Genomic DNA, 55,911 nt, shown 5'->3' with positions numbered 1-55,911 from the left:
CCTTGGACCCGACGACGGTCGACGCCCAGACCAGCAATGCGAAGACCGACCAGGCGGTGAGCAGCAGGGCCAGCGCGAACCAGCCGAGGCCCGGCAGCATGGCGAAGGCCAGAGAGGTCTTGCCCGACAGCGAGAGTCCGAGTTCGGTGATGACGGCCGCCACGACGAGATGGACGATGACCAGGGTCAGCATGCCGGTGATCCGGCCCGAGGCCGAGGCGCGCGGCGGAATCGTGGCCGCGATGATCTCGGTGATCCGGTTGCGCTTCTCCAGGCGCAGGTTCTGGTACAGCGCGGTGCCCAGAGTGGCGACGACGAGGAGCGAGAGTGCGACCATTCCCCACAGCAGCGGAGTGGCCACGGCACCGTCGACGGCCGGGGTCTCGAGCAGCGTCGCCTCGGTCTTCGGCGCAAGCTTCTCGAGCAGGGCGTCGGGCTGCTTGTCGAGGGCGATGATCGTCGGCTGTCCCTGACCGCTCGGGTCCTGGATGAACGCGGCGTCGACCTTGCCCTCACGCACGAGCTTCTCAGCCGCCGGCGCGTCCTTCGCGTCGGTGATCTTCACTCCGAGCTGCTGCTCGTACATCGCCGCCTGCTCGCCGACCCCGACCATCGCCATGGTCGGTGTTCCGGAGTCCTTCTGCACGTCGGCGACGATTCCGGAGATGATGGCGGCCAGCACGCCGAGGATGATCACGGCAGCCGTGACCAGGAAGTAGGGGCCGCGCATGGCCGTGGTGGACTCACGATTCGACACGAGCCACGCGGCCTGGCGGTTGCCGACATCGACGAACTCCGAGACCAGTCCGGTCTCCGGCAGTTCGTCGGGGTCGGGGGTGTCCTCGGCGAGTTCGAAAGGAACGTCGTCGAGGCCGTCGGTGGCGTCGGACTCATCAGTGTCCTTCGCAACTGAGCCCTTTGCTGCCGCGCTCTTCGCGGCCGATTTCTTCTTCGCCGAGGCGGCCGACCCCTTGGTCGCACCGGTCGCGGTCGCCTCGTCGTCCGACTCGGCCTCGTCAGTGGTGGCCTCGTCTTCGATCACATCGTCGTCGACGGGCACACCGAGGTCGTCGATGCCTTCGCCGGCCGTGCCCTTGGACACGAGCGGTTCCGGGGACTCGTCGTTCGCACCGTTGTCTTTGCGCGCCATTACAGAGCCTCCTTGTACTGCTCGGCCAGTGTCGGGCGGACACTTTCGAAGTTCTTCACATTCTTCAGCTCAGCCACGGCAGCGGCGGCTGACCTCGCATCATTCGCGCGGAAGCTCACGCGCTCGCGTCCGGCGGTCTTGACGTCGCTGATTCCGGTCCGGGATTTCAGCGCCGAGGCGGCCGCATCGGTGTCGGTCGTCTCGACTCGAAAGTGCGGATCGCCGAGCAGCTTCTCGACGCTGCCCTTGGCAGTCACCTTGCCCTGGCCCAGAATGACGACGTCGTCGGCGAAGGTCTGTGCGGCCTCCCAGTCGTCGGTGGCCAGGATGACGGGCACTCCCGATGATGCGTGGGCCCGCAGAAGGGACGTGACCAGGCGCAGCGAGGCCGCGTCGAGGCCGGCGAAGGCATCGTCGATGAGGACGACGTCCGGGTCGGCGGCCAGTGTCGCGGCGATGTCGACGCGGGCGATCTCGGCTCCGGAGAGGTTCTTCAGCGGAGCGTAGCCGCGGTCGCCAGCTCGAGGTGGCCGAGAAGCGTCAGCGCGTTCCGTTCGGCCGCGCCCAGGGTGATCCCGTGCAGGCGGGCGAGGTAGACGATCTGGTCGAGGACGCGCATGTTCGGGTATCCGCCGCGTTCGGCGGGCAGATAGCCGAAGTTCTGTCGGTCGCCGAAGTCGAGTTCGAAGTCCTCGAGTTCGATGGTGCCCTCATCAGCGGCGATGAGGCCCATGATGATGCGCACCAGTTCGGTGCGGCCCGCCGAGCGGGTTCCCACGATCGCGGTGATCCGGCCCGCCTCGGCGGTGAAACTCACCTCGTCCAGATATGTCCGCTTCCCTTTGCGCAGGGAAACCTCTTTCAGTGTGAGCACGCGTCATCCTTTACATCAAACAGTTCTTGGGGAGTGTCTCATCTATCGTGTTGAAATAAGAGACTTGTTTCAAACCACGTCCTCGATTTCGACAGAATTGCCAGTCGAGTCCCAGGTCGTGATCGGTGAGCCGATTTCGTCGAGGCGGCACCGTGCAGGCCCACCTCGCCGAGGCGGAGCTCAGTCGAGTCCGAGATCCGCGGTCGTCAGCGCGGTCAGGTACGGAATTCCCGTCGCTTCGACCCGTTCCTTGGCGCCGGTGTCACGGTCCATGACCACGGCCACGGCGACCACCTCGGCGCCGGCTTCCTTGAGCGCGTCAACCGCGGTGAGCACGGAACCGCCTGTGGTCGAGGTGTCCTCGACGGCGACGACGCGCTTGCCGGCGACATCGGGGCCTTCGACGCGACGCGACATTCCGTGTTTCTTCGCCTCCTTGCGCACGACGAAGGAGTCGAGCGGAGTGCCGCGGACAACCGACCGGTGCATGACTGCGGTGCCGACCGGGTCGGCGCCCATGGTCAGGCCGCCGACGGCATCGACCTTGTCGAGCAGATCATGGGCCTCGAGGAGATCAAGGACGACGTCGCCGACGAGCGGTGCCGAGCGATGGTCGAGGGTGACTCGACGCAGATCGAGGTAGTAATCGGCCTCCTTGCCGGAGGAGAGGGTCACTCTGCCGCGCACCACGGCGAGTTCGTCGATGAGGTCGAGCAGTTGTCGGCGAGTGTCAGCGCTGTCGGTCATGAACTCCAGTCTACTGGGCGGTCGGCACGCGGCCGTTCAGCCCCATCTCAGTGACAGCGGGGCCTCTGCGGAGGGACCGCGGGCATCTCTTCTCTGCGACTGCGGGATTGCTCCCTGAGAGTCCGCGTTCATACCCGATTCGCGCCTACAGGCTCATGTGCGCGATCCGCCGAAGAGGTGCGTGAGGATCCGGGCGGCCCTGCGTCCGTACAGATGTCATAAAGGATCAACGAGACTTGTCACTCACCCGGCATTTCGGAGGTACAGTGGCAGACAGCACCGTGCAACCCAGCCGGTCAACAGTCGCAGAAGGGACGTGAGCAACATGGGTTTCATCGCATATCTCATCCTCGGACTCATTGCCGGAGCCATCGCCAAGGCGATCCTGCCCGGCAAACAGGGCGGCGGCTTCATCGCCACGCTCATCCTCGGCGTCATCGGAGCCATGCTCGGCGGATGGCTCGGCGGCATGATCTTCGGTGTCCAGATGGACAAGTTCTTCTCGCTGTCGTCGTGGCTGTGTGCGATCGGCGGCTCGCTGATCGTGCTCATCATCTGGGGTCTCATCACCGGACGCTCGAAGAGCAAGGCCGACTGAGCGGCGCCGCACTCTAGAGAGCCGCTTCCCGGCAGTGCCTCGCTGCGGACGACACCCGCAGACGGCGCCGCCGGCAACGGCCCAGAAAAAGGCGTGTAGCCCATGTTTGAACATGGGCTACACGCCTTTTTCTGGGCTATTCGCGTTCTATGCTCCACTGCGGGCAGCAGTGAGCCGCGACTGACCCCGCGGGGCGGACGGGTTTCAGCGGCTGCGGCTGACGACCCGGACGTCGATGTCGATCTCCCCGACGGGCCCGTCGACCGCGGCTCGCAAGTCGACGGCGATGACGGCGAAGAGCTCATCGACGATCTCGGTCACTGGTCGGCTGTCGTCGAGGTGCGCATCGACACGGACATGGAGATCCTCACCCGTCCGCCAGGCCTCGACTCGCATCGGTTCGGAACCGGTCCGCTGCATGACTCGTGCGGCCGCATTGGCGATCATGTCGCGCAGAGCTGTCATCGCCGATGTCGCCGAACGTGCCGCCGGCAATGCCTCGGTGGCTCTCGGTGCCCCGCTGAGCGCGGTGGCATTGGAGATCGGCATCGCCCGCACTCACTCGCGCCGCCAGCGCAGCGTCAGCATCCAGTGACCCGGAGCATCGCCTGTTGCACAGTGCATCAGCGGGTCGGAAGTGCATACGCGCTGAATCAGATCAGTGCGTATGCGTTTCTGACCCGCTGATGCGGTCCGCGCCTCAGTGATCGCTGAAAACGGCTGTGAATGACAAGAACCCCGGGGCGCGTAATCGCGACATCCCGGGGTCCTCGCAGCACTCCCCTCGAGTACCCGGACGCATCCCCATACGTCCGTTATGTCCACCCGATCCCCACCGGGCGGACATCATTAATTTGACCACACTTTCGTAGCGCTTGTAAAGAATCTCACGTCCCGTCTTGAATCCTGTCAAGCCCTATAGCATAGAAGCGATCAGAATAAAACCCCTGGTCACAGGCTCATCTTCAGGTAGTTCAATCCTCAACTCAATACTGTCGGGCTCGCCCAGAATTGCATATAGGTCACATCCTGTGAGTGCGGGCGAAGGAGAATCCAGTCGATCCCCAGCGCATGAGCGGACGCGGCACCACGGGAGCCACGAGCGCGGCCAACCGATATCCCCACCCCGGAACCGAGACGACCTTTCCCGCCCGTGCATCACGCAGCGATTCCCGCACCACCTGATCGACGCTGAGCCAGATCAGACCAGGTCCGGGACGCTCCACGCCGAGGCGGCTGTGGAATTCCGTCCGGATGAATCCGGGCAGAACGGCCGTGACCGTCACCGGGCTGTCCCTGAGTTCGCCGGCGAGCGCCTCAGTGAAGATCAGAGTCGACGCCTTCGAAGCGGCGTACTGTCCCATCGTCGTCACCGCCGCCAGCGAGGAGACGTTGACGATTCCTCCGCGACCGCGGGACTGCATGCGCCTGCCCGCAGCCAGCGACAGCTCCCTCACCGCCCCGGTGAGCACCCGATCCTGTTCGTCGAGCTCGGCGATATCGGTGTCCAGCAGCGTCCCGCGCAGACCGAAGCCCGCGTTGTTGATGAGCACATCGATCGGCTGCGTCGCGATGATCTCGACGACCGAGTCGATCCCGTCACGGTCGGACAGATCCGCCACGGCCACCTCGGCGCGGATGTTCTGCGTGGTCTGCAGCTGGTCGGCCAGCTCACTCAGTCGGGCTTCGTTCCTGGCGACCAGGACGAGGTCGTAGCCTTCGGCGGCCAGGGTGCGGGCATAGCCGCGTCCCAGCCCGGAACTCGCCCCGGTGATAAGGGCACGCGGCCGGGGACTCGGGTCCCGCCTCGGCGAGGATCCGTCCCGGGTTCGGGACGTCTCGCTGCGCTGCATGGGCGGGACCTCGCGATTCATACCGCGCCTTGTCCTCTGCGCACGGTCAGTGACTGCACCGCAGTGCCGATGGGTCCGCCGGCGTCGCTGAGCACGCTCGTCGTCTGCCCCAGCCCGGTCGGCCCGAAGGCGACCCTGGTGTCGAAGCCGACCCAGCCGGGCTCGGGAACGCGCGTGAGGTGGATGGAGAGGTCGACGTTCGGGAAGAACGTCGTCTTCGGATTCTCGCGGACGGCAAGACCGTTGGCCGTATCAACGAACTTGACGAAGGCCGCGGTCGGCGGGTCGATCTCACCATCGACGAGAGGATAGGGGCTGCGCACCCAGGACTGTGCGTATCCGGGGTGAGCGTCCGCGCCCCGCCGGCCCTCGAGCGACGCGATGTAGCCGCCGCCCCAACGACCGGTGAAAGGAGCCTCGGGCACTTCGGACACCGGTGGCATCGCCTGCCATTCGTCGCCGGCGACCTCCTCGGTGTCGGAGGCCTGCAGACGCCACACCCGCGCGGTCACGCTGGTGCGCTCACCATGGCGCATCTGTGCTTCGACGAGTTCGATGGTCCGTCCCGGACGGATGACGTTGACGTCGATCGTGAACTCGCCGGAGTGAATGACGCCGAGCACGTCGAAGGTCACTCGGGAGATGAGCTTGTCGCTGGGCAGCCGCCGCTCGATCTCGGCGAGCACGATCCCCGAGGCAGGCGCGAGGTGCTGCTCGCCGGGCTGCCACGCTCCCTGACTGTGCAGGGTCGAGACGAGGCGGTCCTCTGAGAGGCGCACATAGTAGGAGTCCGGGTAGGCGGCCCCGTCGTGGCCGAGGTGTTCGTTGGGAGCTTCAGGCATGGTCCCAGCTTATCGAGCCGAGAGGGTCCGCTCGACGCAGGGGCTGGGCACGCCCCCTTCCACACGGCTCCGGCACAAGCGGCTGTGTTGCTCCGGCATAAGCACGCCGAGGCGGCCCACCGGCAGCCGCACGCACCCCGCTTTCACCTCCGGCGCGGACGGCTTAGGGTGGGAGGGTGAGAATCGCTACGTGGAATGTGAACTCGATCCGTGCCCGCCACGACCGCATCGGGGCCTGGCTGGATCGTTCGGATGTCGATGTCCTGGCCATCCAGGAACTCAAGTGCAAGGATGCCCAGTTTCCCGAGGAGCTGTTCACCGAGCGCGGATACGAGGTCAGCTACCACGGCCTCAACCAGTGGAACGGGGTGGCCATCGCCTCGCGCGTCGGACTGGCCGACACCGAGATCGGGTTCACGGACATCCCTGCCTTCGGCTCGGAAGATCCCGTCGTCGAAGCCCGGGCGCTGTCGGTGACCTGCAACGATGTGCGCGTCTACTCGCTCTATGTGCCCAATGGCCGCGAACTCGACCACCCGCATTACGCGTACAAGCTTGACTGGTACAAGGCGCTGACGGCCGATATCGCCGCCCAGCTCAGTGCCGAACCGGAGAAGAAGCTCGTCCTCTGCGGTGACTTCAACGTCGCCCCGCTCGATGAGGACGTCTGGGATATGGCCGAGTTCGACGGCGCCACCCACGTCTCCGATGCCGAACGCGCCGCCTTCGAAGAACTGCTTGGCGCGGGACTGTCCGAAGTCACTCGACAGTTCACGCCCGGCCCCGGCGTCTTTACCTTCTGGGACTACCAGAAGCTGCGGTTCCCGAAGAAGCAGGGCATGCGCATCGACTTCCAGCTCGCCTCACAGGCACTGGCGAAGACCGCGACCGCAGGCGAGATCGACCGCGAGGAGCGCAAGGGCAAGGGAGCGTCCGACCACGCTCCCGTCATCGTCGACTACGACGTCTGAGGCACCCTCGTCTCACCTTTCGACACCTCGCGGCAACTTCAGCGTCGAAGCCATAGACATCTCTCCTCTCTTCTGGTGAAGTTGAATCAGGAGCTAGGAAGGTGACGAGGATGTCAGCAACTGTCCGCGAATTGGTCGACGAAGCCTACGACCGGCGTGAGTCCACCTGGAGGGCCGCCCTCGAGACGGTCAACGACTGGGTCGAGTCCGTCCGCGCTCCTTCCGCTCTGCTCTCCGGGGATCGAGTGCGCGTCGTCGACGGTCGGATCAAGGATCGGATGCGCACAGGCGAGAAGCTGCGCCGCAAACTCGCCGATGCCAATGACGAGATCCACGAATCCGTCGAGGTCGAGAATCAGGTCATCGATGTCGTCGGTGCCCGTGTCATCTGCCGCACCGAACGCGAGCAGTCGGCCCTGTGGGATCTGCTCACCGCGGTGAGCGACGATACGAACCTCTCAATCGCCGAGGTGCGCGACTATTCCGCCACCCCGAAACCGTCGGGATACCGCGGCCGCCACCTCATCGTCGAGGTTCCCTTCGACTCCGAGCCCTCCGTCCTCGTCGAACTCCAGCTGCGCACGATCATGCAGGACGCATGGTGCGTGCTCGCCGAGGAGCACCTGTTCAAACCCGGCCAGGCGCTGAAATCCGATGCCCAGCAGGAACGGCTGTCGGTGATCCTCGCCGGGCTCATGGCACAGGCCGATTCCGTGGCCGCCTTCATCGCCGATGACGTCGGCGCGTATCTGGGCATGGGCAATTCCGCTCCGCCCAGAGCCTTCGCCGAGGCAGACGAACCGACCGATCCGGCCATCGAGGTCACGATCCGCGAACTCAACCACTCCTACGTCCTCGCCGCCGATGAGGTGGGTCGTCACGGCATCATCCGCTTGGAGACGCTCGGGCTGACTCCCGACAATCCGGAGCGCTCGGCCTTCCCCCATCCGGGCGACAAGCTGCAGGTGCGCATGGACGAGTCGAACAACACGCGCTACTTCATCCCCGTCGGCTGGGAGAGCTGACCCCGACGTCGCTCGACCGACTGCGGACTGGGCAGCCTTCCAGGCGCCACACCGACTAGACTTGCGTCCCATGGGAAAGAAGTCGAAGCGCTCCAAGGAAGAACTCATCGCCAAACGCCTCGCCAGGGCGCAGGCCACGGCATTCGTCGCACGTCCGTTCGCGGACCTGCCGTTCGAAGCCGACCTCATCTGCCTGCGTGAGCTCGTGCCCGCGGCCACCGCGACCGCGAGGCTGACCGAGGAATACGGCGGCCACGAGGTGACCATCACCTCCCTGCTGCCCGCGGCATGGCAGGCGTGGCACCGCGACGACGGTGAGATCCTGGCCGGAATGCAGGTGCCCGTGTCCTCGACCGACGCCTCCCGCGATGTCGCCCGCGGACTGCTGGCCGCCGTCGATGCCGAACCCGGCACCTCCATCGAAGCCACGACCGAACCCGGCGAGGGCCCGCGCCTGCAGGACATCCTCGACACCTCTCATCCGTTCGACGTCCGCGTGCTCGAGAACTTCGACTACTGGGCCCTGCCCGAGGCGGAGAGCGACCCCGACGTCGCCGCCGCCCTCCAGCAGGCCAACGACTCCGTGGCCCCGACGGAGAAGCTCGCCTCCGTCGACTCCGCCTACTGGACCGAGATGTCCGGCCGCACCTACGTCCGCTGGGCTCGCCCCGAGGGTGAGGACCGCGTCGTCGACGCGATGGCCCGCCTGCAGGCCGAGAACGCCAACGACCTCGGCGGAATCGGCACCTTCCTCGGCTACTTCCGCGCCCACGGCATCATCGTCCCCGTCTGGGAACTCGAGTTCGGCACTCAGGTCGACGACGTCGAAGAGCCCATCGCCGCCTTCGGCAAGCGCCTCGACGAAGCTCTGAACACGACCGAGTCGATGAGCACCGAGGCCCGCCGCGTCCGCTCGGGCATCGTGTCCCGCCAGCTGACCATCCACTGATATCCGTCGCCCCATCACCGAGGCGGGACCCGGGAACGGCGCCCCGCCTCGGTGCCGGTGACGGACAGGAGAACCGATATGAGCGCACAGCCGCACCCTGCCCCCGAGGCGGTCGCTGCCATCATCCCCGCGATGGACGAATCCGCGCGGATCGCTGCCACCGTCACTGCGGCCAAGCAGATCCCCGGGGTCGACATCGTCCTCGTCGTCGACGACGGATCGTCTGACGACACGGGGGTTCTGGCCCGCCGGGCCGGCGCCGAGGTGATCACCCACCCGAAGAACAAGGGCAAGGCCGCGGCAATGATGACCGGGGCGTTCGCTCTGCGCAATCGGGAGATCTCCGACGCCGATCCGGGTGCCGATCCGCACCACCGTGCGCTGCTGTTCATCGACGGCGACCTCGAGGACTCCGCGATCAATACCGCTCCCCTGGCCGCCCCGGTGCTCGCAGGGGAAGCCGATATGACGATCGCGATCCTGCCCGCCCAGAAGCGCAAGGGCGGCGGCTTCGGCTTCGTCGTCGGATTGGCGAAGAAAGGGATCGCCGAGCTCTCCGAGTTCGACGCCACCCAACCCCTGTCGGGAATGCGCTGCCTGTCGCGGGAGGCCTTCGACGCGGCCCTGCCGTTCGCCGCCGGATGGGGCGTCGAGGCGGCCATGACCATCGACGTCGTCAACGCCGGACTGCGCGTCGAAGAGGTCGAGTGCGACCTCCACCACCGCGTCACCGGTCGCAATCTGAAAGCGCAGCTGCACCGCGCCGCCCAGTACCGCGATGTCGCCCGCGCCATCCTCGTGCGCCGCCTCCGCGCGAAGCGGAATGGCGATAACCACAAGGAGACCGGCAAGTGAGCCTCAACCGTTTCGCGTATCTCGGCCCCGAGGCCACCTTCACCGAGGCGGCCCTGCTCAGCTTCCTCGACTCCCGGAACCTGCGTGCCGACGCCTCGACGCACCCGATGCGCAATGCGCCCTCGGCACTCGATTCGGTGCTCGAGGGCGACTGCGATGCCGCGGTCGTGCCGATCGAGAACTCCCTCGAAGGCGGAGTGCCGGCCACGATCGATGCGCTGACGGAGAACGGACGCCTGCAGATCATCGCCGAGGTGGTCGTGCCCGTCCGCTTCGTCCTCGCCGTCAAGCCCGGCACCACCAAGGAGGAGATCTCCTCCTTCGGCTCCCACCCGCACGGCGAGGCACAGGTGCGCGCGTTCATGAACGAGCACTTCCCCGAAGCCGTCTACCTGCCGACGTCCTCGACTGCCGCGGCCGCCAGGGATCTGGCCAATGACGCCGGCGACCATATGGCCGCGGTCTGCCCGGCTCTGGCCGCGCAGCGGTATGGACTCGAAGTCGTCGCCGAGGACATCGGCGACCGCAAGGATGCCGTCACCCGATTCGTCGTGGTCACACGACCGGGTCCTCTGCCCGCTCCGACCGGGGCCGATAAGACGACCATCGTCGCGGCGCTGCGTTCGGACCGTGCGGGTTCGCTGCTCGAACTGCTCGAACAGTTCTCCAGCCGCGGGATCAATATGTCCCGCATCGAATCCCGTCCGACCGGTGACGGGCTGGGCCTCTACCAGTTCTCCATCGACCTGCTCGGACACATCTATGAGGCACGGATGGCCGAGGCTCTGCAGGGCGTTCACCGGGCGGCTCTCACACTGCACTTCCTCGGCAGCTACCCGAGTTCCGACGGAGCCGTGGTGCCGATCGACCCGACGACGACGGACGAGTCCTTCGCCGCGGCCGCCGACTGGCTGGAGAGGACTCTGGAAGGCTGAATTCGTCCCAGTTCGCTCCCAGCTCGCCGCCGAATCTGCAATACTGAAACCTACTGGTAGGTAAGTGTGCGCAGATTGCCGGAAACTGGTCTGTTTCGGGCAATCTGCGCACACTTAACGTCGGTTCAACCGCCGACGAATGCGACAGAGGAGTCGACGATGAGTTCTTTCGGCAGCACACCCGCAAACAGGGGCCGCCCCTCCCCCGACGCGATCATCGTCGGAGCCGGACTCGCCGGGCTCGTCGCCGCCCACGAACTCACCCAAGCCGGCAAGCGGGTGCTCATCCTCGACCAGGAGAACCGCACGAACCTCGGCGGACAGGCTTTCTGGTCGCTCGGCGGACTCTTCCTCATCGACTCCCCGGAACAGCGGCGGCTGCGCATCCACGATTCGCTCGAGCTCGCCAAGGATGACTGGGCCACCTCGGCGGGCTTCGACCGAGACGAGGACCATTGGCCCAGGAAGTGGGCGGAGGCCTACCTCGAGTTCGCGGCCGGCGAGAAGCGCGAGTACCTGCGTGACCTCGGACTGAAGCTGACGCCGATCGTCGGCTGGGCCGAACGCGGCGGCTCCGGGGCCGGCGAGCACGGCAATTCCGTCCCCCGCTTCCACCTGACCTGGGGCACCGGCCCCGAGGTGGTCCGGGTCTTCCGCGAACCCGTCGAATCCGCGGAGGCCGCCGGACTCGTCAAGTTCGCCTTCCGGCACCGCGTCGACGAACTTATCACCGAGGGTGGTGCCGTCGTCGGGGTCCGCGGACGCACACTGGCCCTCAGCCACACGGCCCGCGGAGTCGAGTCGAACCGGGAGGAAGTCGCGGACTTCGACCTCCGCGCTCCCGCCGTCATCGTCACCACCGGCGGCATCGGACACAATTTCGAGCTGATGAGGAAATACTGGCCGACCGACCGCCTCGGCGAGTTCCCGGATACGATGCTCGCCGGAGTCCCCGCGCACGTGGACGGGCGGATGCTGCAGATCGCCGAGGATGCCGGAGCCAGCCTCATCAACCGGGACCGCATCTGGGCATATACGGAGGGCATCGAGAACTGGAATCCGATCTGGCCGGGGCACGGGATCCGCATCATTCCGGGACCGTCGTCGCTGTGGTTCGACGCCGAGGGCAACCGCTTCCCGGCCCCGAACTACCCCGGTTCCGATACGAATCGGACGATGCGCACGATCCTGGACACCGGACACGACTATTCGTGGTTCGTGCTCAACGAGTCGATCATCCGCAAGGAATTCGCGCTCTCCGGTTCGGAGCAGAACCCGGACCTCACGGAGAAGGACATTCGGATCACGCTCGATCGGGTGCGCTCCTCCGATGCCCCGGGACCGATCGAGGCCTTCAAGAAGTACGGCTCCGACTTCGTCGTGGCCGAAACCACCGAGGAACTGGTCGCGGGAATGAACGAACGCTCCCGGGGACCGGTCATCGATCATGACCACATCGTGGAGCAGATCCGGCAGCGGGACCGGCAGACCGAGCACGGCTTCTCCAAAGATGCGCAGGTCCAAGCCATCCACAATGCGCGGTCCTATCTGGGCGACAAGATCGTGCGCGCGGTCAAGCCGCACAAGATCCTCGACCCCGCGCACGGACCGCTCATCGCGGTGCGGCTGAGCCTGCTCTCGCGCAAGACGCTCGGAGGGCTGGAGACGAACCTCGACGGGCAGGTCCTGGCGGGATCCGGCCCGGCTGCACTCGGCGGGCCCGGTGGCGGCGACAATGCAGGTGGTCCAGGCGCCGAAGACTTCAACACACCGATCCCCGGCCTGTATGCGGCCGGCGAGGTGACCGGTTTCGGCGGCGGCGGAATGCACGGCTACAACGCGCTCGAGGGCACCTTCCTCGGCGGGTGCATCTTCTCCGGCATGCGCGCCGGCCGCGCTGCTGCCAAGCAGGGCCGGGCCGGCGGCGCAGGTGAGTCTTGAGGCGACGCCTGGACACCCGCAAACCTCATCCGCACCCAACGACGGAGAACACACATGACCACCACCGCGCAGGCAGACCTCACCATCCTTGTCACGGGCGGCACCTCGGGCATCGGCCGAGCCCTCGCCGAGGCGCTGGCGGCGAAGGGCTGCACGGTACTGACGACCAGCCGCAACCCCGACCGCCTCGCACCTGCCGAGCGGATCCCCGGTGTCCGGTATCTGCGACTCGATCTGGCCGACCCGGATGGTCCGGACGCCCTGGCAGAGGAACTCGAGGATCTCGGCCTGCTCGACGACATCGATGTGCTCATCAACAACGCCGGTGAGAGCCAGTCGGGTCCGTTCGAAGAGCTGCCGGCCGAGGCCATAGAGCGACTCTTCCGCACCAACGTGTTCGGACCCGTTCGGCTGAGCCAGCTCGTTCTGCCCAGTATGCGTGCGCGCCGCCGGGGGCGCATCATCATGGTCGGGTCGATGCTCGGCAGCTTTCCCTTGGCCCACCGCAGTTCGTATTCAGCGGCGAAGGCGGCTCTGCGTACTTTCGCCACGGCGGCACGGCAGGAGCTTTCACCCTTCGGTGTGTGGGTGAGCACCGTCGAACCGGGTTCGATCGCCACGGGAATCGGGCTGCGGCGGACGAAGTACCTCGAGGAGGGCTCACCCTATACGGACGACGTCACGACGATGCTCGAGCATCTCGATGCCAACGAACGCGGAGGCATTCCTGCTGAGAAGGTCGCCGCCACGATCGTCGATGCGATGGTCGCGCCGAGGCCGCGAGAGTTCTACGCCGTCGGCAGCAGGGCACCGCTGCCGTTTCTGCTCAAGCGCGCACTTCCGCGCGAACTCCTGTCGAAGATCGTCGCCGCCCAGCACGGTCTGAAGCGGTGAGCGCAGGCGGTCCGTTCCCAGCCGCCCTACTGCAGGCGGGACGGGATGAGGTGTTGGGTGGTCGAGATGCCGAGCACCCGCTGCTGCCGGGACAGGTTGTACGTCCGATCCGACTGCAGGTATCTGACGAGGAAGAGCTTCGCTCGGTCCCCGCGCTTGAACACGCCCTTGATCTTGAGTCCCAGCTTCGCCGACACCAGCGCCTTGTCCTTCGCGACACCCTCGATGACGACCTGGTCATAGCCCATCCGAGCAAAATGAGTGACCACAGCCTCTTTGAGCCGGTACGGAATCGGGTCACCGATATTGAAGGGACCCGCCGCCGAAGGCACGTCGAGGCAGGCGAGCGCTGCCCGCACCACATTGCCGACATGCGTCAGGGTGATCTTCTGTCGTCCGCCGCCGGGCAGCCGCAGCACACCCTTCTTCGACATCCGCGACAGGAACGGCATGAGCATCGTCTCCCCCGGACCGTAGACAGCCGCAGGACGCAGGATCGCAGCATCGGGACGGAGCCTCATGACGAGCTGCTCGGCGAGAGCATGGGTGCGAGAGTACGCGTCGTCGAAGTCGTTGGGGTCCTTCGGCCCGGCCTCCTCCCACAGCTCTGCGTGGGGTTCGGACTCGGAGTACACCGTCGTCGAGGACACATGGACGATGCGAGCCGTCGGGAAGGCGTCGAGGACATTGCGCGTGCCCGTCACCTTCACGTCATAGAGAGCGTCGTCATCGGCGCTGACGGAGGCGATTCCGGCACAGTGGAAGACCGCGGTCACATTCTTGGCCAACGAGGTCACCGACGCGGAGGCAGGTTCGGTGATGTCCCAGTGCTGGAAGTTCACCCCGGGGATCTCGGGATCTCGCCGGCACAGCGCGTAGACCGTTTCGTCCCTTTCGGCGAGTGCCCGTGCAATGGCACCACCGATGAAGCCGCTGGCTCCGGTCACTATCACCGCCACGACGTTCCCTTTCTCATCTTCACAACCGCCGCCTCAGCGACGGTGCTGCCACTGCGGCTCCCTTTTCGTCAGGAAGGCGTCGATCCCCTCCTGCGCATCGGCCGCGACGGCGTTGTCCGCCATCACCTGCGACATCCGCGCATAGGCATCAGCCACAGGCAGTTCCCGCTGTTCGTAGAACGCGGCCTTTCCTACGGCAACTGTAGCCGACGAGGCGGACGCAACTTTGAGAGCCAATTCCAAGGTGGCGGACTCGAGGTCGGCGTCGGCGACGACGTCGGAGACGAGACCGAACTTCAGCGCATCCTCGGCGGTCACGAAATCACCGGTCAGCAGCATCCGCATCGCCTGCTTCTCCGGCACCGCACGGGAGAGCGCCACCATCGGAGTCGAACAGAACAGACCGATCTTCACTCCCGGAGTTGCGAATCTGGCGGACTCGGCGGCAACGGCCAGATCGCAGGTCGCCACCAGCTGGCAGCCGGCCGCCGTGGCCACACCCTGCACCTGCGCGATGACCGGCTGCGGGATGGTCTGGATGAGCTGCATCAGTCGGGCACAGGCGTCGAACGTGGTCTGCTGCGTCTCCAGATCCGCCCCGCGGATCTCGGTGAGGTCATGACCGGAGCTGAAGACAGGACCGGCGGTGATGAGGATGACCGCGCGCACATCGGTGCGGTCGGCCACCTCGGTGAGGGTGTCGATGAGGTCTTCCATGACCGTCAGCGACAGTGCGTTGCGCGTGGACGACCGGTTGATCGTCACGGACGCGACTCCGTCGTCGAGCTGCGCGAATACAATTGATTCCGACATAGCCTCATTCTGCCAAAGGTCACCGGGCCCGGCGCGGAATCTGCGCCGACATTTTCCACCCGCCTCCGGACATATCCGCCCCGGTGGGAGTGGTTCGGAGGGACTGGCATGACCACACTGCTGATGATCATCGGATTCGGAGCCGCCACCTCGGTGGTGGTCGGATTGGGGCAGAAGCTCAAGCTTCCGTGGCCGGCACTCATGGTCCTCATCGGCATCGCCGGTGCGTTCATCCCCACCTTCGCCGAGGTGGCCATCGATCCGGAGCTCGTCCTCCCTCTCTTCCTGCCGCCCCTGCTCTTCGCCGCCGCACAGAAGACATCGTGGGCGCTGTTCGCGATCCGGTGGCGCACGATCCTCGGCATGTCCGTGGCCCTGGTCGGTGTCACCGTGGCCGCCGTCGCCGGGTCCGCTGTCTTCCTCATCCCCGGAATCACCATCGCCGCGGCCATCGCGCTCGGCGCCATGCTCGCCCCACCCGACCCGGTCGCTGTCGAAGCCGTGGCCAGCACCGTGTCGATCCCCCGCCGCATCATGTCGACCCTGCAGAGCGAAGGCCTGTTCAACGATGCCGCCTCCCTGGTCATCTTCCAGACCGCGATGGCCGCGGTATTGGCCGGCACCGAGGTGGACTACGCAGACCTGGCCGTGTCGTTCGTCGTCTCCGCCGTCGTGGCGATCATCGTCGGCCTGGTGCTGTCATTCGCCGCCTGGTGGGTGATGGAGAAGATCGATCACACGATCGCTCGGTCCTCCCTCATGCTCGTCCTGCCCTTCGGCGTCTACCTCGTGGCCGAGCACTTCCACGCCAGCGGGGTCATCGCCGTCGTCGTGGCCGCTCTCGAAGTGCGGCGCCGCGATGTCGAGGGGAACTCCGCGGAGCGGGTGACGCAGAACTCGACGTGGCAGGTCCTCGAGATGCTCATCACCGGTATCGCCTTCGGACTCATCGGCCTCGATCTGCGTCTCATCGTCGAATCCGAACACGCCGACCTCGGGCGAGCGATCCTCGTCGGTGTCCTCATCGCCGTCGTGGTCGTCGCCGTCCGTTTCGTCTGGCTGGTGCTCGGCACTGTCATCGAACGCAAGAGACGCGGGGAGGATCCGGATGCCGCGCCTTTGAGCGTCCGCGACGCCACGCTGATGACCTGGGGCGGGATGCGCGGCCTCGCCACGGTCGCCTTGGCGCTGTCGATCCCGGCCACGACGAGTTCCGGTGCTCCGTTCCCCGGCCGGTCCTATGTCGTCGTCGCGGCCGCGGTGGTCCTGCTGCTCACTCTGGTGCTGGCGGGCCTGAGCTTTCCGACCGTCGTCGCTCTCCTCGGCATCGACGACGAGGCGGAGAAGGAACATCAGGCGACCAGGGACATCGCTCTGCGTGCCTACAAGGCTGCGATGCGCGAGATCAAGAACGATGACAGTCTGCCCGACGACGTCATCGAACCCCTGCGGGCGAGGTTCAAAGTCCTGCACGATCAGCTCAGCGGAACCACCGATGACCAGGCGAGCTCGGAGCAGGCGATGGCGTTCAAGGAACACCGGGAGCAGGTGCTGGCCGTGCAGAAGAAGGCCATGCAGTCCGCGCGCGCCGAGGTGCTCAAGGCCCGGCGCGAACGCGGCACCGATCCGGAGATCGCCGACCGCGTGCTCCACCGCTTCGACCTCCAGTCGGTCATCACGAGGTAGGGACGGGCGAGGTTTCAGGCGGGCGAGGTTTCGGTGAGAACTGGGCGGGGCTGGCGGGGTACCGCTCGGGCGATTCCGGGTCGGTCGCCTCGGCGAATTTTCCCTTCGAAATCCAGGGTTGAGTGGAATAGACTCAACTTTGTTGGTGTTGATCCTTTCGAGAGCTGTAATCAGCACAGAATTTCATGAAGGAGATGCGCATGGACGCACAGATGACAACGAAATCCCGGGAGGCGCTGCAGACCGCCGTCAACGATGTCGTCGCCCGGAAGAACAACCAGATAGAACCGGCCCACCTCGTCGCAGCCCTGCTCGGCCAGCCCGATTCGCTGGCCGCCACCCTGCTGACGAAGGTCGGTGCCGACCCCCAGACGGTGCTGCGGTCCATCGAATCCGTGATCAGCAGATTCCCCACCGTCAGCGGTTCCACCGTCAGCCAGCCCGGACTGTCCCGGGCCGGGCTGGAGATGATGAATCTGGCGCAGGAGGAGATGACCGCTCTCGGCGATCAGTTCGTCTCCACCGAGCACCTGCTGCTGGCCGCCGCGGCCGGCCAGGACGGCGCCGGTGAGGCGCTGCGTGCGAATGGGGCGAACCGGGACGCGCTGCTCGCGGCTCTGCCCGAACTGCGCGCCGGGAAGAAGGTCACCTCGGAGAACCCAGAGGAGACGATGCAGTCGCTGGAGAAGTTCGGCATCGATCTCACCGCCGTCGCCCGTGAGGGCAAGCTCGATCCGGTGATCGGTCGCGATAAGGAAGTGCGCCGCGTTGTGCAGGTGCTCTCCCGCAGGACGAAGAACAACCCCGTCCTCATCGGTGAGCCCGGCGTCGGCAAGACCTCCGTCGTCGAAGGCCTGGCCCAGCGGATCGTGGCTGGTGACGTGCCCGAGTCGCTGCGCGACAAGACGCTCATCAGCCTCGACCTGTCCGCCATGGTCGCCGGTGCGAAGTACCGCGGCGAGTTCGAGGAGCGGTTCAAGGCCGTGCTCGAGGAGATCAAGAACGCCGACGGCCGGATCATCACCTTCATCGACGAGCTCCACACGATCGTCGGTGCCGGTGCCGGCGGGGACTCCTCGATGGACGCGGGCAATATGCTCAAGCCGATGCTCGCCCGCGGTGAGCTGCGGATGATCGGCGCCACCACGCTGGACGAGTACCGCGAGAACATCGAGAAGGACCCTGCCCTGGAGCGGCGGTTCCAGCAGGTGTTCGTCGGCGAGCCCAGCGTCGAGGACACGATCGCGATCCTGCGCGGGCTCAAGGAGCGCTACGAAGCCCACCACAAGGTCACCATCAACGACGGTGCCCTGGTCGCTGCCGCGACGATGTCGAACCGGTACATCACCGGCCGACAGCTGCCGGACAAGGCCATCGACCTCGTCGACGAGGCGGCTTCCCGCCTGCGGATGGAGATCGATTCGGCTCCGGTCGAGATCGATGAGCTCCGCCGTGCCGTCGACCGTCTGAAGATGGAGGACATGGCGCTGGCGAAGGAGACCGACTCCGCGTCGATCGAGCGGTTGAGCGCCCTGCGTGCCGATCTCGCCGACAAGGAGGAGGAGCTGCGCGGGCTCGAGGCGACCTGGGAGTCCCAGCGTGCCGGCCTCAACCGGGTCGGTGAGCTGAAGACGAAGCTCGACGAGCTGCGTTCGGCCGCCGAGAAGGCTCAGCGCGACACGGACCTCGAGACCGCATCCCGTCTGCTCTACGGCGAGATCCCCGCCGTGCAGAAGGAGATCGCCGAGGCCGAAGCAGCAGAGGCTCAGGCCGACGCCGGTCAGACCTCGGATCCGATGGTCTCGGACAAGGTCTCGAGCAGCGATATCGCCGAGGTGGTCTCCTCGTGGACGGGCATCCCCGCCGGACGCCTCGTCCAGGGCGAGGTCGAGAAGCTGCTCGGCGCGGAGGGCATCCTCGGTGAACGTCTCATCGGGCAGAAGAGCGCCGTCGCCGCGGTCTCCGATGCCATTCGCCGTTCGCGGGCCGGCGTGGCCGACCCGGATCGTCCGACCGGTTCGTTCCTGTTCCTCGGACCGACGGGCGTCGGCAAGACGGAGCTGGCGAAGTCGCTTGCGGACTTCCTCTTCGACGACGAGAAGGCCCTGATCAGGATCGATATGAGCGAATACGGTGAGAAGCACACCGTGTCCCGCCTCGTCGGTGCCCCTCCGGGCTACGTCGGATACGACGAGGGCGGCCAACTCACCGAGGCGGTCCGCCGTCGTCCGTACTCCGTCGTCCTGCTCGACGAAGTGGAGAAGGCGCACCCGTCCGTGTTCGACATCCTGCTGCAGGTCCTCGATGACGGCCGCCTCACCGATGGTCAGGGCCGTACGGTCGATTTCAGGAACACCATCCTGATCCTGACTTCGAACCTCGGTTCGCAGTTCCTCGTCGACACGAACCTGTCGACCGAGGAGCAGAGGTCCAAGGTGCTCGATGTCGTGCATTCGACGTTCAAGCCCGAGTTCCTCAACCGGCTCGACGACATCGTGCTCTTCGACGCACTCAGCCAGACCGAGCTCGCGTCGATCGTCGATCTGCAGATCTCCCACATGTCGCGCAGGCTTTCCGACCGCCGGATCTCGCTCGAGGTCACTCAGGGTGCCGAGGACTGGTTGGCCCTCGAAGGCTACGATCCGGCGTTCGGTGCCCGGCCGCTGCGCAGGCTGGTCCAGCGCGAGATCGGCGACAAGCTGGCCCGCGCCCTGCTCGCCGGCGACATCGTCGACGGAGATACCGTGGTCGTCGACCTGCCCGAGGACCCGGAGGCCACCGGCCTGGAGCTGCGACCCAAGCGGTAAGCCTCACCGCCGGGGCGTGCTGCGCGGATTCAGCCCAGTTTGAGTTGAATAGCACCTGTTTGAACATGGGCTATTCAACTCAAACTGGGCTGTTTCGCTGACCGCAGCGCGGCATAGCACAGAAATGGGACACCCTGCTCTGAAATGCTCACTCTCTTCGGTGAGCATTTCAGAGCAGGGTGTCCCATTTCAGCAACTGCCGGTTGCTGAGCGCTATGCGCGACGGTTACTTGCCGCGAGAGCCTGCGGACGACCGCGTACGAGTCTTCGCAGACCCGCCCTTGGCAGCACCCGAGCCGCCACCAGCGGAACCGCCCGCGGCCACGCCGGTCGACCGCGGCGCCGATGATGCCCACCAATGCCGCAGGTAGGCGCTGACCTTCGCGAACGAACGGTCGCGGATGAAGATCGCATCGACGGCGATCATCGTCAGCGAGAACCACGGCAGGCCCATGAGCAGCGCGATGCCGAGGTGGAAGGACAGGATGCCCAGCAGCGCGATGATGCGGGTGTAGCGGTTGAAGAGCATGAACGGGAAAGCGCACTGGAAGAGGATCGATCCCCACGAGATCGCCACGACCATCGGTCCCCACGCCGTCATCAGGTCCGACAGCACCGGCCATGTGCCGAACTGCTGAGTGTGCAGCGGGTTGTACACGGCGAATCCGTGCTGCCAGGCTTCGCCACCGGCTTTGTACAGACCGCCGGACATGTAGATCGCGCACACCTGGAATGCGAGCACGACGATCGCAAGATTGTTGGCCATGATGAGCGCCCAGCGCCACTGCCCGCCGTCGTTGTCAGGGAACTCCGGATTCCGCGCCCGCCGCCTCGCGTCAAGCGACCAGCGACGGGTCGTATCGGCGAAGAGCAGGGCGATCATGAACATCCGGTAGGCGTTGTCCCCCTGGTCGCCGGCTCCGTCGTTGAGCTCGATGAAGCTCACCCACAGCACGAGATAGATCGGCAGGATGATCCGAGTGCGCCACCCGAGGATGATGACGACCGCCAGCAGCGCAAGGCCGATCATCATCGCCGTGAACAGCGGCGGCGTCGTCACCGCCCGATGGAAGAGGGAGAAGAGCCAGATGTTCGGGAAGTCGCTCTTGGGTTCGGCGATCTCCCCATTCCACGCCGATCCCACACCGAAGGTGTAGTGCCGCGCGTTGAAGTTCGTGAGGATGAGGCCGAGACCGGTCAACCCGATGAGGATCCGCGTCACCGCCAGCCCGTACGTCGCGTGGTACCGGCCGGTGAGCATCTCCTCGAGCCAGTTCCACCCCTGCGCGAGCTTCGTCCGCACGAGGGTCGTCACCGGGACGAGCCGAATTCGGGTGCGGATTCCTCCGCCGAGGAGGCCGCGCCGGTCCGGTGGTCCGTGACCTCACCATTGCGGTCGTCCCCGTCCTTGCGGGTCGTATCGTCACTGTTCACCGACGCACCTCACTTCGTCGGAGGCGCAGAAGTACTTCGTGAACTCCTCCTGAGACTGATGTTCTTCGACGACGAGTGCGCGCCACCCCACGGGGACGGGCTGGATGTTCGGACGCTTCGCGTCTTTGTCATTGCGTTCGGCGAAGGGCACGACGTTCTGACGGGCGGCCTGGTATTGGACGCGCTGGACGTCGTCGCCCCAGATGGCCTTCGCCACCTGCGTCGCATACGCGGTGGCCAGGTGTTCGCTCTCCAGGTACTCCGGAATCGCATTCTGCGGGTCGTCGTACTCCTTGAGCTTCGTCTCCAGCCTGTCGACGGAATCATCGCCCTTGAAGTAGTCGAGTTTGACGATCGCCTTCTGATCGTCGGGCAGCTCTTCCCAGGACCCCTTGATGTCCGAGGCCACTCCGACACCCAGTCCCGCCGACCGCGGCGGGAAGAGCTTGTAGGTCGAGTGGTCGAGCTCGACATCGGTGGCCCGGACCCACTGGGTGATCTCTTCGCCGCTGTCGGTCTTGATCACCGCGCGCACGTCGAAGTAGTAGTCGCCATTGATCGGTTCGGGGGCGAACACGCTCCACGACTGCCCCCACAGCGGGATCATGTACTTGGAGAGCAGGTCACCGGGAATCACCTCCCGCATCGTCGACGCAGGGGCGATCCACAGGAAGCTGGCGAAGATATGGAAGCCCGTGATCGCCATGGCGACGACCATCAGGGTCCGTTTCACCGCCGAACGTCTCCGAGGTGTGACCTCGGTCGGCTCATTGTCCATCTCGGTTCCGGATTTCTCTTGGGAGTACGACAGTCGTCACCGCTGGTCCCGCGCCTCATTGCTGGCGCGGCGGTTCCCTCGGTGACAACACACAGTCAATAGCGTACTTCAGCTGTCCCACTGCCCGCCCGGGCAACGACAGAATCATTCGCGGTCACAGCGCACACGATGACTTGCCGATTCGCGGCACACAGTCGACGTCGAACTCGGCCGAGGTCTACCTGGACGCCCGAAGCCACGCCTTGACCGCTTCGGTGGAATCACCGAGCGTCGGCGGGGCCAGTTCGTAGCTGGGCGGAGTCTCGGACAGTCGGATCGGGTTGCGGACTGTGGGGATGACGCGATCGCCGGACCCCGCCTCGGCGACGGGCTCGAGTCCCAGCGACGATGCCAGGTCCACACCTTGGGCGATCGAGTTGATCGGCGCGCACGGCAGCCCCGCCTCGGTGAGGATGTCGAACCAGTCCTGGTTCGTCTTCTCACTCAGCGCGGCGATGAGTTCGGGTTCGAGGTCGTCGCGGTTGACGTTGCGGTCGGCGAAGTTCGCGAACCGTTCATCGGCAGCCCATTCGGGATGGCCGAGCACCTCGGCAAGTCGGGCGAACTGTTTGTCGTTGCCGCACGCGATGATGATCTGCCCCTCGGCGGTGGGCATCGGCTGGTAAGGGTAGAGACTCGGGTGCTTGTTGCCCATTGCCTGCGGAGTCACGCCGCCGGCCACATACGCCGAGGTCTGATTCGCCAGTCCGGACAGAGCCGAGGACAGCAGGTTGGTCTCCACCAGCTGACCGACACCGGTGTCCTTCCGATGGGTGAGCGCACCGAGGATGCCCACCGCCGTGTGCAGACCCGTGATCACGTCGACGACGGCGACACCGGCCTTGACCGGGCCCGATTCCTCGGAGCCGGTGACCGACATGAATCCGGACAGGCCCTGGATGAGCAGATCGTAGCCCGGCTGCGAGTTGCCCCGACCGAACCCCGTCACCGACGCGTAGACGATTCCGGGATTGCCCGCGCTGACCGTCTCATAGTCGAGGCCGTACTTCGCCAGTCCCCCGGCCTTGAAGTTCTCGACGAGCACGTCGGCACGCGCGGCGAGCCGCTGAGCGAAGGCGAGGTCGTCGGAGTCCTTGAAGTCGAGGACGACGGAGTGCTTGTTCCGATTCGCCGTGAGGAAATACGTCGCGTCGTCCCCTCGCCGAGGCGGCGCCCAGTGACGTGTATCGTCCCCGGTCTTCCCCTCGACCTTGATGACGGTGGCACCGAGATCCGCAAGCATCATCGTCGCGTAGGGTCCGGCGAGGACTCGAGAGAAGTCGGCCACGATGGTTCCGGCCAGCGGCCCCGTCCCCCGCCTGCCGAACATCTCCTCCAGATCCTGGTCTTCCACTTCCTGCCTCCTTCGGCACGCGATCGAATGCTGGCTCCGGGTCCGGTGTGCGGTGCCCCGGCCAGCTCTGTGACTCCCTGCCAGACTATACGGACTCTTATGAGCGCTCATCGCCCGGGCTGACTACGTGGACTCTCCCGAACCGTCCGGTGCGCGGACCCAGGGAACGGACCTGCGAAATCCGTCGACCGCCTCGGCGAGATTCTGGCTACACTCGGGCTCAGCGACTGGCCAAGCGAAGGGACGAACGATGACGTTGCACATGCCGGCGGAGACCGCCGCCCAGGACCGAGTCTGGATGGCGTTCCCGTCCTCCGGCTACGCCCTCGGCGATACGGAGTCGGCGGCCGAGGCCGCACGCGCCACCTGGGCCGCCGTTGCCCGTGCCACCAGCGAATTCACCCCTGTAACGGTCGTAGTGACCGAGGCACAGACAGAGCACGCGCGGGCCCACCTCGGCGAGGGCATCAATCATGAGATCACCGTCGTCAATGCCGAGCTCGACGATGCGTGGATGCGCGATATCGGGCCGAGCTTCGTCATCGACGACGCGGGAGCGCTGCACGCGGTGGACTGGGTGTTCAACGGATGGGGCGCGCAGGCATGGGCGACGTGGGATCACGATGAGCTCATCGGACGATTCGTCGCGGACCTCGCTGGGGCTCCCCTGATGTCCTCGGATCTGCGCAACGAAGGCGGCGGATTCCACGTCGACGGTATGGGCACGGTGCTCGCAACGCGCAGCGTCCAGCTCGATCCCGGCCGCAATCCTGGCCTGACCGAAGCCGATGTGGAAGCCGAGTTCGCACGCACGATCGGGGCGAAGAAGGTCATCTGGCTCGACCGCGGACTCCACCGGGACAATCAGACCTTCGGCACGCGGGGACATGTCGACATTGTGGCCGCGATGCCCAGCCCCGGGGTCGTCCTCGTCCATGATCAGCGCAATCCCGACCATCCCGACTTCGAATTCAGTCGCGCACTCAAGGAGCAGTTCGCGGCCGAGACCACCGCCGACGGCACCCCCTTCGAAGTGGTGCCGATCCCGGCTCCCGAAGTGCTGCGCGACGAGGAGGGGTGGGTCGACTACTCGTATGTCAATCACCTCGTCACCAACGGCGGCGTCATCGCCTGCACCTTCGATGATCCGATGGACGCCGAGGCGGCCGCCGTGCTCGAACGCGTCTACCCGGGCCGGAAGGTCGTCGGAGTCGATGCACGCGAACTCTTCGCTCGCGGCGGCGGGATCCACTGCATCACCCAGCAGCAGCCGAGTCTCGGCTGAGTTGAGCAGCGGGGCTCGCTAGCGCCACGTGCCGAACGGCGGACGATCGCAAGCACCGAGTCTCGACCCGACGGCTGTGAAGATTCCGCGATGACGACGCGGGTGAACCCATACCCGCACGGGCCCGACTCGGTATAAGGTGGATCTCAAGGGCACAGTCCCCGTGCGCTGCCACATCGTTGCCCGGACCTGTGTCGCACAGCAGAACCGAATACGGTGACGTCGAGTTGCGAAGAGGAGCAAGACCATGAAGAAGAGATTGATTCTCCTGGCCGGTCTCGGAGTCGGGTTCATTCTGGGTGCACGCACCGGGCGTCAGAGCTACGAACGGCTGAAGGCCCAGGCTCAGGAACTGTGGACCGACCCGCGAGTTCAGGACACCGTCGAGAAGGCCAACCAATCGATCCGCGAGAAGTCGCCGGCCGTCGCCGATGCCGTGCAGACCGCGGCCGACAAGGTCAATGCCGCCGCAGCCACGAACACTCCCGTCTCAGAGTTCGATGGTGACGAGGATTCGACTGCCGCGAAGGCAGACGCGACCGCGAAGAACACCACGGCCGCGCAGGACACAGCGAAGTCGAACACCACGTCTAAGCACAAACCGTCGCCGAAGGCCCAGGATTCGATCACCGATCCCGAGCGTCACCTCGACGACGAAGGTCCGGCCGGAGTCGCCGACGACGACTGAGCGTCGGCAGGCCGGCTGAGGCAGTCGGCAACAGCCCAGCGAAAGGTGAACAGCCCATGTTTGAAACTGGGCTGTTCACCTTTTTCTGTGCCGTTAGCGGATTCCGCCGGCAGCGACCTCTCCGCGCCTACAGCAGTGAGCTCGTCAGGCGGGCCACGTTCTCCAGATACTTCTTCAGCAGCGGTCGCGACTGCCATTCCTCGGCATTGAGCTCGACGGAGTTCGGTGCATAGCGGTCGGCTTCGAGGTCGTACATGCGCTGGGTGAATTCCTTATTGACGACGAAGAGCGTGACCTCGAGGTTCATCGCGAAGGACCGTTCGTCCATATTCGACGAGCCGATGATCGAGACCTCGTCGTCGATCATAAGGAACTTCGAGTGCAGCACCGTCGGTGCGTGGTACATGAAGATCCGCACCCCAGCCCGCACCAGCTCGTCATAGTAGGACTGCTGCGCTTTATGGGTCAGCCAGTGGTCGCTCGTCTCACCGACGTAGAGACGCACATCGACCCCGGATCTCGCCTCCGTGGTCAGTGCGTGCAGCAGTGATTCGTCGGGCACGAAATACGGTGAGCAGACGACGACGCGGCGGTTGGCGTTGTAGATGAGGTGGTTGAACAGCCGCAGATTGTTCTCGTCTTCGAAACCCGGACCCGAAGGCACGACCTGCGCCTGGATACCGCCGAATTCAGGAGCTTCGAGTTCGAAGCTGTCGGGTTCGTCGAGGATCTCGTCGGTCTCCGAATACCAGTCGGTGATGAACACGGCATCGAGCTCTTCGACGACCGGCCCACGACATTCCACAGACAGGTCCTTCCACTGAAAGCCCTTCCTGCGGTTGCGGGCCTTGTTGTAGGTGCGGTCGATGATGTTCTGCGAACCGGTGAACGCGACCTTCCCGTCGACCACGAGGATCTTGCGGTGATTGCGCAAATCGGGACGCTGGTATTCGCCCTTCCAGGGGCGGATCGGCAGGGCACGGCGCCAGCTGATGCCCGACCGGTCGAGCTTCTTCACGAGCTCCGAATACCCCGGGTAGCCCAGCGATCCCACGTGGTCGATGAGCACCCGCACACTCACCCCGCGTTGATGCGCGGCCAAGAGCGATTCGAGCAGCCGCCTCGTCGTGTCATCGATGGCGACGATGTAGAACTCGAAGTGGACGAACCGCTGTGCTCGGTCGACGGCATCGGCCATCGCCTCCATGCAGGCGTGGTTGTCGACGTGGAGGTCGAAGGAGTTGCCGTGCGTCATCGGCAGGGCACCGAGGTCGAAGTTGAGCTGCGCGGCAGTGCTCAGGGGTTCGGGCATATGGTCTTGGCGCCCGACGATCGCCTGGTGGCGGATCTGATCGCGGAAGAGGTGATTCATCTTCGACTGCTTGTCCCGCCGCCGCTTCGGCAGCTTCGCCGAACCCAGCAGCAGGAAGGCCGCAATGCCCACATAGGGGATGAGGAAGATCGCGAGCAGCCAGCCGAGCGCGACCGACGGCCTGCGATTGTGCGGAATCCAGCCGAGCGCGATGATGCGGATGATCAGATCGACCAGCAGCAGGATGATGATCACCCAGTTCGGCCAAGCCTGGTTGATCGTGAAGAACGGATAGATCCCGAAACTGCTCATAAATTGCCCGTTCAGCCCGCCCTGTTCGTCACCGGTTGGGTTATCGGCCTCCGATGGAGGATGTCAGATTGTCACCCATCGTATCCTGCCCGTCACCTGCGCACTCGGCCCACCCCTCCGCCCGTCGCCCGCTCGGTCCCGAACGCACTCGACCCACCCCGCCGACCGCTGCTCGTCGCCTCCCGGGCATACTGGATGAAGACATCAATTGCTGAGAGCGAAGGTGCTGAACGTGATTCGAGACATCAACCCCGAGGGCTCCGACCGTTCGGATACCGCCGACAGCGCGAGCCGCGGTCCCGATATCGCCGACGCCGAGGCGGTCCCGATCAGGCCCGCCGTCAGCGTGCTCATGCTCCGCGACGGGGACGACGGACTCGAGGTCTTCGTCCAGCACCGGGTGTCGACGATGGACTTCGCCGCCGGCGTCGTCGTCTTCCCCGGCGGCCGCGTCGACCCCATCGATCACACGACCGCACCGTCCGTCACCGTCCCCGATCCGCAGGTGCACACCTCCGCCTGGTCGAAATCGACCATCGCCGAGGATGCCGAGGGTTGGCGCGTTCTGCTCGCCACCGCTGTGCGTGAGGTCGAGGAGGAGACCGGCGCGGTCCTCGATCCCGCAGGGCTGACGCCGTGGGCGAACTGGGTGACTCCCTTGGGCCGGCCGAAGCGCTTCGACACGTACTTCTATACGATCGCCGCTCCCGAACTCGCCGCCGCCAAGCATCAGACGACGGAGGCGCACACGAGCGAATGGCGCTCGGTGACCGGGATCCTCGCCGATGAGGGCGAGGGCAAGCTCAAGCTCATGCGTCCGACGTTCGTGCTGCTGCGTGAGCTTTCGCAGTTCTCGAACGTCGCCGAGGCGGTCAACGCCGACCGGATCATCGACCCCGTTCGCCCGGAGTTCCCCTCCAATCGCGGTTCCTAAGTCACCTCATTCGCCTGAGCCCCACATCCCGCTGTTCGCGGCAGGACTCGGCTGTCCACAACAGGCGCCCGGATCTCAGTGCTTCGCGCGGGCCTTCATCGCAGCCAGTCGAGTGGCGACGACCTGTTTCTGCTCGTCGGTGCCGAGCAGCGCGGCGAGCGCTTCCTGCTCTGCGTCGAGTCCGGTGCTGAGATCGGAGTCGTAGGACAGGTCGACGAGCCGCTTCGCCCACACCAGTGCCGAGCGTGACTGGCCGGCAATCTGCCCGGCCAGTTCGAGAGCTCGGGCCAGGGGATCCTCGGCGACCTCTTCGACGAGGCCGATGCGCAGGGCTTCTTCGGCACCGACCGTGTCGGCAGTGACGATGAGCTTCTTCGCCTGAGCCGGTCCGACGAGTCGCGGCAGCAGCTGGGTGCCGCACATATCGGGGATGATTCCCCAGTTGAGTTCCATGAGCGAGAGCTTTGCATCGGGCCCGGCCACCCGCATGTCCGCCCCCAGAGCGATCTGCAGCCCTCCCCCGAGAGCAGCCCCGCGCACGGCCGCAATGACCGGAACCTCGACGAGCGACCACACATGCACGGCCTTCTGAGCCAGGGCCCGGGCCGAACCGAGTCGCTCTCCGATATCGACGGCGGAGGCCACGGAATCCGCCCCACCCGACTCACCAGCGGCCTTCTCAGCAGCCGCTTCCTCAGCGGAGGAGCGGGTCGCGGCTCCTGCCTCGGCGATTCGGGCGAGCTCGGTGAAGTCGAGGCCGGCGCTGAAGGCGCGACCGCGACCGGACAGGACCACGGCCTTGACTTCGCTCGAGTCCTTCAGCGCCTGACCTGACTCGACGAGATCTTCGAAGACCTCACGGGTCAGCGAGTTGAGTTTGTCGGCACGATCGATCTCGACGTGGGCGACGCCGTCGGCGATCGAGCAGACGACGGTCGAATTGGTGGTCTCGGGCATGAGGTGGCCTTTCGAAGACGGTGCCGGTGATGCATCAGCCGGCGGAAGCGGAACACGCTGCGACCGCAGGCTCCCCGGCGCAGGCACCGGCGACCCTGAACGAGCGATCAGTTGCGTTTCCTGAACCCTATCGGAGCTCCCGTCAGCGTCAAGACCAACACGGCGATCAGCGAGGCCGCACACATGCCGACGACGCCGGGCCAGGAGAAATCGGCGAAGAGGACCGCCGAGAGCCAGGCGCCGAGGCTCGTGCCGAGGTAGTAGACGGTGAGGTAGATGGCCGCGGACCGGGTCGAGTCGACTCCCGGCCGGGCGGTGCTGGCCGCCGCGGAGGCGCCCGTATGGCCGAGGAAGAATCCGGCGGTGAGCAGCGACATGCCGATGATGATCACCACGAGCGAATCGACGAGGGTCAGACCCGCACCGGCGAGCGCGATGACCATTCCGGCCAGGGTGATCCGCGTGCGCGGGTACTTCGTGGCCAGGCGGCCGTAATACGTGGTCACGACGGTGCCGACGAGGTAGATGAGGAAGAACAGAGCCACCGCGCCCTCGCTCAGCCGCCACGGGTCCTGCTGCAGGCGGGTACCGAGCATCGTGAATGATCCGCCGAAGACGATCATGCACAGGAACCCGGTGAGGTAGATCCGCCACAGTCCCCCGCGCAGCGGAATCGCTCGCCGAGGCGGCTGTGCACTCCCGGTCCCGCCGTCGCCGACTTCGGTGACGCCGTCACCTGCAGTGACAGCGTCGGGGTCGGCCGCCTCGGTGGGGGTGGGATCCGTGTCGGCCGGGGCGGCCCGGCTGCGGGCGGTGGAGAAGAGGTCGTGGCGCAGCAGCCAGACGACGATGAGGCCGAAGATCAGCGACACGACCGCGGTGAACGCGAGGCCTCCGTGCCAGCCGAGGAATTCCGACGCCAGTCCGGTGAGCAGTCGCGAGCACAGTCCGCCGATCGTGTTGCCGGCGATGTAGATGCCGATCGCTCCGGGCAGGACGGCGGGTGGCAGGCGCAGGGACAGGTAGGCCATGGCCGTGGCCGGCACCGAGGCGATCGCCACGCCCTGCAGGAACCGGACGACGATGAGCAGCTCCGGAGTCGGAGTGAAGGGAAGGACGAGCGCGAGGATCGCCGCCACGATCACTCCCGCACCGATCTGCCTCGCGTGGCCGATGCGCGGGGCGAGCATCGAGAAGGGGATGAGGAAGCAGGCCATGGCCACGTTCGTCGCGGACACGGTCAGGCTCGCCGTTGGTCCGTCGATTCCGTAGGCATCCCGGATCGCCGGCAGCAGACCCTGGGTCTCGTAGAGGACGAGGAAGACGGAGACTCCCGCGAGGAAGACCGCAGCGACGGTACGCCGAGTGCTCGTCGGGCTCGACTCACCTGTGCTCATGAGCCCAACGCTATGCCTCTGATGATCGCGGCTCAAACGATTCCAGGTCCCGGACCGTGTGAGTCCCGACACCGAGTGACTCGCTGATCCGAGACGCGAACTCTCGCGTGGAATCTCAGGGATTCCTGGGGATGTGGAGGATAACCCCATCGCCGAGGCGGCCCTGCACCTCATAGGCTGAAGACCAGAAGTTCGACGCACAGTGAATGGAAGTGCCCCGCGATGACGGCGACCAGCGAGATTCCCGCACTCGGCGATGCTCCCGTGAACCGCACGCCCGCATCCTTCAGTCCGGAGACGAAGACTGCCGCCAACCGTTCCTTCGTCGTCACCTGGCTGCTGTCGATGCTCTTCGGCATCCTCGGTCTTGATCGGTTCTACACCGGCCGGTACCTCACGGGCGCACTCAAGCTGCTCAGCCTCGGCGGGTTGGGAATCTGGTGGATCATCGATCTCGGCATCGTTCTGGCCGGCGGTCTGCGCTACGGGCGGGGTCCGCTGCGCGGTTACGCCCAGGACAAGGAGATCGCGTGGATCGCCACCGGCTTCACGCTCATCGTCGCCTACTCGCTGCAGGTCGACGAACTGGTCGCGACGCTGGTCACCGGACTGTTCTGAGCAGTCTCGGGCGCCTGTCCTGGTGCGTCCCGGCGGTCTGTCCTGATGCGTCTCAACTGACGGTTCTTATGCGGTTCGCCGGCAGTTCACAACCGTCCTAGGTCTGCCTTTCCTGAAATCTGCGCCTCCCGGGTCTAGGCTCGAGGTGAGGACAGTTCAAGGAGGCACTATGAAACGGCAAGTCCCCATTGTCAGAATGGTCACCGGCGACTCGGCAGGCAAACAGTTCGCGGGAGTGGCGGCGGCCGCCTCGGCGATCGGGCTCGGCGCACTCGCCGCGTGGGATCTCACGCAGAAGAAGCACTCGATCCTGCGCAACTATCCGATCGCCGGCCACGCCCGATTCCTGCTGGAGTCGATCCGGCCGGAGATCCAGCAGTACTTCATCGAACGCAACTGGGACGGGCGTCCATTCAGCCGGGATACCCGCACCACTATCTACGAACGCGCCAAAGGCACCCACTCCGAGCACGCATTCGGCACCGAGCACGATGTCGATCGCGCCGGCTACGAGGCGCTCATGCACTCGAATATGCCGATCCCCAATCCGCCCCGGCCGCCGCGCGTGCGCGTCGGCGGTGACGACTGCACTCAGCCGTATGACATCTCGCTGCTCAACGTCTCGGCGATGAGCTTCGGCTCGCTGAGCAACAACGCCATCCGCGCCCTGAACAAGGGCGCGGCGATGGGCGGATTCGCCCACGACACCGGCGAGGGATCCATTTCGCCATATCACCGTGAACACGGCGGCGACCTCATCTGGGAGCTGGGCACCGGATACTTCGGTGCCCGCACCCCCGAAGGGGAGTTCTCCCCCGAGATCTTCGCCGAGAAGGCCAGGGACCCGCAGGTGAAGATGGTGTCACTCAAGCTCTCTCAGGGCGCGAAGCCGGGCATCGGCGGCGTGCTGCCCGGGCCCAAGGTCACCGAGGAGATCTCGGAGATCCGCGGCATCCCCGTCGGCCAGACCTGCATCAGCCCTCCCGGACACACGGTGTTCTCCACCCCGATCGAGCTCCTCGAGTTCATCCGGCAGATGCGTGAGCTCTCCGGCGGCAAGCCCGCCGGCTTCAAGCTGTGCGTGGGTTCGCGCACGGAGTTCCTCTCGATCGTCAAGGCCATGGTGGAGACCCACATTCTGCCGGACTTCATCATCGTCGACGGCTCCGAGGGCGGCACCGGTGCGGCACCGCTGGAGTTCGAGGACAACGTCGGTCTGCCGCTGACCCAGGGGCTGATGATCGTGCACAACGCGCTCGTCGGCGCGGGGTTGCGGAAGAAGATCAAGGTCGGCGCCTCGGGCAAGATCGCCACCGGCACCGATATCGTCAAACGCCTCATCCAAGGTGCTGACTTCACGAACTCCGCCCGCGCCATGATGATGGCCGTCGGCTGCATCCAGGCGCAAGCCTGCCATACGGGCAAATGCCCCGTCGGCGTCGCCACTCAGGATCCGCGGCGAGCGCGCGCCATCGACGTGCCCACCAAAGCCGATCGTGTGCGCAACTACCACGAAGGAGTCGTCGCCGAGGCAGTTCGCCTCATGGCTTCCATGGGTGCGGCTGCGCCGGAGGAACTGGAGCCGACGATGCTGCGGCGCAATGTCTCGGCCTCCGAGTCCTGGTCCTATGCCCGCCTCTACGACTGGCTGAAGCCCGGCGAACTCGTCGACGACACCCCCTCGAAGTGGGCCGATGACTGGGCCACGGCCCAGGCCGACACCTTCACGATCCCGCGCGGACACAGCCGCTGACCCGTCGACCCGAACACTCGGGGCCGGCGAACTGACGCCGGCCCCGACGTCACTCCCGAAACACCGAAGTCACTTCCGAAAGGAGTGCCCATGACCACTCTTGTTCTTCTCCACTCGGCACTGGGGCGGACGTCCGGGATGGACGCCATCGCCGAACGCTTCGCCCTGGCCGGATATGCCGTCCACACTCCCGACGTCTACGCAGGCAGGACGTTCGAATCCGCCGAACCGGGAGTCGCCCACTCTCAGGAGGTCGGGTTATCAACCCTCGTGGATCGAGCGAAGGACGCGTGCGAGGACCTCGGGGATGACCTCATCTTCGGCGGATTCTCGCTGGGAGCCGCACTTGCACAGCAGATGGGCAAGAACGATCCGCGGGCCCGCGGCGTCCTGCTCTTCCACGGCGGCGGCTTCCCGAAGCCGACGCGCTGGCAGGCCGGAGTGCCGGTGCAGGCTCACTTCGCCGTCGATGACTCGTGGCGCAGTCCGGGCACGATCGAGACCCTGATGGAATCCGCGACGAAGGCCGGAGCGCAGGCGGAGTACTTCCTCTACCCGGGCAGCACCCACCTGTTCAGCGACCCGACTACCCCGGACTACCGCGAGGACAGCGCCGAACTGCTCTATGAGAGGGCCTTGGCCTTCCTCGACCGCTTCTGATCGTTCGTCGGCTCAAGGGCTAGGATTCTGGGCGCCGGCTGACAGTCGGCTTCACCCCATGACGAGGCCGTTGTCGACGATGAGGTTCTGACCGGTCACCGCTCTGGAGGCGGGAGACGCGAAGAACACCACCGCCGAGGCGAAGTCCTCCGGAGTCGTCACCCGCCTCAACGCACTGGCTGCGGCAATCTGGTCGAAGACCTCCTCGGGAGTCGCCGACGACGCATCCGTGGTCCGCAGCAGTCCGCCGGAGACCATGTTCACCCGCACCCCGGCCGGTCCGAGATCCTTCGCGAAAGTCCTGGTCAGCGACAGCAGAGCCGCCTTGCCGGCAGTGTAGTCGTGGTACGGCACTACCGGGTCCTGGAACAGGTTGGTGCCGATGTTGATGACCCGGCCGGAACCGAGCTCGCGGAAGCCGTGCATCGCGGCCTGGATCGTATTGACCGCGCCTTCGACCGAACCTCGGAACTGTTCGGCGAAGTCCGAATAATCGATCTCGTCGGCCGGCTGGCGCTCATCGCCGTTGAATGAGAAGTCTGCGAGCGCGTTGTTGACCACGGTGGACACGGGAGCCCCGAATTCGGCGGCCGCGGTCTCGAACATGGCGTCGACGGCTCGGGAGTCGGTGACGTCGGCCTCGATGGCCACTGCACGTCCACCGCGAGCGCGGACCGCCTCGGCGAGCTCTTCTGCGGCCTCTGCCGAGTACCGGTAGTTGATGACCAGCGCCGCGCCCTCCGGCGCGAAGGCCTTCGCGATCGCAGCACCCAGGCCGCGTCCGGAGCCGGTGACGAGCACGACCTGCTCATCGAGAGGCAGAGCCTCAGAGGTGAATGCCTGGGGGTTGCTCATCGCGTGTCTCCTTCGGACGTCGGTGGGCGGATCTCGCAGACCTGATCCCACCCTACCCAGGAAGCGGGCTCGCCGAGACTGAGCGGCGCGAGACGGGCAGCAGCGCGGCGATTGTTGGGCCGATCCACGGTGATATCGCGGCTTAGAACACCGCGGATCGACCCAACAATCGCGCAATGGCCGTGCCCGCACCTCCTCCAGCAGGAAGCAGATTGGCCACAGAACTGCACTGAACCGCGCGCATATGCGCTGAGGAACGTGCTCTGAGCGGCCTGAGTCCATAGACTGAAACGAAGACCACCGTTGTCCATCCCCAGGAAGTCACCCTTATGAACGAGCTCGGCGCCGGCATCTCCATCGGAGTCCTCGCGGCTCTCGTCGTCTTCGTCATCTACTTCGTCGGAGCGAAGATCGGACGATGGCAGCCCCGGAACCAAAGCGCCGGACCGAGCGCTCAGGGCGGCTATCCGCAGACTCAGGGCTACGGTCAGAACTCGTACGGCCAGAACCCCTACGGCCAGTCCGGCTACAGCCAGTCCGGCCGTCCGTGGAGCAGCGAGGATGAGACCCGCGTCCTTCCCTCCAATGCGCAGGGCTATGACGACGTCGACGCCGATCCGCCGCGGGCCACGAAGAACGAACTCGCCGGCAACATCCAGCACTCCGGCCAGATGATCGAAGCCAACCGGCGGGCCGCCACCGCCGCCAACGGCGACACCGTCGCGGTGTTCACCTACATCCTCGGCGCCGCTCTCATCGCCGTCGTGGCCTTCGTGTTCTTCAACAACCTGCTGCTGCCTGCCACCATCGGCGCGCTGACGGGCGCGATCATCTGCGTCGCCCTCTCGGCGACCTACACGATCAAGCACCTGGACTTCTGGCCGGACAATGCGACGATCTCGATCATCAACCTGCTCGTCGCCCTGGCCGCCTCGATCTTCATGTACATCGGGTCCGTGCAGACGGTGCGCGACAACATCAGCCTGTCCACGATCACCGACTCGTTCGAGGCTCTTCCCTTCAGCGACGGCTTCTCCGCCTTTGCCATTGCAATCGGCGACCGGGTGGTGACGTTCTTCAAGGACTTCGGCTTCCTGGGCTTCGTGTTCCTGCTGTTCATGGGCATCGGCTGCATCATCGTCTTCACCCTCGCGGCGAAGTCGCTCATCGACGTCATGGACTGGCGGATCTTCGCCCAGTTCGGCCACAACGTCACCGATCGTCCCATGTCGTATTCGCGTGCCGTGCGCTTCCAGACCTCGAAGGTCTCACATACTGTGACCTCGCTCGTTCTGGCCGTCATCGCTGTGCTCGCCGCCACAGGATTGCTCTATGACGGCTTCACCTGGTTCACACGCTGATGAACATCTCAGAAACCGAGCGGTAGGATAGGTCCGGAAATCCCCGTCGTGACGCGTCACGTGCGCGCCTCTGCGGCCGATAACGACACCGACGAACGATCCGAAAAGGGATGAGTACCTCAATTGGCGAACGGCAACGCAACATTTCGGCACTCGAACGTGGCCTTGCTCGGCCTGACCGAGATCCTGGCCCCGAACGAAGTGACCTCACAGGAATTCGATGAGCGCCTCGCCGATACGCTGTCATCCCTCAAACTGCCGACAGGTCTGCTCCAACGTGTCGCCGGAGTGTACGCCCGCCGCAACTGGGATGAACCCCACCAGTTCGCCGATGGTGCGATCGCGGCCGGAAAGAAGGCCCTCGCCGAGGCGGGGGTCCCTCCCGACGCCATCGGACTGATGGTCAACACCTCCGTGACCCGTGAACACCTGGAACCGTCCGTGGCCGTCGGCGTCCACGCCGGAATCGGGCTCGGCCCGCAGGCGATGAACTTCGACATCGCCAACGCCTGCCTCGGATTCGTCAACGGAATGACCCTGGCCGCGAACATGATCGACGCCGGACAGATCGAATACGCCCTCATCGTCGCCGGCGAAGACGCCTCTCGCGTCCAGGACGCAACACTGCGCCGCCTCAACCGCCCGGAGATCACCCGCGAGGAGTACCTCAACGAATTCGCGTCCCTGACCCTGGGCTCCGGCGCTGCCGCCGCCGTCCTCGGCCCGGCCGACAAACATCCGGAAGGCCACCGCATCCTCGGCGGAATCACCCGTGCGGCCACCCAGCATCACGAACTCTGCGTCGGCGACCACAACGGAATGTTCACCGATACGAAGGGCCTGCTCTCCGGCGGCATGGAACTCGTCGTCGCTGCTTGGGAGGAAGCCCACGAGACCGGTTGGGACTGGCGGGAGATGGACCGCTACGTCATGCACCAGGTCTCCGATGTGCACACGAATTCGATCACGAAGGCCGCGAACCTCGATCCCGACCGGATCCCCGTGAGCTACCCGGAGCTGGGCAACGTCGGGCCCGCCTCCCTGCCCATCACCCTGTCCCGAGAGGCCGAGAACCTCAAACCCGGCGACCGCATCCTGTGCATGGGCGTCGGCTCCGGCCTCAACACCGCCATGACCGAGATCGAGTGGTAAAGACTTTCATGAGAATTCCTGCACGGCCGGCCACGATTCCCCCGCAGCTGCCCGAGTGGGACCCCACCTGGTCCCGAATCGTCGAGGCGAGAACCTCCGACGGGACGCATGCGTTCCATGTGCTCGACACGCTGCCCGCCCTGACCGCAGCCGGTGTGGAGCCGGCGGGCACGATCGTCGCCCTCCACGGCAATCCGACCTGGTCGTATCTGTGGCGTCGGCTGGCACAGGCCACCATCGATGCCGCGCAGTCCGGCGGCCGCGCCTGGCGGCTCATCGCCCCCGACCAGCTCGAGATGGGCTTCTCCGAACGGCTCGCCCACGAGTCGATGCCCGCCCCGAAGTCCCCCGAGGTGCGTCGCATCGCCGATCGCATCGCCGATTTCGATGCCGTCGTTTCCGATCTGTTCGCCGAGGTGGCCGCCACCGGATCCGACACCCACCCGATCGTGACGATCGGTCACGACTGGGGCGGCGTCCTCTCGCTCGGCTGGGCGGCCCGGAACACCGACCGCGTTGCTGCGGCCATCAGCCTCAACACGGCCGTCCACCAGCCCGAGGATGCCCCGGTGCCTGCACCGCTGCGCGCGACCCTGGCCGGACCCATGCTGCCGACGGCCACCGTGCTCACCGACTGGTTCCTACGCGTGACCTTGAGCCTCGGCGATCTCGATGCCGAGACGAAGGACGCATTCCACGCCCCGTACCGGAAGGCAGAGGACCGGTGGGCGATCGGCAATTTCGTCGCCGATATCCCCGTCGACGACGCTCATGCCTCCGATTCCGAACTCCAGCGCATCGGCAAGGACATCGCCGCCTTCGACAAGCCTGCGCTGCTTATCTGGGGTCCGAAGGACCCGGTGTTCCTCGAACGCTACCTGCGGGACCTGCGCCAGCGTCTGCCGCAGGCCGATGTGCACCGATTCGAGACGGCCTCCCACCTCGTCAGCGAAGATCACGATGTTCCCGGTCTCGTCCTCGACTGGCTGAGCGCCCGGTTCGATTCGCCCGACACGGCGAACACCCCCACCGAGGCGACCCCCGCGAAGGGATCGACCGCACGGTCGGGAACGGCCGCCTCGGCGAAGGGATCGGCCTCCGATGCCGCGGATGGCTCCGCCGACAGCGGCGCGGAGGTTCGTGCGGTGACGGCGATCCTCGATGCACGCCGGAACGACGAGACGATCGCGTCGGTCGACTTCGCGCAGAACCCCGCGCAGCAGATCGCGTGGCGCCACCTGTGGCACGTCACCACGTCGATCGCGAACGGGCTGCTCGACCTCGGCGTGAAGCCCGGGGACCGGGTCTCCATGCTCGTGCCTCCGGGGAACAATCTCACCGCCGCGCTCTACGCATGCCTGAAGATCGGTGCGGTCGCCGTCGTCGCCGATGCCGGGCTCGGCCCGAAGGGGATGACCCGGGCGGTCACATCGGCCGATCCGCAGTGGATCATCGGCGAGTTGCCCGGACTCACCCTGGCACGTGCCTTCGGCTGGCCGGGACGGCGGATCTCCGTGCGTCCGCTCGGCCCCGTGCGCTCCCGCCTGTTCAAGGCGGAGACGAGCCTGACCGAACTCTCCCGCACACCGCACCGAGACGCGCTGCCGACCCCGGCACCGGATTCCGATGCGGCGATCCTCTTCACCTCCGGGTCGACCGGACCCGCGAAGGGTGTGCGCTACACGCATGCGGACATCTCCTCGTTGGCGGCCGTGCTGACCAGAACCTTCAACGTCACGGAGGGCACCGGTCTGGTGGCCGGCTTCCCACCGTTCGCCCTGTTGGGACCGGCCATCGGGGCCACCTCGGTGACACCGGACATGTCGGTGACGAAACCGAAGACGCTCACGGCCACGGCGATCGCCGATGCGATCATCGCCGGACGGGCCACCATGGTCTTCGCCTCCCCTGCGGCCTACACGAACGTCGCCGCGACCGCTGCGGACCTCGACGAGCAGCAGCGGGCAGCGTGCGCCGGAGTCGAACTCGTGCTCTCGGCGGGTGCGCCCGTTCCGCTGGAACTCATGGACGCCATCGCCGAGGTGTTCCCGAACGCGTCCATCCACTCCCCCTACGGTATGACCGAAGGGCTCCTGCTCACCGACATCGACCGTGACGGAGTCGCTGCCGCCGACGCCACCGGCGGCCTCGGAGTGTGCGTGGGACAGCCGATCGACGGCGTCGAACTCGCTCTGGCCCCCATCGATGAGTCGGGCGCATCCTCCGATGAGCTGCTGCAGGGCGAGGCCGCGCAGGGCCGCCTCGGCGAATTCGTCGTCAGCGCCGCCCATATCAAGTCCGGCTACGACAACCTGTGGCGCACCACTGCGGCTTCGGCGCGTGATGATCTGCACGGTCTGACCTGGCACCGGACGAACGACATCGGCCATATCGATGACGCCGGTCGGGTGTGGCTCGAAGGACGACTGCAGCATGTCGTCACGACGCCAAGTGGGCCGGTCGGGCCCGGTGGCCTCGAGGCGCTCATCGACGTCGACGCACAGGTCAGCCGCAGCTCCGTCGTCGGAATCGGACCCGTCGGCACTCAGGCTCTCGTGGCGGTGCTCGACGCCGAGGGCACCTCGCTCTCACCGGGTCTTGCGCCCTTGGACCTGACGGAACGTCTGCGGGAGACGGTCGCCGAGGCTGGCGGTCATGATCTGGCTGCGGTGCTCGTGGCGCCCGAATTCCCCACCGACATCCGCCACAATTCGAAGATCGACCGTTCCCGCCTCGCCGCCTGGGCCGACAGCGTCCTTGCCGGTGGGCCGGTGCGTGGAAGCGTCTGAGGAGTTGAAGTGAGAATCACCGTCACCGGAGCCTCCGGACTGCTCGGTTCGTCCGTCGCTCGTGAGCTCGTCACCGCTGGTCACGAGGTCACGACCCTGCAGCGTCGCCCCTCTGGGGTCGACGGCGCCACCGATGTGGTGGAGTCGGTGACCGATGCGGCTGCCGTTGAGAAGGCGGTCACCGGCGCCGAGGCGGTCGTGCACTTGGCCGCGAAGGTGTCCATGATGGGTGACCCCAAGGAATTCGAGGCCGTGAACATCGGCGGCACCCGCACTCTCGTCGATGCGGCTCGGGCCGCCGGCGTACAGCGCCTGGTCCATATCTCATCGCCGTCGGTGGCCCATAGCGGTGAGTCGATCATCGGCGACGGCGCCGAACCCGCGTCTCCGGAGTTCGCTCGCGGTGAGTATGCGCGGACGAAGGGCGCCGGTGAGCGGATCGCCCTGGGCGCCGACTCGCCTGACTTCCGAGTGCTCGTCCTGCGTCCCCACCTCATGTGGGGACCGGGAGACACTCAGCTCACGGAGCGGGTCATCGATCGCGCCCGTGCGGGGCGGATGCCGGTGCTCGGATCGGGCGCGGCGCTGGTCGACACGCTCTTCGTCGACAATGCCGTCGAGGCGATCGTCGCAGCGGTGACCGCGGTCGATTCCACTCATGGTGAGGCGCTGGTGGTGACGAACAGTCAGCCGCGACCCATCGGCGAGCTGATGTCACGCATCGCGATCGCCGGCGGTGCGTCGGAGCCGAAGCTGCGCATTCCGGTGTCGCCGGCGCTGGCGGCCGGAACCGTGGTCGAGAAGGTGTGGGAACTCGGAGAGCACGACGACGAACCGCCGTTGACCAGGTTCCTCGCCGAACAGCTGTCGACCGCGCATTGGTTCGATCAGCGACGGACGCAGGAAGTTCTCGGCTGGACTCCCCGCGTCAGCATCGAAGAGGGTATGCGGATCCTCGCCGCACACTACGCCTGAGCGGGTTCGCCAGCAGAGTTCGACTGTTCAGCTCCGGCAGCGACGCGGGCCAGCAGCGGCTCAGGCCAGCTGCGGCTTAAGTCAACTGCGGCTCAGAGCCGGTACTGGTTGTTTTCCTCGGCTGAGGGACCCTTGCGTTCAGGAACCTCAGCATCATCGGCGTCGTCGTCGGCAAACTCTTCGGCGGCCGTGTCTGCGGACTCATCAGCGTCGTCCGGCAACTTGCCGGAGAGCGCGTCGGCCGACATTCCGGGCTCGCCGGTCGGAGGTGCCTCGAGCGAGGATCCGCTGGCGGATTCGTCGTATTCCTCCGGGTCGAGCGTCGCCGGGTCATCGGCCGGCCCTTCGAGATCCGGGTCGGAAGCCGGATCGGACCCGCTGTCGCTGACACCGCCCTGATTCAGCGACGGAGCCGCGGAGTTGTTCTCGCTCTTCGCGTCGGCAGCACCAGCCTGCGCGGCACCGGTGGGCTGAGCGGGGAACGACGGCGGCATCGGCGGAGGCGGCGGCAGCTCGGACGAATCCCCTGCCTGCGAGGCCGGTTTCTCATCGGCTTGAGACGATTCACCCTCGGCAGTCTCTGCACCGGCAGGTTCTGCGGGTGCGGCCGACTTCGCTGGTTCTGCGGAGGTGGCGGGCTTCACCAGCAGATCGGGCTTCGCCGACGCAGAGGCGTCGGTCCCGTCCTCGTCAGACTTCGGTGCTTCGTTCGGTGCCACTGCTTCGGATGTCACCGCGTCTTCGGACTGTGTCTCTTCCTGCGAAGCAGCGTCGCCTGCGGTTCCGTCAGATTCCAAGGACGAGTCCGTCTCCGAGTTCGGCTCGGCTGCACCTTCGGTCGCCGCAGCGGCTGCGCCCTCGGAAGTTTTCCCTTCGGCGGTCGAACCGGGAGTTGCTTCGGCTGTCTCGCCATCGGTGGCTTTCTCGCCCTCGGTCACAGCCGAACTGTGTGCGACCGACTCCCCATCAGGGACCGCCTCGGCGGCCTGCTCCCCGTCGGGGGCCGCCTCGGTGGGTGTCGCCTCATCAGAGGAATCGGCGGAGTCGGAGGAGCTCGTCTCATCGGTCTGTGCGGTCGATCCCGGCAGGGCACCGTCGATGCCTTCGAGGCTCACTCCCGCCTCGGCGGCGAGTCGGGCACGTCGTTCGGCACGGGCCTTCGCTCGGTCGTCTTCGCTCTTCTGCGCCTTGGCCTTGGCCTTCGCCGATTCGCCCTTCGGCTGGGTCGGGCGCACGGCCTCCCAGATGAGCAGGACGACGAGCATGGTCAGTCCGACGATGACGCCCATGAGGATCGAACCCCACGGTCGCGCCATCGCAAAGAAGTCGAAGATGGCGTTCAGACCGAACATGACCGCCAGGCCGAGGATCAGTGCAACCAGGAATCTCATAACCCCATTGTGCCCTCTCCTGGTCCGAGTGCAGGGAAATGGGTCGACTTTCGTGCCGATGGCACTCCCCGAGGATGTGCACCCCACCTCTTCACATCACTGTGCCATGCGTCACAATAGGATCATGAACACCACCGAGAACTCCGCACCCAGCTACGACGAAGTAGCAACACGCATCGCCGAGGACCCAGAGGGCTTCTGGCTCGAGCAGGCCAAGAACCACATCGACTGGGTCACCGAACCGACGAAGGCCGTCGACGATTCGAATGCGCCGATCTATCGCTGGTTCCCCGACGGCGAGCTCAACGTCTGCTACAACGCGCTCGACCGGCATGTCGCGAACGGCCGCGGCGACCAGGCCGCCATCATCTACGATTCGCCGGTCACAGACACCGTCCGTTCGATCACCTACGCCGAGCTTCTCGACGAGGTCTCCCGCTTCGCTCGGGCTCTGGCGGACAGAGGGGTGACCAAGGGCGATCGCGTCGTCATCTACATGCCGATGATCCCCGAGGCAGCCGTGGCCATGCTCGCGTGCGCCCGCCTCGGCGCGATCCACTCGGTCGTCTTCGGCGGCTTCGCTCCGAACGAGCTCGCCGTGCGCATCGACGACACCGCCCCGAAGGCCGTCATCTCCACTTCCTGTGGAGTCGAGAAGAGCCGAGCCCTCGAATACAAGCCGATGCTCGATGAGGCCATCGAGATCGCTGAGAACAAACCTGACTTCACCGTCATCGTCCAACGCGACGAACATCGCTGCGAACTCGGCGAGAACGACCTCGACTACGCCGAACTGCTCGACCAGACACCCGAGGGCATCGACCCGGTGACCGTGAAGGCCACCGACGAGCTCTACGTCCTCTACACCTCGGGTACCACCGGCAAACCGAAGGGAATCGTCCGCGACTCCGGCGGATATGCGGTGGCCGGAGCCTTCTCGATGCCGACTGTCTTCGGCCTCCACCCGGGCGACACGATCTTCACCGCCTCCGATGTCGGGTGGGTCGTCGGACACACGTACATCATCTACGCACCCCTGCTGGCCGGCGTCACCTCGGTGCTCTATGAGGGCAAACCCGTGGGCACACCCGATGCCGGAGCCTTCTTCCGCGCCATCGAGCAGCACAAGGTCAACGTCCACTTCACCGCCCCGACCGCCATGCGCGTGGTGCGCAAGGAGGACCCGAACGGCGAGCTGATGAAGAAGTACGATCTGTCGAGTCTGCGTGCGGAATTCCTCGCCGGCGAGCGCCTCGATCCCGACACCTATGAGTGGACGACGAAGATCCTCGCCGAGGCGACCGGACGCGACGTCCCCGTCGTCGACAATTGGTGGCAGACGGAGACCGGCTGGCCGATCACGGCGAATCCGCTGGGACTGACCCGGTTCCCACTCAAAGCGGGATCCTCGACGAAGCCGACTCCCGGCTTCCACGTCGAGGTCGTCGACCCCGGCGGCCAGCCCGTTCCGGCAGGGGAGGAAGGACTCATCGTCATCCGGCTGCCGCTGCCTCCGGGCACCATGGCCACGGTGTGGGGCGACGACGAGCGGTTCATCTCCTCCTACCTCGCCGCCTTCGACGGCTATTACCTCACCGGTGACTCCGGCTATCTCGATGAGGATGGGTACGTCTTCGTCATGGGTCGCACCGACGACGTCATCAACGTCGCCGGCCACCGCCTGTCCACCGGCATCATCGAGGCGGTCGTCGCTTCCCACCCGGCCGTGGCCGAGGCCGCTGTCATCGGGGTCCACGATGATGTGAAGGGGCAGATCCCACGTGCGCTGGTCGTGCTCGGGGATTCCGCCGAGGCGGCCGATCCGGATACCGTCATCGACGAACTCGTGGCGCTCGTCCGCAAGGAGATCGGGCCGGTCGCCGCATTCAAATGCGTCGACATCGTCGCAGGTCTGCCGAAGACCCGGTCGGGCAAGATCCTGCGCAAGACGATGCGGCAGATCGCCGATGGCGTCGACGATCCGGCAGTGCCCTCAACGATCGAGGATCGCAGCGTGCTCGATGACCTCGGGGCGGTGCTCTCCCGCAGCTGAGAAGCCGGAGCCTTCAGCACGCAGACGCGATCCGGTGCGAACCTCGGAGGTTCGCACCGGATCGAGGCGGTTACGTTACGAGTTGCGCCCCTGTTCGAAGCCCGCGGCGAATCCGCGCTCGAAGGCCTCTTGGACCTCCTGTTCGCGGCTGCGACGCTCATCGGCCCAGCCGAAGGGGTCGAATCCTCGTCGGCCCGGTCCGAAGCCAGGACCGAAGTTCGGGCCGAACCCGCGGCGTCCGCGGCCTCCCCCACGGCGGTCACGATCGCCATGCCCGTGCGCCTCGTGGCGGTCAGGGCCGCCTCGGTGATCGTCGTGATTATGGAAGCGTTTGTGATCGTGCGGTCCGTCGTGGCGGTCTGAGTCGTCTCCGCAGCGGTCGGGGCCGAGGTTCTCGACGATCTTCGACAGGGAGGCCTTGAGGTTCTCGAACTCTTCGGAGGTGAGCACCTCTTCGATGTGGTCGCCGACTCCGTCGCGCATATCGCGGAAGCGCTGGCGCAGCTCTTCGGGATCGATGTTCTTCGACGGACCCCAACCGCCCCGCCCGCGCGGCGGACCGTAGGTCACCGGCCCTTCGGGGTAAGCGGCACCGTCGGCGACCACTTCATCGGAGTCCCAGCGACGACGTCCGCGCCGCATGCGCCCGAAGTCGCGAGGGTCGAATCCGGAGTCCGCCGCGACCGAACGGAATTCGCGGCGCAGCACGTGGCTGAATTCGCGCAGCAGCTGCGGCAGATCGGCGTCGGTGTCACCTTGCTTGTCGTCATCGGAACCGGCGTCGCTCAAAGGTTCATCGCCAGCGGTCGCGGCATTGTCCGCGTCGACCGCGTCTGCCTCGCCGGCCTGGTCGCGACCGTCACCAGAGCGTGAGGCGTCGCCCGTGGCGGTGTTCTCGTCTGAGTTCAGTGAGTCCTCGCTGCCTTCTGCGCCTGCTGCGCCTGCGGTCGGGGTGGTGAAGTCGTCGTTGTCATCGTTGAAGTCTTTGTGATCAGTCATGTCATCTCCTTAGTTGTCATCTGACATGTACATGCAGAATGACATGCAATTCGATTGCATGTCAAGTAGCATGTAAAATCGAATCATGAGCACGAACGATGACATTCAGACGATCGCCGAGGCGCTCACCCGCCTGCAATGGCGGCGTGGGCCCGGCGGTCCGCGCGGATTCGGACCCTTCGGCGGGTTCGGTGAGCACGGCGGACCCGCCGAACGCGGGGGCTTCGGTGAGCGCGGAGGATTCGGAGGCGGTCGGCACTCGGACGACTTCCCCTTCGGCGGCAAGCGTCATCCCGGCGGACCGTTCGCCGCACACGGCCGCGGGCGTGCGCTCATCCGCCTGCTCGTCTCCCTCGTCCAGGCGGGCACGGCACTGGGAGTCAGCGCGCTCGGCGATGCAATCGGCGTCGATCAGCCGCGTGCGTCCCGACTTGTGTCCCAAGGTGTCGAGCTCGGCTTCCTGCGTCGCGAGGCCGACCCGGATGATGCCCGGCGGACCCTCATCGCGCTGACGGACAAGGGCCGCGCGATCACCAACAGGTTCCGCGGCGCTCAGCGTGAGAATGTCGATCAGGCGCTGAGCGCATTCACCGAGGAGGAGCGCGCACAGCTGGCCTCGCTGCTCACACGTTTGGCGGATGCCTGGCCGAAGTGAGCGCTTCGGCACCACTCTGGTCAGGCGGCCGCTGACCGCTCCTGTCAGAACACGGCCTGCCTGAAATCTGTCCTCAGCTCTCAGCGAGCTGTTTGAGTCGCTTGAGTGACGCGAGCAGATTCGCCGCCGTCGTCGACTGCGCCTTAGACAGGCGCTTCGGATCGCGCAGCTCGGTCCAGTCATAGGTGTGACGCACCAGGACCGATCCATCCCCTGTCGGTTCGATCTCCCACACCCACTTCTGCCCGAACGGCTCTCCCCCGACCTCGGAGGGCTTCCAGGCGATGAGCCTGCCCTCGGCGAAGTCGACGATATGGTTCTCGCGGTCCACTCCCTTGGTCAGGGTCGTGAAGAAGGAACCGCCTGTCCCACGCACCCGCTGACCGTCGACGGCCGAACCGAGGTTGTCGTTTCCGTCCCATTCGGGCTGTCGCCGCGGATCGGCGATGAGGTCGAAGACCGCCTCGGCGGGGGCCGCAATCTCGATCTCGGCGGTGACGACCTTGAGCACCGGGTCGATCGAGTCGAAGACGGATGCATCGGGGGTCTGGTCGGTCATGGAGTCCTGCCTTCGTGTGTGGTCCGGTCTCGACGTCGAGCCGAACTGCGGAGTGGATCGGACACGGTCAGAATACATGCGCCCGCCATCGCAGTCCTCCGGCCGACGGCCCCGCCAACGTGGCCTTCGGTTCCGCGAGTCTCCAGCCTCAGTCCTCGAGCGCACGGTCCTGACGCTCGGCGCGCAGGGCCGCCGTGCTGAACCGGGTGAACATCCGGGAGGAATCGCTCGACAGCGCCAGCAGCACCGCCACCTGCATTGCGATCGTCGTCAGCGCGTACATGTTCGTCGCCAGGTCGCGGTCTCCGGTGAAGTAGTTCGTCATCGACACGATCACAGAGATCGTCGAGAGAGTGAGGATCCACAGTCTGGCCCGGTTGCTGCCCCGGAATACCGATGTCGAGGCGATGACCTGCAGACACCCGATGAGGAGACTGACGCCGACAAGCACTCCCGCGACGATGCGCGTGGCAGTGTCGTCGCTGACCGCCGCGATGTCCGAGCTGTAGTCGACGACTTCGGACCGCAGCCCGTTCCAGTCGAGGAGCATGCTGATCACATCCCATGCCTGGAAGAGCAGCAGGATGAGCACGAGGGCGGCGCCGACGACGGTCTGCAGAGGGCGCTGCCGCCACAGCGTCTTCGTCACTTCGGACACGCTGCGAGATTCGGAGTAGATGCTGGTGGCGTCGAGGGCCAGCTCCAAACGTTCCGGATGGTCGGCTTCGTCGGCGACCACCTCGGAGACGTCGACGATCGGCAGGTGCCCATCGGTGATGATCGAATCGCCGCCGCCGTTGCGGGAGTGGTATCCCGTGGAGAAGTCCTTGATCCGATCGACCGAGATCGCGTCGTTGACTCCCGTGACGGTGTCGACGATATGGTCGCGTTCGACGTCGGTGTTCTCTTCGATCTTGTGGGTGAACTGGAGGGTGAACAGGGAGATGCCGACGGCTTTGTCGTAGGTACCAGCGGCCAGCCAATCGGCTTGGTGTCCGCCGGGCAGCAGCCATCCGCTGGGGCACTTCCAGAACCGCACGTGGTGACGCTGCCCCGGATCGCCGTCGACTTCCTGCTGGTAGGCGAAGTCCTGACGTCTGCCGAACAGCAGCAGCGGGGACACCGGGGCCTGCGGGTAGCTGCGCTTCGTCACCGTCGAGCGGATGATCTCCCACGTCGATGCGGGAGTGATGCTGTCGGCGAGGATCCACCCCGCTTCCCGCATCGCATGGTGGATCTGCGCTTCCTCACCGCGCCAGGCGAGGTTGACCGGATCGCCGAGCAGACCGTCGGAGGTGCGGGTACGGCCGATGAAGTAGTTCGGCACATAGATCTGGGACAGGATGCGATGCAGTCTGGGCAGAGCCAGGTAGGACACGACTCCCCAGAACACGAGCAGCGTCAGCACCTGCCACCAGCCGAGGCTGAATCCTTTGAGCAGGATCAGCAGCGCCAGCCAGGTCGAGGCCGCACCGGCGAAGAGGAAGAACAGGTAGTCGAGCACCCCGGTGGGCGTGAAGTGGTGTCGCCGAAAGATGAACGGCTGCCTCAGCCGCCGCTTCTGCCCGACCGCCGCGCCGGCCGCATCCGTTCCACCTGTCGTCCCTCCCGTTGCCATGGGCGCCAGTTTAGCCAACCGCCCGATGCGCCCGGAATGCCGATTCCCGCCTTCCCCTCACCGAGGTGGCCTCAATGGAGTCGGTCTGGCTCTCCTTCTACGGGCCAACTGCTCCCTTCGCCGAGGCGGCCGGTCCGCATCCGTTCACGTTCGCGTCGACGGCGTTCGAGGGCGGCGCGGGCAGTGGCCGCGAGTTCCGGACTGTCGTCATCGCTGAGTTCGGCGATGAGGTCATCACTGTCGTCGCCGGAGATCTCGAGGAGGACTTGGAGCACTCGGAACCGCGTCGTCGTCTCGCTCGATTCAGCACGTCTGTGCAGTTCGGACAGGATCCCTTCGCTTATGTCGGCATTCGGTCCGGCCGCCTCAACGATGGTGCCGAGGGTCTCCGCCGCCTCGATGTCCTTCGGCCCGTTCATCGCCAGGTCGAGCAGCACGGGCACAGCCTTCGCATCACCTGCTTTTCCGAGGGCGAGCGCGGCGATGCTGCGAATGTCGGAGTCGACGTCGTCGAGCCCGACCTCCAGCGCGTGCCGGATCATCGACGTCGAGTGCGAGCTGAGCTTCTCATCCGGTGTGGTTCTGCGGATCTCGTCGAGGGCGAGCAGCGCGTTGCGGCGTACCTGAGCGGATTCGTCGTCCATTCCCTTCACCACATGGGGCACGGCTTCGGCGCCGGCTTGGGCGAGCGCCCATCGCATGGCCCCCGCCGCGTTGAGCACGGTCTCCTGCAGGACCGCCTGCGCCAGGGTCTCGATCGGCATTCCTCCGTCGACTCCGCTGCCGAGTGCGGCCTTGTGCCTTTGAATGACGTCACGCGATTCGAGGGAACGCATGAGATCGATGGTGTACAGGAGCGATCCGCCATCGGTCCGGCCGAGCCGAGCGACGGCCTCCAGGTGGTCGAGCAGACGCCGCTGCGCCGCGATCCGCCCACGCGTTTGGGCGATGAGATCCCCGAGCACGCTGCCGGGGTCGAAGTCAGGCTCGGACAGCACCCGACCGACTTCGGTCAGAGACATGCCGAGCTTGCGCAGACCCTCGATATGGAAGATGCGACCGATATCGGCATCGGAGTATTCACGGTATCCGCCCGGCGTCCGCTGACTGGGTGCCACGAGCCCGAGTGATTCGTAATGGCGCAGCATACGTGCGCTCACACCGGAACGCCGAGCTACCTCGCCGATGAGCATGTGCCACCTCTCCTCTGCTGCCTTTCACCCTATGCCGCAGCCGCCGCTCATCGGAAGCATCGTCCCGGAATTCTTCGGAACCCGGAATCGGTCGCTTGCCCGCTCGGAGGAAGGGATCCGAGACCCCGGCCGTGTGTCGGCGGGCTTGCCCCACCCGCCGGCACACGCACGATCGGACCTTCCCTGCGCCGATCTAGACCGTGGTCTCGGATCCCAGTGCGACCACCCGCTTGGCTGCGTCCAAGGCGTGAGCGAAGCCGGCGTCCGGGTCATCGAACATGTCCCGAGTCGCCATGGCGTGAACCCGCACTGTGTCGTCCTCTGCGTGAAGCTTCTCATCGACCACTGACACGAGATCCTCACCGAGGGCCACGATTGCTCGGCTGAGGCTCTTCTGCATCTCGATTTCCCCGCGGCCCAACTGTGTCACCAGGGATGATGCCAGTTCTTCACGATTCTCTCCGGGCACCAGGGCAACGGCGGCTCTCCACGCACTGCGGGCCACCTCGGTGTCGGGATGAGCGATGAGGACCATGCCGATCCGAGCCGGGTCCATGGCCGACCAGGCCCGGACGTCACCGACCTTCGACAGCGTGTGCAGGGATTGGCTGATCGCCTGCGGCAGCGGAGAGTCGAGTTCGGCGATGAGGCGGGGAAGAGTGTCATCGGCGGGCAGCCGAGTGAGCGTCCAGGTGAGCATGTCACGGACGAAGAAGTCCGGTTCGACGCGGCACCGGGTCATGAGCACGTCGAGGTCACCGGGCTCCGCCCGTGTGCCGATCGCCATCGCCGCCTGCAGGCGATGCTGCGGATGCGGTGCGCTCAGTGCGTCGATCAGTCGGTCGCCGGTGACGTTCCGGTGGTCGCCGGTATCGGCCCGACGGTCAGTCCCGGTCAGGAGTTCCGGTTCCCGAGACTGGTGGTCGTTGAGTGGATGTGTCATGGTCTCCACCTCCTTGTCACCCAGTGAAGACCTTGACATCGTGTCAAGGTCAAGAGGACTAGACTCTTTTCATCACCGTCCCCGGAATGGAGCCGCGCATGGACAAGGTCGATTTCAAGAAATCGCTGCCGAGCTTCCGCGCGAAGCAGGGACGATTCGATGTCATCGAGATGCCGGAAGCGCAGTACCTCATGATCGACGGTCACGGTGATCCGAACACTTCTCCCGATTTCGCATCGGCAGTGACCAGTCTCTATCCGCTGGCCTATGGGCTGAAATTCTTCAGCAAGCTCGAACTCGGTCGCGACTATGTGGTGCCGCCGCTGGAAGGACTGTGGTGGGCCGACGACATGGAGTCATTTACGAGTGCCCGGGACAAATCCGCATGGGACTTCACGCTTATGCTGCTCGTCCCGGATTGGTTGGACGCCGAACATGCAGGCGGCGTGGTCGATACGGTCCGGGCGAAGGGATCGGCGCCCCGCCTCGGCGAGATCCGGTTCGAGACGCTGCGGGAGGGAACGTGCGTCCAGACCCTGCATATCGGGCCTTTCGACGACGAAGGGCCGGTCCTTCAGCACATGCACGCCGAGATCATTCCCGATGCAGGGATGACGATGACGGGCAAGCACCACGAGATCTATCTCAGCGATGTTCGCCGGACTGCGCCGGAGAGGTTGCGCACGATCCTCCGTCAGCCGGTAGCGCCACAGGGCTCAGCCGCCGCTCGACCAGCCTCCGCTGACCGGGGCGGTGGTCCTCACACCGGAGCCCCCACCTGAATCGGACGATGAAGACCCAACCGATGAGGAGTCCGAGGTCGGTGATGAACCAGTCGACGGCGACTCTGCGGAAAGGAAGATTACGGCGACGAGGATGCCGGCAACGGTCAGGATGCCGACAGCGACGAAGGAGAAGACCACGATAAGGCAGGTCATCAGAGGTGGGCGGTTATTGCGCCGAACGATTCTCACCATGGCTCAAGCCTAATGGGCGCCGCTCGCTCCACCGCGCCGTGACCTTCCTGTGACAAAAACCTCGGCGTGGTCTCATGAGTCCTTAAGTTTGTTGCATTATCGTTATATTCATGCCTCGTCTGACATCATCTCGCAAGGGCCGCCGGTCCGTGCTCACTGGTGCCCTCATCGGGCTCGGGGCGGCAGTGATGGCACTGGTCGTGGGCGCCGTCATCATCCTCAATTCCCCCGTCTCTTTCGGTTCCACGAAGATCAGGCAGATGCAGATGGCTTCGGTCAGTCAACTCAGCGAGCAGCAGATCGAGAATGCTCGGCTCATCATCGGCGTCGGCCGCGGCGGCAACTTCGACGACCAGGCGATCCGCATCGCCCTCATGACGGCTCTGCAGGAGTCCTCGCTGCGCAATCTGGATTCCGGCGACCGTGATTCGGTCGGCCTGTTCCAGCAGCGCCCCTCCCAAGGTTGGGGCGAACCCCATCAGCTCACGGATCCCATCTACGCCGCCAAGGCGTTCTATGGGATCAATCCCGCAGTCGAGAACCCAGGACTCAATCAGATCGAGGGCTGGGATTCGATGACACCGACCGAAGCGGCGCAGTCCGTGCAGCGGTCGGCACTTCCCGACGCCTACGGGCAGTGGGAGTCCTTGGCCGACGACCTCCTCGGCTCGCAAGCTGACGTCGAAGCCCTCGACTGACGACGTCCCAGCAGACGCGGACGCCTCACGGTGTCCGATTTCGCATGGCCACGCCGGTTGTCCGGTAATCTGCACTCATGGCTTCCGTTCCCGAATCCGTTCCCGTCAATGACGAGGTCGAGCAGCTCCTGCTCAACCCCGAGGACCATCGCGAAGCCATCGCCGAAACCGCCGACCTCTTCAAGGCACTCGCCACACCCTCCCGGCTGAAGATGCTGCTCGTCCTCACCCACGGCGAGGCCACGGTCACGCACATCGTCGAAGCGACAGGACTGTCCCAGCCGCTGGTGTCCCAGCATTTGAAGTTCCTCCGCGGACTCCACCTCGTCGGAGTCAACCGCATCGGCCGAGAAGCCTACTATTCGCTCAAGGACGACCACGTCGCCCACATCATCGTCGACGCCATCGCCCACACGATCGAGGCACACGAACACTGAGTCCGGCGGTTATGCGCTAGCGTCGTCGGCGACGTTTCAGGGCCTCCGGTCCCCCGCCGACGACCCACACGATGAGGGCCACGAGGACGGCGCCGACCCACTGTCCCGCCTGCAGCCGTTCCCCGGCGATGAGCGATCCGAGCACCACCGCTGACAACGGTTGGAGCAGCATGAGCGCCGCGGTCATCGGCACCGGCACCAGCGGACTGGAGATGCTCAGCAGCACCCACGACAGTGCCTGACCGCATACGGCCAGGGCGATCATCCAGCCCCAACCGGACCAGCCGAGGTCGAAGTCGAGCCCGCCGAGGGTCAGCCCGGCCACCGCGGTCATCACAGCGGCCGCGATCGTGCCCACTTGGACCGGGGCGACGACGAAGTCTCCGGCGACCTTGCGGCTGTGGTGGATGCCGAAGATGTACACGCCGTAGAGCACACCGGACAGGACCCCGAAGATCGCTCCCCGCGTCGGATTCGCCGCCGTCTCATCGGCGCCGACACTCCCCCGGTCAGCAGCATGCCGATGATCATGATCGGCACGCAGCCGATGAACAGCCACCCGGGCCGGCTGCCTCCGAAGATCCACACCAGGGCCGGGAACACGATGACCTGGACGCTGATGAGGACCGTGGACACCCCCAGACCGGCGTCGAGCACGCTCTGGGCCCAGAGCACATAGTCGATGCCGAGCGCCGCCCCGGAGACCGCTGCGATGATGATCGCCTTCGGCGGGAACCGTCCGTGCCGCCGCAGCTCGAGCACTGCCAGCGGAGCGAGCACGACCACGGCGATCCAACACCGGAGGAAGGCAGCGGTGGGGGCGGTCGCCTCGGCGAGGATGACGAACAGCCCGGCCGATCCCAGCAGGACGGCGGCCGTGATGACGCCGAACACCGGCAAGGCCTTCGGCGCGGGAGGCGGCCTTCCAGCCCGCGTCTGAGGTGAGCTCATCGGGCCGCCTCGGCGGGGCTCATCTCTCGAACCTGAGGACTCATCCCATAAAGTCGAGGATGCGGTCGATGGCCTCGGCCGTCCGGTCCGCTCCGACGGCCAACGACAGGCGGACCGAACGGGAGCCGTCGACGGAGTCGAAGTCGTCTCCGGGAGCGAGCGCGACGCCGGTGGCTTCGAGCACCTGCGCACACCACTGACCGGCGGTGTCGAGCCCTGCGCGGTCGAGGATGTCGTCGACGCGGGCGTACATGTAGAAGGCACCGTCGGGTGGGGCCATCTCGCCGAAGCCGAGGTCGTCAGCGGCACTCAGCACATGCTCGCGGGCGCCGGCGAAGGAGGCCACAGCGGCTTCGCATTCGGCATAGGACTCGTCGGCGAAGGCCGCAACCGCCGCGTACTGCGCGGGAACCGGGGCACACAGGGAGAGGTTGCCGGTGACGTTCTGAGCCGGGGCGACGAGTGCTTCGGGCAGGATCGCCCAGCCGAGCCGCCATCCGGTCATGCCCCAGTATTTGGAGAACGAGGAGATGACGATCGCGTTGTCGTCGTGGGCGAGCGCGCACTCTCCGCGGGTGCCGATGTAGCTGATGCCGTGGTAGATCTCGTCGGAGATCACCTGCACCCCGTTCTCCCGGCACCAGTCGACGAGTTCGCCGAGCGCCTCGGGGCCGATCATCGTGCCCGTCGGGTTCGCGGGCGACGCGAGCATGAGTCCCTTGAGCGGGGCCTCGGCATGGGCTGCGGCCAAGAGGTCGACGGTGGGCTGGAACCCTTCGTCGGCACCGCAGTCGAGTTCGACGACGTCGCAGCCCAAGGCGGCCAGGATGTTCTTGTATGCACCGTATCCGGGCCGGGCCAGGGCTACCCGGTCGCCGACGTCGAAGCAGGTGAGGAACGTCGTCTGGAACGCGCCCGAGGATCCGGTGGTCACGGCGATGCGGTCGGGTGCGATGTCGAGTCCGTACCAATCGCGGTAGTGGGAGGCGATGGCCTCCCGCAGTTCGGGGATGCCGAAGATCGGCGAGTACCCGAGTCCCGTGCCGTCGCGAGTGACCTCGGCGGCGCGGGTGAGCACGGGGCTGGGCGCGCCCTGGGTCGGTTCGCCCAGGCACATCGCGATGGTGTCGCGGCCTGCGCGCTGCATCTGCCCGACGGTGGCGACGATGCCCATCGCCGCGAAGGGTTTGACGAGTCCCGAGCGGGCGGAGGCGGCCGGACCGGAAACGGCGGGGGCGGACGTGGTGGGGACCGCCTCGGCGGGGGTGGATGAGGTCATCGGTTCACTTCTTCTCACGCGGGAGGCGGCCGAGGGTGTAGAACTCCGGATTCGGGACCATTCCGGAGATGTGGGCCATGCGGTTGGACAGGCCGAAGAAGCCCGTGATCGCGGCGATGTCCCAGGCGTCCTCGTCGTCGAATCCGTGCTCGGCGAGTGTCGCATGGTCGGCTTCGCCCACGGCCCACGGTTCCTCGCAGACCTTGACCGCGAAGTCGAGCATGGCCATCTGACGTGGGCTGATATCGGCCTGACGGTAGTTCACGGCGACGACGTCGGCGATGAGGGCGTCCTTCGCGAAGATCCGCAGCATCGCCCCGTGCGCGACGACGCAGTAGAGACACTGATTGATCGCCGAGGTGGCCACGACGATCATCTCCCGATCCGCCTTGGTCAGATTCCCCGTCTCCTTCTCCATGAGCGCGTCGTAGTAGGCGAAGAACGCGCGGAATTCGTCCGGTCGGCGGGCCAGGGCGAGGAAGACGTTGGGCACGAAGCCCGACTTCTCGGCGACCTCGAGGATCTGGGCGCGGATGTCATCGTCGACGTTGTCGATGTCAGCAAGTGGGTATCGCATATCCCTCATGCTAGCCCGGGTGGATCGGTTCGGGTCGAGCCCGTTCAGGGCGATACGGTGAGGGCATCAGGTCCGTCCCGGCTTCGGCTCGATTCCACTGGGGCCGTTCGCGCATCGAAGGAGATCACCATGACCGCAGACAATGCAGCAGACACCGGTTCGACCGGCGAGGTCCAGCTCGACAACGGAATGTTCCGGGTGACGAAGTGGACGATCCGTCCCGACGGCGTCATCCCGATGCACAAGCACGAGTACGAATACGTCGTCGTGCCGATGGTCACGGACACGATGCTCGTGCGCAATTCGGACGGCACCGAGATCCGCGCCGAACTCGAGGCAGGAGTCTCCTACACGCGTCCGGCAGGGTCCGAGCACGAGGTCTCGAATCCCGGAGGCAGCGCCGACGTCGTCTTCGTCGAGGTCGAACGCCTCTGAACCTCCGGCCGCTGCCACGCTTCGATCGAGTGGGTGACACCGGTCGCCACGGCTGCGGTTGCGCACAAGCGACACGTACAGCGCTCGCTTAGGTGGGCGAAGTGGTCACGCCCACCGCTGAATTCCGTGACCATTTCGCCCACCTAACGCCGGGTATTCGCCCCCGACCGGTGCGAACCCACCTCTAGGAGTCACTCCACCCCGAGACGCATCTGGCCTCAGCCGCACCCTCAGGAAGTGGGGATCTCCCAGGTGTGAACGGGCTTCCCGGTCGCCTGGTTCGCCAGGTAGGCGTCCATCATCGCCCTGATGCCCTCGGCGCGTTCGGGTGAGTCTTGTCGGCTGTCGGGGGCGAGGCTCTCGAGGGCCTTGAGCTGCCAGGTCGCGCCGTTGACGCGGTTTTCGGCACGGCCTTCGATGATCGACATGTATTCGTCGATGACGTCCTTGTCGATGTTCAGCCGTGACAGTCCGCGCCGGGCCTGAGGTGCGAGCACATCGGTGACGAGGTCGGCCACGCCGATGCGGCCGATCTTCGGCCACGTCACTCGGGCCTCGATTCCGTCCTTGGCGCAGGCGATGAAGTTCTCCTCC

General features: G+C 65.8%; 55 protein-coding genes (2 of these 55 only partly in view). 27 read left to right on the top strand and 28 right to left on the bottom strand.

Features of this window, described 5'->3' with window-relative positions; genetic code table 11:
* The 4 genes from AC2W7L_RS06910 to pyrE all read right to left on the bottom strand — a co-directional run.
* Positions 1–1,150 carry the 5' portion of an ABC transporter permease gene (locus AC2W7L_RS06910; protein ID WP_486003853.1) on the bottom strand. Its footprint begins 533 nt before the window's first position, so only the first 1,150 of its 1,683 coding nucleotides appear in the window; the start codon lies at positions 1,148–1,150; its stop codon lies off the left edge, out of view.
* Positions 1,150–1,488 (bottom strand): hypothetical protein, encoded by a 339-nt coding sequence (locus AC2W7L_RS06905; protein ID WP_486003852.1) that lies wholly within the window; start codon positions 1,486–1,488, stop codon positions 1,150–1,152. The genes AC2W7L_RS06910 and AC2W7L_RS06905 overlap by 1 nt, the downstream gene beginning before the upstream one ends.
* 155 nt (positions 1,489–1,643) lie before the next feature.
* On the bottom strand, positions 1,644–2,024 hold the full coding sequence (locus tag AC2W7L_RS06900; protein WP_486003851.1) for an ATP-binding cassette domain-containing protein: 381 nt from the start codon (positions 2,022–2,024) through the stop codon (positions 1,644–1,646).
* Between the two features lie 180 nt (positions 2,025–2,204).
* On the bottom strand, positions 2,205–2,771 hold the full coding sequence (gene pyrE / locus AC2W7L_RS06895) for an orotate phosphoribosyltransferase (protein ID WP_039212054.1): 567 nt from the start codon (positions 2,769–2,771) through the stop codon (positions 2,205–2,207).
* 325 nt (positions 2,772–3,096) lie between these two features.
* Here pyrE and AC2W7L_RS06890 point away from each other — a divergent pair, with 325 nt between their 5' ends.
* A complete protein-coding gene (locus AC2W7L_RS06890; protein WP_486003850.1) occupies positions 3,097–3,369 on the top strand; it encodes a GlsB/YeaQ/YmgE family stress response membrane protein in 273 nt (90 codons plus the stop codon).
* Positions 3,370–3,573: 204 nt separating this feature from the next.
* Here AC2W7L_RS06890 and AC2W7L_RS06885 read toward each other — a convergent pair whose 3' ends face one another.
* The gene (locus AC2W7L_RS06885; RefSeq protein ID WP_486003849.1) at positions 3,574–3,834 is read right to left on the bottom strand and encodes a hypothetical protein; all 261 of its coding nucleotides are present in this window, start codon (positions 3,832–3,834) and stop codon (positions 3,574–3,576) included.
* Between AC2W7L_RS06885 and AC2W7L_RS06880 the strand changes: the two genes are divergently transcribed.
* Positions 3,815–3,964: a hypothetical protein gene (locus AC2W7L_RS06880; RefSeq protein WP_486003848.1), complete on the top strand. Its 150-nt coding sequence runs from the start codon at positions 3,815–3,817 to the stop codon at positions 3,962–3,964. The genes AC2W7L_RS06885 and AC2W7L_RS06880 overlap by 20 nt on opposite strands.
* A 427-nt stretch (positions 3,965–4,391) precedes the next feature.
* Here the strand turns inward: AC2W7L_RS06880 and AC2W7L_RS06875 are convergent, their stop codons facing one another.
* Both AC2W7L_RS06875 and AC2W7L_RS06870 read right to left on the bottom strand, forming a co-directional pair.
* On the bottom strand, positions 4,392–5,243 hold the full coding sequence (locus AC2W7L_RS06875; protein ID WP_486003847.1) for an SDR family NAD(P)-dependent oxidoreductase: 852 nt from the start codon (positions 5,241–5,243) through the stop codon (positions 4,392–4,394).
* Positions 5,240–6,064, bottom strand: coding sequence for a thioesterase family protein (locus AC2W7L_RS06870; RefSeq protein WP_486003846.1), 825 nt, complete (start codon positions 6,062–6,064; stop codon positions 5,240–5,242). Before AC2W7L_RS06870 ends, AC2W7L_RS06875 begins: the two co-directional genes overlap by 4 nt.
* Positions 6,065–6,240: 176 nt before the next feature.
* Here AC2W7L_RS06870 and AC2W7L_RS06865 point away from each other — a divergent pair, with 176 nt between their 5' ends.
* The 7 genes from AC2W7L_RS06865 to AC2W7L_RS06835 all read left to right on the top strand — a co-directional run bounded on the left by AC2W7L_RS06865 (position 6,241) and on the right by AC2W7L_RS06835 (position 13,634).
* Entirely contained in the window at positions 6,241–7,035 is a 795-nt protein-coding gene (locus tag AC2W7L_RS06865) for an exodeoxyribonuclease III (RefSeq protein WP_486003845.1), read from the top strand.
* 110 nt (positions 7,036–7,145) lie between these two features.
* The gene (locus AC2W7L_RS06860) at positions 7,146–8,060 is read left to right on the top strand and encodes a GTP pyrophosphokinase (protein WP_482400896.1); all 915 of its coding nucleotides are present in this window, start codon (positions 7,146–7,148) and stop codon (positions 8,058–8,060) included.
* 70 nt (positions 8,061–8,130) lie between these two features.
* Entirely contained in the window at positions 8,131–9,009 is an 879-nt protein-coding gene (locus AC2W7L_RS06855) for a DUF5926 family protein (RefSeq protein WP_486003844.1), read from the top strand.
* Positions 9,010–9,087: 78 nt separating this feature from the next.
* Positions 9,088–9,864 carry a glycosyltransferase family 2 protein gene (locus tag AC2W7L_RS06850; RefSeq protein ID WP_486003843.1) on the top strand — a complete coding sequence of 259 codons (777 nt, stop codon included), beginning with the start codon at positions 9,088–9,090 and terminating at the stop codon, positions 9,862–9,864.
* The gene (gene pheA, locus AC2W7L_RS06845) at positions 9,861–10,799 is read left to right on the top strand and encodes a prephenate dehydratase (RefSeq protein ID WP_062240732.1); all 939 of its coding nucleotides are present in this window, start codon (positions 9,861–9,863) and stop codon (positions 10,797–10,799) included. Before AC2W7L_RS06850 ends, pheA begins: the two co-directional genes overlap by 4 nt.
* Positions 10,800–10,958: 159 nt before the next feature.
* A complete protein-coding gene (locus AC2W7L_RS06840) occupies positions 10,959–12,740 on the top strand; it encodes an FAD-binding dehydrogenase (RefSeq protein ID WP_486003842.1) in 1,782 nt (593 codons plus the stop codon).
* A 54-nt stretch (positions 12,741–12,794) separates the two neighbouring features.
* The gene (locus AC2W7L_RS06835; protein WP_486003841.1) at positions 12,795–13,634 is read left to right on the top strand and encodes an SDR family oxidoreductase; all 840 of its coding nucleotides are present in this window, start codon (positions 12,795–12,797) and stop codon (positions 13,632–13,634) included.
* A 26-nt stretch (positions 13,635–13,660) separates the two neighbouring features.
* Here the strand turns inward: AC2W7L_RS06835 and AC2W7L_RS06830 are convergent, their stop codons facing one another.
* Positions 13,661–14,581 carry an NAD-dependent epimerase/dehydratase family protein gene (locus AC2W7L_RS06830; RefSeq protein ID WP_486003840.1) on the bottom strand — a complete coding sequence of 307 codons (921 nt, stop codon included), beginning with the start codon at positions 14,579–14,581 and terminating at the stop codon, positions 13,661–13,663.
* 45 nt (positions 14,582–14,626) lie between these two features.
* Positions 14,627–15,406, bottom strand: a complete 780-nt coding sequence (locus AC2W7L_RS06825; protein WP_486003839.1) for an enoyl-CoA hydratase — start codon at positions 15,404–15,406, stop codon at positions 14,627–14,629.
* Between the two features lie 108 nt (positions 15,407–15,514).
* On the opposite strand from AC2W7L_RS06825, the gene AC2W7L_RS06820 reads away from it, so the two are divergent.
* A complete protein-coding gene (locus AC2W7L_RS06820) occupies positions 15,515–17,092 on the top strand; it encodes a Na+/H+ antiporter (protein WP_486003838.1) in 1,578 nt (525 codons plus the stop codon).
* A gap of 200 nt (positions 17,093–17,292) precedes the next feature.
* Complete coding sequence (clpB, locus tag AC2W7L_RS06815) at positions 17,293–19,899, top strand: ATP-dependent chaperone ClpB (protein WP_486003837.1); 2,607 nt, start codon at positions 17,293–17,295, stop codon at positions 19,897–19,899.
* A 226-nt stretch (positions 19,900–20,125) separates the two neighbouring features.
* Here the strand turns inward: clpB and AC2W7L_RS06810 are convergent, their stop codons facing one another.
* The 4 genes from AC2W7L_RS06810 to AC2W7L_RS06795 form a co-directional block, all read right to left on the bottom strand.
* Positions 20,126–21,214, bottom strand: a complete 1,089-nt coding sequence (locus tag AC2W7L_RS06810; protein WP_486003836.1) for an HTTM domain-containing protein — start codon at positions 21,212–21,214, stop codon at positions 20,126–20,128.
* Positions 21,211–21,333: a hypothetical protein gene (locus AC2W7L_RS06805; protein ID WP_486003835.1), complete on the bottom strand. Its 123-nt coding sequence runs from the start codon at positions 21,331–21,333 to the stop codon at positions 21,211–21,213. The genes AC2W7L_RS06810 and AC2W7L_RS06805 overlap by 4 nt, the downstream gene beginning before the upstream one ends.
* Positions 21,323–22,066, bottom strand: a complete 744-nt coding sequence (locus tag AC2W7L_RS06800; protein ID WP_486003834.1) for a DUF5819 family protein — start codon at positions 22,064–22,066, stop codon at positions 21,323–21,325. Before AC2W7L_RS06800 ends, AC2W7L_RS06805 begins: the two co-directional genes overlap by 11 nt.
* Positions 22,067–22,328: 262 nt before the next feature.
* Complete coding sequence (locus tag AC2W7L_RS06795) at positions 22,329–23,504, bottom strand: CaiB/BaiF CoA transferase family protein (RefSeq protein WP_486003833.1); 1,176 nt, start codon at positions 23,502–23,504, stop codon at positions 22,329–22,331.
* 250 nt (positions 23,505–23,754) lie between these two features.
* Here AC2W7L_RS06795 and AC2W7L_RS06790 point away from each other — a divergent pair, with 250 nt between their 5' ends.
* Positions 23,755–24,789 (top strand): agmatine deiminase family protein, encoded by a 1,035-nt coding sequence (locus AC2W7L_RS06790; protein ID WP_486003832.1) that lies wholly within the window; start codon positions 23,755–23,757, stop codon positions 24,787–24,789.
* 247 nt (positions 24,790–25,036) lie between these two features.
* Positions 25,037–25,477 (top strand): hypothetical protein, encoded by a 441-nt coding sequence (locus AC2W7L_RS06785; protein WP_486003831.1) that lies wholly within the window; start codon positions 25,037–25,039, stop codon positions 25,475–25,477.
* A 127-nt stretch (positions 25,478–25,604) separates the two neighbouring features.
* On the opposite strand, the gene cls is transcribed toward AC2W7L_RS06785, so the two are convergent.
* A complete protein-coding gene (gene cls / locus AC2W7L_RS06780) occupies positions 25,605–27,101 on the bottom strand; it encodes a cardiolipin synthase (protein WP_486003830.1) in 1,497 nt (498 codons plus the stop codon).
* Between the two features lie 232 nt (positions 27,102–27,333).
* Here cls and AC2W7L_RS06775 point away from each other — a divergent pair, with 232 nt between their 5' ends.
* Positions 27,334–28,035 carry an NUDIX hydrolase gene (locus tag AC2W7L_RS06775; RefSeq protein WP_486003829.1) on the top strand — a complete coding sequence of 234 codons (702 nt, stop codon included), beginning with the start codon at positions 27,334–27,336 and terminating at the stop codon, positions 28,033–28,035.
* Positions 28,036–28,110: 75 nt separating this feature from the next.
* On the opposite strand, the gene AC2W7L_RS06770 is transcribed toward AC2W7L_RS06775, so the two are convergent.
* Positions 28,111–28,992 carry an enoyl-CoA hydratase-related protein gene (locus tag AC2W7L_RS06770; protein ID WP_486003828.1) on the bottom strand — a complete coding sequence of 294 codons (882 nt, stop codon included), beginning with the start codon at positions 28,990–28,992 and terminating at the stop codon, positions 28,111–28,113.
* Positions 28,993–29,099: 107 nt separating this feature from the next.
* Entirely contained in the window at positions 29,100–30,389 is a 1,290-nt protein-coding gene (locus tag AC2W7L_RS06765; protein WP_486003827.1) for an MFS transporter, read from the bottom strand.
* 222 nt (positions 30,390–30,611) lie between these two features.
* Between AC2W7L_RS06765 and AC2W7L_RS06760 the strand changes: the two genes are divergently transcribed.
* The 3 genes from AC2W7L_RS06760 to AC2W7L_RS06750 all read left to right on the top strand — a co-directional run bounded on the left by AC2W7L_RS06760 (position 30,612) and on the right by AC2W7L_RS06750 (position 33,420).
* Positions 30,612–31,007, top strand: coding sequence for a TM2 domain-containing protein (locus tag AC2W7L_RS06760; RefSeq protein WP_486003826.1), 396 nt, complete (start codon positions 30,612–30,614; stop codon positions 31,005–31,007).
* Between the two features lie 169 nt (positions 31,008–31,176).
* The gene (locus AC2W7L_RS06755) at positions 31,177–32,760 is read left to right on the top strand and encodes an FMN-binding glutamate synthase family protein (RefSeq protein ID WP_486003825.1); all 1,584 of its coding nucleotides are present in this window, start codon (positions 31,177–31,179) and stop codon (positions 32,758–32,760) included.
* A gap of 84 nt (positions 32,761–32,844) precedes the next feature.
* The gene (locus AC2W7L_RS06750) at positions 32,845–33,420 is read left to right on the top strand and encodes a dienelactone hydrolase family protein (RefSeq protein WP_486003824.1); all 576 of its coding nucleotides are present in this window, start codon (positions 32,845–32,847) and stop codon (positions 33,418–33,420) included.
* A 51-nt stretch (positions 33,421–33,471) separates the two neighbouring features.
* On the opposite strand, the gene AC2W7L_RS06745 is transcribed toward AC2W7L_RS06750, so the two are convergent.
* Positions 33,472–34,275, bottom strand: coding sequence for a 3-oxoacyl-ACP reductase (locus AC2W7L_RS06745; RefSeq protein ID WP_486003823.1), 804 nt, complete (start codon positions 34,273–34,275; stop codon positions 33,472–33,474).
* 329 nt (positions 34,276–34,604) lie between these two features.
* Between AC2W7L_RS06745 and AC2W7L_RS06740 the strand changes: the two genes are divergently transcribed.
* The 4 genes from AC2W7L_RS06740 (at position 34,605) to AC2W7L_RS06725 (ending at position 40,552) form a co-directional block, all read left to right on the top strand.
* Complete coding sequence (locus AC2W7L_RS06740) at positions 34,605–35,636, top strand: hypothetical protein (protein WP_486003822.1); 1,032 nt, start codon at positions 34,605–34,607, stop codon at positions 35,634–35,636.
* A gap of 123 nt (positions 35,637–35,759) precedes the next feature.
* Positions 35,760–36,788, top strand: coding sequence for a 3-oxoacyl-ACP synthase III (locus tag AC2W7L_RS06735; protein ID WP_167199980.1), 1,029 nt, complete (start codon positions 35,760–35,762; stop codon positions 36,786–36,788).
* A gap of 8 nt (positions 36,789–36,796) precedes the next feature.
* Entirely contained in the window at positions 36,797–39,577 is a 2,781-nt protein-coding gene (locus AC2W7L_RS06730) for an alpha/beta fold hydrolase (RefSeq protein ID WP_486003821.1), read from the top strand.
* A gap of 9 nt (positions 39,578–39,586) precedes the next feature.
* Entirely contained in the window at positions 39,587–40,552 is a 966-nt protein-coding gene (locus tag AC2W7L_RS06725) for an NAD-dependent epimerase/dehydratase family protein (RefSeq protein ID WP_486003820.1), read from the top strand.
* 92 nt (positions 40,553–40,644) lie between these two features.
* Here AC2W7L_RS06725 and AC2W7L_RS06720 read toward each other — a convergent pair whose 3' ends face one another.
* Positions 40,645–41,943: a hypothetical protein gene (locus tag AC2W7L_RS06720; RefSeq protein ID WP_486003819.1), complete on the bottom strand. Its 1,299-nt coding sequence runs from the start codon at positions 41,941–41,943 to the stop codon at positions 40,645–40,647.
* Positions 41,944–42,067: 124 nt separating this feature from the next.
* Between AC2W7L_RS06720 and AC2W7L_RS06715 the strand changes: the two genes are divergently transcribed.
* On the top strand, positions 42,068–43,996 hold the full coding sequence (locus AC2W7L_RS06715) for an acetate--CoA ligase (RefSeq protein ID WP_486003818.1): 1,929 nt from the start codon (positions 42,068–42,070) through the stop codon (positions 43,994–43,996).
* Positions 43,997–44,071: 75 nt separating this feature from the next.
* Here AC2W7L_RS06715 and AC2W7L_RS06710 read toward each other — a convergent pair whose 3' ends face one another.
* Positions 44,072–44,995 carry a hypothetical protein gene (locus tag AC2W7L_RS06710; RefSeq protein WP_486003817.1) on the bottom strand — a complete coding sequence of 308 codons (924 nt, stop codon included), beginning with the start codon at positions 44,993–44,995 and terminating at the stop codon, positions 44,072–44,074.
* Positions 44,996–45,080: 85 nt separating this feature from the next.
* On the opposite strand from AC2W7L_RS06710, the gene AC2W7L_RS06705 reads away from it, so the two are divergent.
* Positions 45,081–45,650: a MarR family winged helix-turn-helix transcriptional regulator gene (locus tag AC2W7L_RS06705; RefSeq protein ID WP_486003816.1), complete on the top strand. Its 570-nt coding sequence runs from the start codon at positions 45,081–45,083 to the stop codon at positions 45,648–45,650.
* Positions 45,651–45,723: 73 nt separating this feature from the next.
* Here AC2W7L_RS06705 and AC2W7L_RS06700 read toward each other — a convergent pair whose 3' ends face one another.
* The 4 genes from AC2W7L_RS06700 to AC2W7L_RS06685 all read right to left on the bottom strand — a co-directional run bounded on the left by AC2W7L_RS06700 (position 45,724) and on the right by AC2W7L_RS06685 (position 49,963).
* A complete protein-coding gene (locus AC2W7L_RS06700) occupies positions 45,724–46,209 on the bottom strand; it encodes an SRPBCC family protein (protein WP_486003815.1) in 486 nt (161 codons plus the stop codon).
* A 148-nt stretch (positions 46,210–46,357) separates the two neighbouring features.
* Positions 46,358–47,827, bottom strand: coding sequence for an LssY C-terminal domain-containing protein (locus AC2W7L_RS06695; protein WP_486003814.1), 1,470 nt, complete (start codon positions 47,825–47,827; stop codon positions 46,358–46,360).
* 71 nt (positions 47,828–47,898) lie between these two features.
* The gene (locus AC2W7L_RS06690; RefSeq protein WP_486003813.1) at positions 47,899–49,020 is read right to left on the bottom strand and encodes a MerR family transcriptional regulator; all 1,122 of its coding nucleotides are present in this window, start codon (positions 49,018–49,020) and stop codon (positions 47,899–47,901) included.
* 193 nt (positions 49,021–49,213) lie between these two features.
* Complete coding sequence (locus AC2W7L_RS06685) at positions 49,214–49,963, bottom strand: HEAT repeat domain-containing protein (protein ID WP_486003812.1); 750 nt, start codon at positions 49,961–49,963, stop codon at positions 49,214–49,216.
* 98 nt (positions 49,964–50,061) lie between these two features.
* On the opposite strand from AC2W7L_RS06685, the gene AC2W7L_RS06680 reads away from it, so the two are divergent.
* The 3 genes from AC2W7L_RS06680 (at position 50,062) to AC2W7L_RS06670 (ending at position 52,075) form a co-directional block, all read left to right on the top strand.
* Positions 50,062–50,745 carry a GyrI-like domain-containing protein gene (locus AC2W7L_RS06680; protein WP_486003811.1) on the top strand — a complete coding sequence of 228 codons (684 nt, stop codon included), beginning with the start codon at positions 50,062–50,064 and terminating at the stop codon, positions 50,743–50,745.
* Positions 50,746–51,050: 305 nt separating this feature from the next.
* On the top strand, positions 51,051–51,638 hold the full coding sequence (locus tag AC2W7L_RS06675; protein ID WP_486003810.1) for a peptidoglycan-binding protein: 588 nt from the start codon (positions 51,051–51,053) through the stop codon (positions 51,636–51,638).
* Positions 51,639–51,715: 77 nt separating this feature from the next.
* Entirely contained in the window at positions 51,716–52,075 is a 360-nt protein-coding gene (locus tag AC2W7L_RS06670; protein ID WP_486003809.1) for an ArsR/SmtB family transcription factor, read from the top strand.
* A gap of 16 nt (positions 52,076–52,091) precedes the next feature.
* On the opposite strand, the gene AC2W7L_RS06665 is transcribed toward AC2W7L_RS06670, so the two are convergent.
* From AC2W7L_RS06665 to AC2W7L_RS06650, 4 genes are read right to left on the bottom strand one after another with little or no spacing between them, the layout of a single operon-like run.
* Positions 52,092–52,499 (bottom strand): EamA family transporter, encoded by a 408-nt coding sequence (locus tag AC2W7L_RS06665; RefSeq protein WP_486003808.1) that lies wholly within the window; start codon positions 52,497–52,499, stop codon positions 52,092–52,094.
* Positions 52,409–53,026, bottom strand: coding sequence for a hypothetical protein (locus tag AC2W7L_RS06660; protein ID WP_486003807.1), 618 nt, complete (start codon positions 53,024–53,026; stop codon positions 52,409–52,411). The genes AC2W7L_RS06665 and AC2W7L_RS06660 overlap by 91 nt, the downstream gene beginning before the upstream one ends.
* Positions 53,027–53,066: 40 nt before the next feature.
* Positions 53,067–54,305: a pyridoxal phosphate-dependent aminotransferase gene (locus AC2W7L_RS06655; RefSeq protein ID WP_486003806.1), complete on the bottom strand. Its 1,239-nt coding sequence runs from the start codon at positions 54,303–54,305 to the stop codon at positions 53,067–53,069.
* 4 nt (positions 54,306–54,309) lie between these two features.
* A complete protein-coding gene (locus AC2W7L_RS06650) occupies positions 54,310–54,882 on the bottom strand; it encodes a peroxidase-related enzyme (protein ID WP_486003805.1) in 573 nt (190 codons plus the stop codon).
* Positions 54,883–55,011: 129 nt separating this feature from the next.
* Here AC2W7L_RS06650 and AC2W7L_RS06645 point away from each other — a divergent pair, with 129 nt between their 5' ends.
* Positions 55,012–55,317, top strand: a complete 306-nt coding sequence (locus AC2W7L_RS06645; protein ID WP_486003804.1) for a cupin domain-containing protein — start codon at positions 55,012–55,014, stop codon at positions 55,315–55,317.
* Positions 55,318–55,547: 230 nt separating this feature from the next.
* On the opposite strand, the gene AC2W7L_RS06640 is transcribed toward AC2W7L_RS06645, so the two are convergent.
* Positions 55,548–55,911 carry the 3' end of a glutamate-cysteine ligase family protein gene (locus AC2W7L_RS06640; RefSeq protein ID WP_486003803.1) on the bottom strand. 1,118 nt of this gene lie beyond the right edge of the window, so the window shows 364 of its 1,482 coding nt (coding positions 1,119–1,482); its start codon lies beyond the right edge, outside the window; its stop codon occupies positions 55,548–55,550.

The organism is Brevibacterium sp. LAARM3_SD1, assembly GCF_057364765.1.
Note: the sequence above shows the minus strand (reverse complement) of the source record. Positions and strands in the feature narration are given on the sequence as shown.

Bases quoted from the DNA above. Each gene is read 5' to 3' on its own strand.
- pyrE (WP_039212054.1), bottom strand. From the start codon at position 2,771: ATGACCGACAGCGCTGACACTCGCCGACAACTGCTCGACCTCATCGAC.
- AC2W7L_RS06890 (WP_486003850.1), top strand. From the start codon at position 3,097: ATGGGTTTCATCGCATATCTCATCCTCGGACTCATTGCCGGAGCCATC.
- AC2W7L_RS06880 (WP_486003848.1), top strand. From the start codon at position 3,815: ATGTCGCGCAGAGCTGTCATCGCCGATGTCGCCGAACGTGCCGCCGGC.
- AC2W7L_RS06885 (WP_486003849.1), bottom strand. From the start codon at position 3,834: ATGACAGCTCTGCGCGACATGATCGCCAATGCGGCCGCACGAGTCATG.
- AC2W7L_RS06875 (WP_486003847.1), bottom strand. From the start codon at position 5,243: ATGAATCGCGAGGTCCCGCCCATGCAGCGCAGCGAGACGTCCCGAACC.
- AC2W7L_RS06870 (WP_486003846.1), bottom strand. From the start codon at position 6,064: ATGCCTGAAGCTCCCAACGAACACCTCGGCCACGACGGGGCCGCCTAC.
- AC2W7L_RS06860 (WP_482400896.1), top strand. From the start codon at position 7,146: ATGTCAGCAACTGTCCGCGAATTGGTCGACGAAGCCTACGACCGGCGT.
- AC2W7L_RS06855 (WP_486003844.1), top strand. From the start codon at position 8,131: ATGGGAAAGAAGTCGAAGCGCTCCAAGGAAGAACTCATCGCCAAACGC.
- AC2W7L_RS06850 (WP_486003843.1), top strand. From the start codon at position 9,088: ATGAGCGCACAGCCGCACCCTGCCCCCGAGGCGGTCGCTGCCATCATC.
- AC2W7L_RS06840 (WP_486003842.1), top strand. From the start codon at position 10,959: ATGAGTTCTTTCGGCAGCACACCCGCAAACAGGGGCCGCCCCTCCCCC.
- AC2W7L_RS06835 (WP_486003841.1), top strand. From the start codon at position 12,795: ATGACCACCACCGCGCAGGCAGACCTCACCATCCTTGTCACGGGCGGC.
- AC2W7L_RS06825 (WP_486003839.1), bottom strand. From the start codon at position 15,406: ATGTCGGAATCAATTGTATTCGCGCAGCTCGACGACGGAGTCGCGTCC.
- AC2W7L_RS06820 (WP_486003838.1), top strand. From the start codon at position 15,515: ATGACCACACTGCTGATGATCATCGGATTCGGAGCCGCCACCTCGGTG.
- clpB (WP_486003837.1), top strand. From the start codon at position 17,293: ATGGACGCACAGATGACAACGAAATCCCGGGAGGCGCTGCAGACCGCC.
- AC2W7L_RS06790 (WP_486003832.1), top strand. From the start codon at position 23,755: ATGACGTTGCACATGCCGGCGGAGACCGCCGCCCAGGACCGAGTCTGG.
- AC2W7L_RS06785 (WP_486003831.1), top strand. From the start codon at position 25,037: ATGAAGAAGAGATTGATTCTCCTGGCCGGTCTCGGAGTCGGGTTCATT.
- cls (WP_486003830.1), bottom strand. From the start codon at position 27,101: ATGAGCAGTTTCGGGATCTATCCGTTCTTCACGATCAACCAGGCTTGG.
- AC2W7L_RS06770 (WP_486003828.1), bottom strand. From the start codon at position 28,992: ATGCCCGAGACCACCAATTCGACCGTCGTCTGCTCGATCGCCGACGGC.
- AC2W7L_RS06765 (WP_486003827.1), bottom strand. From the start codon at position 30,389: ATGAGCACAGGTGAGTCGAGCCCGACGAGCACTCGGCGTACCGTCGCT.
- AC2W7L_RS06760 (WP_486003826.1), top strand. From the start codon at position 30,612: ATGACGGCGACCAGCGAGATTCCCGCACTCGGCGATGCTCCCGTGAAC.
- AC2W7L_RS06755 (WP_486003825.1), top strand. From the start codon at position 31,177: ATGAAACGGCAAGTCCCCATTGTCAGAATGGTCACCGGCGACTCGGCA.
- AC2W7L_RS06745 (WP_486003823.1), bottom strand. From the start codon at position 34,275: ATGAGCAACCCCCAGGCATTCACCTCTGAGGCTCTGCCTCTCGATGAG.
- AC2W7L_RS06740 (WP_486003822.1), top strand. From the start codon at position 34,605: ATGAACGAGCTCGGCGCCGGCATCTCCATCGGAGTCCTCGCGGCTCTC.
- AC2W7L_RS06730 (WP_486003821.1), top strand. From the start codon at position 36,797: ATGAGAATTCCTGCACGGCCGGCCACGATTCCCCCGCAGCTGCCCGAG.
- AC2W7L_RS06720 (WP_486003819.1), bottom strand. From the start codon at position 41,943: ATGAGATTCCTGGTTGCACTGATCCTCGGCCTGGCGGTCATGTTCGGT.
- AC2W7L_RS06715 (WP_486003818.1), top strand. From the start codon at position 42,068: ATGAACACCACCGAGAACTCCGCACCCAGCTACGACGAAGTAGCAACA.
- AC2W7L_RS06710 (WP_486003817.1), bottom strand. From the start codon at position 44,995: ATGACTGATCACAAAGACTTCAACGATGACAACGACGACTTCACCACC.
- AC2W7L_RS06705 (WP_486003816.1), top strand. From the start codon at position 45,081: ATGAGCACGAACGATGACATTCAGACGATCGCCGAGGCGCTCACCCGC.
- AC2W7L_RS06700 (WP_486003815.1), bottom strand. From the start codon at position 46,209: ATGACCGACCAGACCCCCGATGCATCCGTCTTCGACTCGATCGACCCG.
- AC2W7L_RS06695 (WP_486003814.1), bottom strand. From the start codon at position 47,827: ATGGCAACGGGAGGGACGACAGGTGGAACGGATGCGGCCGGCGCGGCG.
- AC2W7L_RS06690 (WP_486003813.1), bottom strand. From the start codon at position 49,020: ATGCTCATCGGCGAGGTAGCTCGGCGTTCCGGTGTGAGCGCACGTATG.
- AC2W7L_RS06685 (WP_486003812.1), bottom strand. From the start codon at position 49,963: ATGACACATCCACTCAACGACCACCAGTCTCGGGAACCGGAACTCCTG.
- AC2W7L_RS06680 (WP_486003811.1), top strand. From the start codon at position 50,062: ATGGACAAGGTCGATTTCAAGAAATCGCTGCCGAGCTTCCGCGCGAAG.
- AC2W7L_RS06675 (WP_486003810.1), top strand. From the start codon at position 51,051: ATGCCTCGTCTGACATCATCTCGCAAGGGCCGCCGGTCCGTGCTCACT.
- AC2W7L_RS06670 (WP_486003809.1), top strand. From the start codon at position 51,716: ATGGCTTCCGTTCCCGAATCCGTTCCCGTCAATGACGAGGTCGAGCAG.
- AC2W7L_RS06660 (WP_486003807.1), bottom strand. From the start codon at position 53,026: ATGAGCTCACCTCAGACGCGGGCTGGAAGGCCGCCTCCCGCGCCGAAG.
- AC2W7L_RS06655 (WP_486003806.1), bottom strand. From the start codon at position 54,305: ATGACCTCATCCACCCCCGCCGAGGCGGTCCCCACCACGTCCGCCCCC.
- AC2W7L_RS06650 (WP_486003805.1), bottom strand. From the start codon at position 54,882: ATGCGATACCCACTTGCTGACATCGACAACGTCGACGATGACATCCGC.
- AC2W7L_RS06645 (WP_486003804.1), top strand. From the start codon at position 55,012: ATGACCGCAGACAATGCAGCAGACACCGGTTCGACCGGCGAGGTCCAG.